Origin of the sequence: Sphingomonas sp. (assembly GCF_965227385.1) — a bacterium.
In the GTDB taxonomy this organism is placed as follows: Bacteria; Pseudomonadota; Alphaproteobacteria; order Sphingomonadales; family Sphingomonadaceae; genus Sphingomonas.
Genome location: NZ_OZ245750.1, coordinates 1,650,109 through 1,705,960 on the forward strand (window position 1 = coordinate 1,650,109; position 55,852 = coordinate 1,705,960).

At 66.2% G+C, this 55,852-nt stretch carries 52 protein-coding genes (1 of these 52 cut by a window edge); 30 read left to right on the top strand and 22 right to left on the bottom strand.

Annotated features, from left to right (window positions below; all coding sequences use genetic code 11):
• Nucleotides 1–126 precede the first annotated feature (126 nt).
• The 9 genes from ACO05N_RS07815 to ACO05N_RS07855 are packed head-to-tail and all read left to right on the top strand — an operon-like array spanning nucleotide 127 to nucleotide 7,336.
• A complete protein-coding gene (locus ACO05N_RS07815; protein ID WP_422056597.1) occupies nucleotides 127–1,119 on the top strand; it encodes an SPFH domain-containing protein in 993 nt (330 codons plus the stop codon).
• Between the two features lie 6 nt (nucleotides 1,120–1,125).
• A complete protein-coding gene (locus ACO05N_RS07820) occupies nucleotides 1,126–1,800 on the top strand; it encodes a DUF4178 domain-containing protein (RefSeq protein WP_422056598.1) in 675 nt (224 codons plus the stop codon).
• Complete coding sequence (locus tag ACO05N_RS07825) at nucleotides 1,790–3,139, top strand: DUF4178 domain-containing protein (protein WP_422056599.1); 1,350 nt, start codon at nucleotides 1,790–1,792, stop codon at nucleotides 3,137–3,139. Before ACO05N_RS07820 ends, ACO05N_RS07825 begins: the two co-directional genes overlap by 11 nt.
• Complete coding sequence (locus ACO05N_RS07830; protein WP_422056600.1) at nucleotides 3,136–3,282, top strand: hypothetical protein; 147 nt, start codon at nucleotides 3,136–3,138, stop codon at nucleotides 3,280–3,282. The genes ACO05N_RS07825 and ACO05N_RS07830 overlap by 4 nt, the downstream gene beginning before the upstream one ends.
• 9 nt (nucleotides 3,283–3,291) lie before the next feature.
• Nucleotides 3,292–3,504 (top strand): DUF350 domain-containing protein, encoded by a 213-nt coding sequence (locus ACO05N_RS07835; protein WP_300499750.1) that lies wholly within the window; start codon nucleotides 3,292–3,294, stop codon nucleotides 3,502–3,504.
• Nucleotides 3,497–5,029: a polyamine aminopropyltransferase gene (locus tag ACO05N_RS07840; protein ID WP_422056601.1), complete on the top strand. Its 1,533-nt coding sequence runs from the start codon at nucleotides 3,497–3,499 to the stop codon at nucleotides 5,027–5,029. Before ACO05N_RS07835 ends, ACO05N_RS07840 begins: the two co-directional genes overlap by 8 nt.
• Complete coding sequence (locus ACO05N_RS07845; protein ID WP_422056602.1) at nucleotides 5,019–6,620, top strand: FAD-dependent oxidoreductase; 1,602 nt, start codon at nucleotides 5,019–5,021, stop codon at nucleotides 6,618–6,620. The genes ACO05N_RS07840 and ACO05N_RS07845 overlap by 11 nt, the downstream gene beginning before the upstream one ends.
• Nucleotides 6,617–7,009 carry an adenosylmethionine decarboxylase gene (gene speD / locus ACO05N_RS07850; RefSeq protein WP_422056603.1) on the top strand — a complete coding sequence of 131 codons (393 nt, stop codon included), beginning with the start codon at nucleotides 6,617–6,619 and terminating at the stop codon, nucleotides 7,007–7,009. Before ACO05N_RS07845 ends, speD begins: the two co-directional genes overlap by 4 nt.
• Before the next feature lie 42 nt (nucleotides 7,010–7,051).
• The gene (locus tag ACO05N_RS07855; protein ID WP_422056604.1) at nucleotides 7,052–7,336 is read left to right on the top strand and encodes a UvrB/UvrC motif-containing protein; all 285 of its coding nucleotides are present in this window, start codon (nucleotides 7,052–7,054) and stop codon (nucleotides 7,334–7,336) included.
• 38 nt (nucleotides 7,337–7,374) lie between these two features.
• Here ACO05N_RS07855 and ACO05N_RS07860 read toward each other — a convergent pair whose 3' ends face one another.
• Genes ACO05N_RS07860 through ACO05N_RS07875 form a run of 4 tightly spaced genes read right to left on the bottom strand, consistent with a single transcriptional unit; the run spans nucleotide 7,375 to nucleotide 11,658 of the window.
• Entirely contained in the window at nucleotides 7,375–8,832 is a 1,458-nt protein-coding gene (locus tag ACO05N_RS07860) for an efflux transporter outer membrane subunit (RefSeq protein ID WP_422056605.1), read from the bottom strand.
• Nucleotides 8,829–9,806 carry an efflux RND transporter periplasmic adaptor subunit gene (locus ACO05N_RS07865; RefSeq protein WP_422056606.1) on the bottom strand — a complete coding sequence of 326 codons (978 nt, stop codon included), beginning with the start codon at nucleotides 9,804–9,806 and terminating at the stop codon, nucleotides 8,829–8,831. Before ACO05N_RS07865 ends, ACO05N_RS07860 begins: the two co-directional genes overlap by 4 nt.
• Nucleotides 9,806–10,525 carry an ABC transporter ATP-binding protein gene (locus tag ACO05N_RS07870; protein WP_422056607.1) on the bottom strand — a complete coding sequence of 240 codons (720 nt, stop codon included), beginning with the start codon at nucleotides 10,523–10,525 and terminating at the stop codon, nucleotides 9,806–9,808. Before ACO05N_RS07870 ends, ACO05N_RS07865 begins: the two co-directional genes overlap by 1 nt.
• Nucleotides 10,522–11,658, bottom strand: coding sequence for an ABC transporter permease (locus ACO05N_RS07875; RefSeq protein ID WP_422056609.1), 1,137 nt, complete (start codon nucleotides 11,656–11,658; stop codon nucleotides 10,522–10,524). Before ACO05N_RS07875 ends, ACO05N_RS07870 begins: the two co-directional genes overlap by 4 nt.
• Nucleotides 11,659–11,785: 127 nt before the next feature.
• On the opposite strand from ACO05N_RS07875, the gene ACO05N_RS07880 reads away from it, so the two are divergent.
• Nucleotides 11,786–12,376 (top strand): TetR/AcrR family transcriptional regulator, encoded by a 591-nt coding sequence (locus ACO05N_RS07880; RefSeq protein ID WP_422056610.1) that lies wholly within the window; start codon nucleotides 11,786–11,788, stop codon nucleotides 12,374–12,376.
• Nucleotides 12,377–12,750: 374 nt separating this feature from the next.
• Here the strand turns inward: ACO05N_RS07880 and ACO05N_RS07885 are convergent, their stop codons facing one another.
• Nucleotides 12,751–13,827 (bottom strand): AraC family transcriptional regulator ligand-binding domain-containing protein, encoded by a 1,077-nt coding sequence (locus ACO05N_RS07885; RefSeq protein WP_422056611.1) that lies wholly within the window; start codon nucleotides 13,825–13,827, stop codon nucleotides 12,751–12,753.
• Between the two features lie 157 nt (nucleotides 13,828–13,984).
• Between ACO05N_RS07885 and ACO05N_RS07890 the strand changes: the two genes are divergently transcribed.
• The 7 genes from ACO05N_RS07890 to ACO05N_RS07920 all read left to right on the top strand — a co-directional run bounded on the left by ACO05N_RS07890 (nucleotide 13,985) and on the right by ACO05N_RS07920 (nucleotide 23,939).
• Nucleotides 13,985–16,624: a TonB-dependent receptor plug domain-containing protein gene (locus ACO05N_RS07890; RefSeq protein ID WP_422056612.1), complete on the top strand. Its 2,640-nt coding sequence runs from the start codon at nucleotides 13,985–13,987 to the stop codon at nucleotides 16,622–16,624.
• Nucleotides 16,625–16,694: 70 nt separating this feature from the next.
• Nucleotides 16,695–18,737: an acetoacetate--CoA ligase gene (locus ACO05N_RS07895; protein WP_422056613.1), complete on the top strand. Its 2,043-nt coding sequence runs from the start codon at nucleotides 16,695–16,697 to the stop codon at nucleotides 18,735–18,737.
• Nucleotides 18,734–18,901, top strand: a complete 168-nt coding sequence (locus ACO05N_RS07900; protein ID WP_422056614.1) for a hypothetical protein — start codon at nucleotides 18,734–18,736, stop codon at nucleotides 18,899–18,901. The genes ACO05N_RS07895 and ACO05N_RS07900 overlap by 4 nt, the downstream gene beginning before the upstream one ends.
• A gap of 5 nt (nucleotides 18,902–18,906) precedes the next feature.
• Nucleotides 18,907–20,217 (top strand): spinster family MFS transporter, encoded by a 1,311-nt coding sequence (locus tag ACO05N_RS07905; protein ID WP_422056615.1) that lies wholly within the window; start codon nucleotides 18,907–18,909, stop codon nucleotides 20,215–20,217.
• Nucleotide 20,218: 1 nt separating this feature from the next.
• Complete coding sequence (locus ACO05N_RS07910) at nucleotides 20,219–21,880, top strand: tannase/feruloyl esterase family alpha/beta hydrolase (RefSeq protein WP_422056616.1); 1,662 nt, start codon at nucleotides 20,219–20,221, stop codon at nucleotides 21,878–21,880.
• Nucleotides 21,881–22,127: 247 nt separating this feature from the next.
• The gene (locus ACO05N_RS07915; protein WP_422056617.1) at nucleotides 22,128–23,132 is read left to right on the top strand and encodes a dipeptide epimerase; all 1,005 of its coding nucleotides are present in this window, start codon (nucleotides 22,128–22,130) and stop codon (nucleotides 23,130–23,132) included.
• A gap of 135 nt (nucleotides 23,133–23,267) precedes the next feature.
• Nucleotides 23,268–23,939, top strand: coding sequence for a helix-turn-helix domain-containing protein (locus ACO05N_RS07920; protein ID WP_422056618.1), 672 nt, complete (start codon nucleotides 23,268–23,270; stop codon nucleotides 23,937–23,939).
• Nucleotides 23,940–24,143: 204 nt separating this feature from the next.
• On the opposite strand, the gene ACO05N_RS07925 is transcribed toward ACO05N_RS07920, so the two are convergent.
• The 8 genes from ACO05N_RS07925 to ACO05N_RS07960 form a co-directional block, all read right to left on the bottom strand.
• Nucleotides 24,144–25,331: a dipeptidase gene (locus ACO05N_RS07925; RefSeq protein ID WP_422056619.1), complete on the bottom strand. Its 1,188-nt coding sequence runs from the start codon at nucleotides 25,329–25,331 to the stop codon at nucleotides 24,144–24,146.
• The gene (locus ACO05N_RS07930; protein ID WP_422056620.1) at nucleotides 25,328–26,905 is read right to left on the bottom strand and encodes a serine hydrolase; all 1,578 of its coding nucleotides are present in this window, start codon (nucleotides 26,903–26,905) and stop codon (nucleotides 25,328–25,330) included. The genes ACO05N_RS07925 and ACO05N_RS07930 overlap by 4 nt, the downstream gene beginning before the upstream one ends.
• Nucleotides 26,902–28,023 (bottom strand): hypothetical protein, encoded by a 1,122-nt coding sequence (locus ACO05N_RS07935; protein ID WP_422056621.1) that lies wholly within the window; start codon nucleotides 28,021–28,023, stop codon nucleotides 26,902–26,904. The genes ACO05N_RS07930 and ACO05N_RS07935 overlap by 4 nt, the downstream gene beginning before the upstream one ends.
• A complete protein-coding gene (locus tag ACO05N_RS07940) occupies nucleotides 28,020–29,060 on the bottom strand; it encodes a DUF1611 domain-containing protein (RefSeq protein ID WP_422056622.1) in 1,041 nt (346 codons plus the stop codon). Before ACO05N_RS07940 ends, ACO05N_RS07935 begins: the two co-directional genes overlap by 4 nt.
• Nucleotides 29,061–29,082: 22 nt before the next feature.
• Complete coding sequence (locus tag ACO05N_RS07945) at nucleotides 29,083–31,266, bottom strand: TonB-dependent receptor (protein ID WP_422056623.1); 2,184 nt, start codon at nucleotides 31,264–31,266, stop codon at nucleotides 29,083–29,085.
• Between the two features lie 145 nt (nucleotides 31,267–31,411).
• A complete protein-coding gene (locus ACO05N_RS07950) occupies nucleotides 31,412–33,394 on the bottom strand; it encodes a serine hydrolase domain-containing protein (RefSeq protein ID WP_422056624.1) in 1,983 nt (660 codons plus the stop codon).
• A 122-nt stretch (nucleotides 33,395–33,516) separates the two neighbouring features.
• Entirely contained in the window at nucleotides 33,517–33,777 is a 261-nt protein-coding gene (locus ACO05N_RS07955; protein WP_422056625.1) for a hypothetical protein, read from the bottom strand.
• A gap of 1 nt (nucleotide 33,778) precedes the next feature.
• On the bottom strand, nucleotides 33,779–34,840 hold the full coding sequence (locus ACO05N_RS07960; protein WP_422056626.1) for a Glu/Leu/Phe/Val family dehydrogenase: 1,062 nt from the start codon (nucleotides 34,838–34,840) through the stop codon (nucleotides 33,779–33,781).
• 125 nt (nucleotides 34,841–34,965) lie between these two features.
• Between ACO05N_RS07960 and ACO05N_RS07965 the strand changes: the two genes are divergently transcribed.
• A complete protein-coding gene (locus ACO05N_RS07965) occupies nucleotides 34,966–35,430 on the top strand; it encodes an Lrp/AsnC family transcriptional regulator (RefSeq protein WP_422056627.1) in 465 nt (154 codons plus the stop codon).
• Nucleotides 35,431–35,699: 269 nt separating this feature from the next.
• Here ACO05N_RS07965 and ACO05N_RS07970 read toward each other — a convergent pair whose 3' ends face one another.
• From ACO05N_RS07970 to copC, 6 genes are all read right to left on the bottom strand, one after another.
• Nucleotides 35,700–35,915 (bottom strand): hypothetical protein, encoded by a 216-nt coding sequence (locus ACO05N_RS07970; protein WP_310037838.1) that lies wholly within the window; start codon nucleotides 35,913–35,915, stop codon nucleotides 35,700–35,702.
• Nucleotides 35,916–35,958: 43 nt separating this feature from the next.
• Nucleotides 35,959–36,351: a Cu(I)-responsive transcriptional regulator gene (gene cueR / locus ACO05N_RS07975; RefSeq protein WP_257844671.1), complete on the bottom strand. Its 393-nt coding sequence runs from the start codon at nucleotides 36,349–36,351 to the stop codon at nucleotides 35,959–35,961.
• On the bottom strand, nucleotides 36,348–38,609 hold the full coding sequence (locus tag ACO05N_RS07980) for a heavy metal translocating P-type ATPase (RefSeq protein ID WP_405052903.1): 2,262 nt from the start codon (nucleotides 38,607–38,609) through the stop codon (nucleotides 36,348–36,350). The genes cueR and ACO05N_RS07980 overlap by 4 nt, the downstream gene beginning before the upstream one ends.
• Before the next feature lie 147 nt (nucleotides 38,610–38,756).
• Nucleotides 38,757–39,161: a DUF305 domain-containing protein gene (locus ACO05N_RS07985; protein ID WP_310037836.1), complete on the bottom strand. Its 405-nt coding sequence runs from the start codon at nucleotides 39,159–39,161 to the stop codon at nucleotides 38,757–38,759.
• Nucleotides 39,162–39,211: 50 nt separating this feature from the next.
• Complete coding sequence (gene copD / locus ACO05N_RS07990; RefSeq protein ID WP_310037834.1) at nucleotides 39,212–40,099, bottom strand: copper homeostasis membrane protein CopD; 888 nt, start codon at nucleotides 40,097–40,099, stop codon at nucleotides 39,212–39,214.
• A 2-nt stretch (nucleotides 40,100–40,101) separates the two neighbouring features.
• Nucleotides 40,102–40,488: a copper homeostasis periplasmic binding protein CopC gene (copC, locus tag ACO05N_RS07995; RefSeq protein ID WP_310037833.1), complete on the bottom strand. Its 387-nt coding sequence runs from the start codon at nucleotides 40,486–40,488 to the stop codon at nucleotides 40,102–40,104.
• A 117-nt stretch (nucleotides 40,489–40,605) separates the two neighbouring features.
• Between copC and ACO05N_RS08000 the strand changes: the two genes are divergently transcribed.
• The 8 genes from ACO05N_RS08000 (at nucleotide 40,606) to ACO05N_RS08035 (ending at nucleotide 47,044) form a co-directional block, all read left to right on the top strand.
• On the top strand, nucleotides 40,606–40,884 hold the full coding sequence (locus ACO05N_RS08000) for a hypothetical protein (protein WP_310037831.1): 279 nt from the start codon (nucleotides 40,606–40,608) through the stop codon (nucleotides 40,882–40,884).
• Nucleotides 40,881–41,318, top strand: coding sequence for a periplasmic heavy metal sensor (locus ACO05N_RS08005; RefSeq protein WP_310037829.1), 438 nt, complete (start codon nucleotides 40,881–40,883; stop codon nucleotides 41,316–41,318). Before ACO05N_RS08000 ends, ACO05N_RS08005 begins: the two co-directional genes overlap by 4 nt.
• The gene (locus ACO05N_RS08010; RefSeq protein ID WP_310037826.1) at nucleotides 41,315–41,875 is read left to right on the top strand and encodes an RNA polymerase sigma factor; all 561 of its coding nucleotides are present in this window, start codon (nucleotides 41,315–41,317) and stop codon (nucleotides 41,873–41,875) included. The genes ACO05N_RS08005 and ACO05N_RS08010 overlap by 4 nt, the downstream gene beginning before the upstream one ends.
• A gap of 154 nt (nucleotides 41,876–42,029) precedes the next feature.
• The gene (locus ACO05N_RS08015) at nucleotides 42,030–43,103 is read left to right on the top strand and encodes an acyltransferase family protein (RefSeq protein ID WP_422056628.1); all 1,074 of its coding nucleotides are present in this window, start codon (nucleotides 42,030–42,032) and stop codon (nucleotides 43,101–43,103) included.
• A 96-nt stretch (nucleotides 43,104–43,199) separates the two neighbouring features.
• Complete coding sequence (locus ACO05N_RS08020) at nucleotides 43,200–45,011, top strand: copper resistance system multicopper oxidase (protein ID WP_310037821.1); 1,812 nt, start codon at nucleotides 43,200–43,202, stop codon at nucleotides 45,009–45,011.
• Nucleotides 45,008–46,123, top strand: a complete 1,116-nt coding sequence (locus ACO05N_RS08025; RefSeq protein WP_310037819.1) for a copper resistance protein B — start codon at nucleotides 45,008–45,010, stop codon at nucleotides 46,121–46,123. Before ACO05N_RS08020 ends, ACO05N_RS08025 begins: the two co-directional genes overlap by 4 nt.
• 36 nt (nucleotides 46,124–46,159) lie before the next feature.
• Entirely contained in the window at nucleotides 46,160–46,597 is a 438-nt protein-coding gene (locus ACO05N_RS08030; RefSeq protein ID WP_422056629.1) for a DUF305 domain-containing protein, read from the top strand.
• Nucleotides 46,598–46,609: 12 nt separating this feature from the next.
• Complete coding sequence (locus ACO05N_RS08035) at nucleotides 46,610–47,044, top strand: DUF411 domain-containing protein (protein ID WP_405052902.1); 435 nt, start codon at nucleotides 46,610–46,612, stop codon at nucleotides 47,042–47,044.
• A gap of 38 nt (nucleotides 47,045–47,082) precedes the next feature.
• Here the strand turns inward: ACO05N_RS08035 and ACO05N_RS08040 are convergent, their stop codons facing one another.
• A complete protein-coding gene (locus ACO05N_RS08040) occupies nucleotides 47,083–47,262 on the bottom strand; it encodes a hypothetical protein (RefSeq protein ID WP_310037813.1) in 180 nt (59 codons plus the stop codon).
• Nucleotides 47,263–47,288: 26 nt separating this feature from the next.
• The gene (locus ACO05N_RS08045) at nucleotides 47,289–47,642 is read right to left on the bottom strand and encodes a hypothetical protein (protein WP_310037811.1); all 354 of its coding nucleotides are present in this window, start codon (nucleotides 47,640–47,642) and stop codon (nucleotides 47,289–47,291) included.
• Between the two features lie 504 nt (nucleotides 47,643–48,146).
• Between ACO05N_RS08045 and ACO05N_RS08050 the strand changes: the two genes are divergently transcribed.
• From ACO05N_RS08050 to ACO05N_RS08065, 4 genes are all read left to right on the top strand, one after another.
• The gene (locus ACO05N_RS08050) at nucleotides 48,147–48,734 is read left to right on the top strand and encodes an RNA polymerase sigma factor (protein ID WP_310037809.1); all 588 of its coding nucleotides are present in this window, start codon (nucleotides 48,147–48,149) and stop codon (nucleotides 48,732–48,734) included.
• The gene (locus ACO05N_RS08055; protein WP_310037807.1) at nucleotides 48,680–49,741 is read left to right on the top strand and encodes a FecR family protein; all 1,062 of its coding nucleotides are present in this window, start codon (nucleotides 48,680–48,682) and stop codon (nucleotides 49,739–49,741) included. The genes ACO05N_RS08050 and ACO05N_RS08055 overlap by 55 nt, the downstream gene beginning before the upstream one ends.
• A gap of 87 nt (nucleotides 49,742–49,828) precedes the next feature.
• Nucleotides 49,829–52,399 carry a TonB-dependent receptor gene (locus ACO05N_RS08060; RefSeq protein ID WP_310037806.1) on the top strand — a complete coding sequence of 857 codons (2,571 nt, stop codon included), beginning with the start codon at nucleotides 49,829–49,831 and terminating at the stop codon, nucleotides 52,397–52,399.
• A 26-nt stretch (nucleotides 52,400–52,425) separates the two neighbouring features.
• Nucleotides 52,426–54,516, top strand: a complete 2,091-nt coding sequence (locus tag ACO05N_RS08065) for an Atxe2 family lasso peptide isopeptidase (RefSeq protein ID WP_422056630.1) — start codon at nucleotides 52,426–52,428, stop codon at nucleotides 54,514–54,516.
• Here ACO05N_RS08065 and ACO05N_RS08070 read toward each other — a convergent pair.
• On the bottom strand, nucleotides 54,506–55,852 hold the 3' portion of the coding sequence (locus tag ACO05N_RS08070; protein WP_310037801.1) for an asparagine synthase-related protein. Its footprint extends 423 nt past the window's final position; 1,347 of the gene's 1,770 nt are visible here — the last part of the coding sequence; its start codon lies beyond the right edge, outside the window; the stop codon is at nucleotides 54,506–54,508. The two genes, ACO05N_RS08065 and ACO05N_RS08070, sit on opposite strands and share 11 nt — an antisense overlap.

Sequence of the window (55,852 nt, forward strand, 5' to 3'; positions counted from 1 at the left end):
GCATGATCCGCCCTGCGGTCGGCAAGCCCGGTGGCCCGGTCCGCGCGCACGCGCCACCCCAACGCTGCCGAAACGCCTTCCCGTATTCGCCCAAGCTTTGTAGCGTAGCGGCTCAGGGAGGCGTGCATGGGCATTTTCGATTTTCTTTCGAAGCAGTTAGTCGATGTCATCGACTGGGTCGACGAACCAGGCGTGCTGGCGGTCCGCTTCCCGATGCAGGACCGCGAGATCCAGAATGGCGCGCAGCTGACCGTGAGCAGCGGCCAGACCGCGATGTTCTACAATGAAGGCGTGCTGGCCGACGCATTCCTGCCCGGGCTGCACACGCTCGAGACCAGCAACCTCCCGGTCCTCACGTCGCTGCTGAACTGGGACAAGGGCTTTTCCGCGCCGTTCAAGTCTGACGTCTATTTCTTCTCGCAGAAGGAGCAGACCGGCCTGAAATGGGGGACGCAGCAGCCGATCACGGTGCGCGACACGGAATTCGGCCCGCTGCGCATACGTGCGTTCGGCAGCTACAGCTTCCGGGTCGAGGATGTCGCGGTGTTCGCGGTCAAAATGATGGGGTCGCTCGACCGACTGACCGCCGCCGACCTTGAGCCGCAGCTGCGCGCAGCGATCGCCACCGCGCTGGCGACGGGGCTGGGCGGGGGCGAGATCGCGTTTCTCGACCTCGCCGCCAATCAGGCCGCGCTGTCGGAACAGCTGCGCGCCGCGGTCGAACCTGCCTTTGCGCAATGGGGCCTGACCTGCACCAGCTTCTTCGTCGAGAGCCTGTCTTTGCCCGAAGATGTCCAGGCGATGCTCGACAAGTCGAGTTCGATGCGTGTCGTCGGCGACCTCGACCGGTTCGTTCGGTTTCAAAGCGCGCAGGCGATCGAGACTGCGGCGGGCCAGTCGGGCGGCGTCGCCGGGGCCGGGGCGGGCGCAGCGGCGGGCTTTGCGATCGGACAGCAGATGGCGGCGGGCATGACCGGTGCCCCCGCTGGCGCCGCACCCGCGGGCGGTGATGATGCGTTCGCGCAGATCGAGAAGCTGCATAAATTGCTCACCATCGGTGCGATCAGCCAGGCCGAGTTCGATACCAAGAAGGCCGAACTGCTCGGGCGCATCCGCTAGTCTGTCATGGGCCTCACGATCGCCTGTCCAAATTGCGGTGCCGACGCCGTGTTTCGCTCGGCGGCGCTGCCGTGCCGCATCTGCGACTATTGCCAGACGATGCTGGTGCGCAGCGACGATGGGGTGCGCGCGGTAGGGGAGGCGGCGGTGCTGCCGTTCGACGTCAGCCCGGTGACGATCGGCATGCGCGGCATGGCGGACGGCATCGGGTTTCAGGTGATCGGCCGCGTCCGCTGGGCATGGAGCGATGGCGCGTGGAACGAATGGCTGATGCTGTTGGACGATGGCGGCCATGGCTGGCTGGGTGAAGCGATGGGCCAGTTCATGCTGCTGCGCGAAGCACCGCTGAAGACCGCGCGGGCAAAGGTACTGCGCGACGTGATCGCGGGGGGCGAGGCGGTTCCCGGCACGGCGGCCGAGATTGGTGGGGTCAAGATGCAGGTCGCCGACGCCCGCGATGTGCTGTGCATCGCGGCTGAGGGTGAACTGCCCTTCACCGCCCCGCCCGGCTGGCGGGTGTACAGCATCGACCTGAAAGGCCCGGGTGGCGAGAGCGCGTCGCTGCAGCGCGATGGGGCGGGCGCGACATTCTATACCGGGCGCTATGTCACGCTGGCCGAGCTCGCCCCACGCGGGCTGCGTCGGTTCGAAGGGTGGAGCCTGCCCAATTATGCCGGCTGAGCTCGAAACCATCGCTCCGCCGCCCGCTCCGGCGGTGCGCGCGCTCAGCTGCCCGGCGTGCGGGTCGGCGGTGACGCTGCGCGCAGCGGGCTATTCGGTCACGGCGGCCTGTCCCGCATGCGGCAGCATTCTCGACGTCGCCGATCCGCTGGTGAAGCTGGTCACGCGCTATGCGGAGATGACCCGCGCGCTCGACATCCCACTCGGCACCCGCGGCATGCTGGACGGGATCGAGTGGGAGGCGATCGGATGGATGGCGCGGTCGATGAACGGCGCCTATCCGTGGGAAGAATATCTGCTGTTCAACCCCTATCACGGCTATCGCTGGCTCATCTTCGACGGGCAGAGCTGGAGCCTGGGCGAGCAGCTCACCGCGACCCCGGACTTCGTCACATATGACACGCTGAGCGTCGGCGGCCGCCACTATCGCCGCTTCTTCAAGGAGCGCGAGGCGCGGGTCGATGCCGTGCTCGGCGAATTCTACTGGCGCGTCGCGATCGGGGAGCAGGTGATCACCTCCGAATGGGCCGCGCCCGGCTGGACGCTGTCGCGCGAAGCCAATGCCAAGGAGGTCAGCTGGTCGGTCGCGCGGCTGCTCTCCCCGCGCGAGATCGAGGCGGCGTTCGGGGTAGAGGCGGAGCGCCATCCCTGGCCGCCGCCGCCGCACATGGTGTCGCCGCACGCCGGCTGGCTGTCGACCTGCGTCAAGCTGGGGCTGGCGGCGATGGCGTTCCTGGTCATCATATCGATTGTGATGGGTGGCGGCCGCTGGAACGATATCGGGGTGCTGCCGATCGCGCGCGACGGCGCCGCCCAGTCGGTGACGGTCGGATCGGTGACGTTCGACCAGCCGTGGCAGCGGGTCGAGCTGCGCGCGCGGGTGCCCCGGCTCGAAAATGGCTGGGTCGACCTTGATTACGCGCTGGTCGATCGCACCACCCAGCGCGTCTATGAGGCCTATGGCGTCGCCGAACGCTATTCGGGCCGCGATGATGAAGGCGACTGGGTCGAAGGATCGCGCGAATCCGAAATCTCGATCGCCAGCGTGCCGCGCGGCACCTATGATCTGGTGATCGATTATCGCGGCAATCGCTGGATCGCGAACAATCCGGCCGGCTGGGGTCAGGCCGACTGGCTCACCAATGGCGATGCGCCCGAAGTGGTGGTCGAGGTGCGGCGCGGCGGCGTCTACTTCTCCAACCTGATCATCGCCCTGATCTTCATTCTGATCCCGCTCGGCTGGGGCCTTGCCCGCCATGTCCGGTTTGAACAGGCACGGCAGGCAGAGAGCGATTACGACCCCATCGGGGTCGCCGCCCTGTTCAAGGAAAGCGAATGACCCGCGGCAGCTTCTTCTTCGGCCTGTGGTGCCTGTTCGTCGCGGCGATGTTCATCGTCACCGCCATCTTCGGCTATTCGCCCTTCGCGCAGGGGGGGCGCAGCGCTGCGCGCGCCGGCGCCTACGGCCCCACCCATAAATAGGAGACGCTCATGGTCACCACTCTTCCCGCATTCCTCGCGACCATCCTCTACGCCGCCGTCGGCATCGTCGTGTTCGTGGTCGGTTTCGTCATCCTCGACGTGCTCACTCCGGGCAAATTGTGGGACGAGATCGAGAAGAAGCAGAATGTCGCGGTCGCGATCTTTGCCGGCGCGGTCGCGATCGGGCTGGCGATCATCGTCGCCGCCGCCATTCATGGCTGAGGGCGATCCCGCCCCCCAGTTGCGCAAGCCCACGGCACCCGGCGCTGCGCTTCTCGCATCGGCGTTCGTCGTCGCAACCTGTGGCCTGATCTACGAGCTGCTGGCGAGCACACTGGCGAGCTATCTGCTCGGCGACAGCGTCACGCAATTCTCGACCGTCATCGGCAGCTATCTGTTCGCGATGGGGATCGGCAGCTGGTGTTCGCGCTATGTGAAGCGCGACGAATTGCGCCTGTTCGTGCGGGTCGAGCTGCTCATCGCGATCCTGGGCGGCTTTTCCGCGGCGGCCTTGTTCCTGCTGTTCCCGCTGGTCGATCATTTCCGCGTCGCGCTGTACAGCATCGTGCTCGCGATCGGGTTCCTCGTCGGGCTCGAAATCCCGCTGCTGATCCGCATCCTGCGCGGCCATGATTTCAGGGAGGTCGTGTCGAACGTCCTGACCTTCGACTATGTCGGCGCGCTTGCTGCTTCGCTGCTGTTCCCGCTGGTGCTGATGCCGCATCTCGGCATGATCCGCACCGGCTTCCTGTTCGGCTTTGCCAACGCCGCGGTCGCGCTGGCGCTGCTGCTGACGTTGCCGCGCGCCGCCCGGCTGGGGCTGGAAAAGGCGGTGGCGGTGGTGATCCTGATCGCGCTCGCCGCAGGATTCGTGGGGGCCGAGCGGCTGCAGAAATGGGCTGAGGTCGCGAGCTATGCCGAGCCGGTGATCTATGCCGAATCGAGCCGGTTCCAGCGCATCGTGCTGACCCGCCGCGACGACGACCTGCGCCTCTATCTCAACGGCAATCTGCAATTCTCGTCGCGCGACGAATATCGCTATCACGAGGCGCTGGTGCATCCGGCGATGGGTCGGGTCGCCAGCCCGCGCAACGTGCTGATCCTGGGCGGCGGCGACGGCCTCGCCGCGCGGGAGGTGCTGCGTTATCCCGGCGTCGAGCGGGTGACGCTGGTCGATCTCGATCCGGCAATGACCAAGCTGTTCGCACGGAGCGGCTTTCTCACCCGGTTGAATGGCGGTTCGCTCACCGACAAAAGGCTGACGGTGGTCAACGCCGACGGCTTCCGCTGGGTGCGCGAAGCGACCGGACGCTATGACGCGGTGATCGTCGACTTTCCCGACCCGGTCGATTTCTCGGTAGGGAAACTCTACACCGAAACCTTCTATCGCAGCCTTGTCCGCCTGCTCGCGCCCGGCGCGATGGTGACGGTGCAGAGCACATCCCCATTGGTCGCGCCACAAGCCTATTGGACGGTCGCCGCGACGATGGCGGCGGCGGGGCTGACCACGCGGCCCTACCATGCCTATGTGCCGAGTTTCGGTGAATGGGGCTTCATCCTCGCATCGGCGGGCACGATCCCCGCGGAGGGCCGCTTTCCGCGCGGTCGGTTCCTGACCCCGGCGGTCGAGCGTCAGCTGTTCGCCTTCCCGCCCGACATGGCGCGGCGTCCGGCCGAGGTGAACCGGCTCGACAACCAGATTTTGGTGCGCGAATTCGGCAAGGCGTGGGCGCGCTATGAAAGCTGATCGCCGCACCGTGCTGGGGGCGGGCGCGGTAGCGGCCTGCGCCGCCGGGGGCGCATTCGCGCTCGCGCGTCCCGCACCGCTGCCGCCGGGCGATCTCGACGGGGCAGACATGGCGCGCGGCCACCGGCTGCGCGACGGCGGATTTCCGCCACCTTCGCGTGAGGAACAGGTCGACCTGCTGATCGCCGGTGGCGGTGTTGCGGGGCTTGCGGCCGGGTGGCGGCTGATGGACGCCGGGTTCGACCGCTTCACGCTGGTCGAACTGGAGGATCAGGTTGGCGGCAACGCCCGCGCTGGGCGCAATGCGGTCTCGGCCTATCCGCTCGGTGCGCATTATCTGCCTGTGCCTAATCGCGAGGCGGGGGCACTTCGCAAGATGCTGCGCGATTTTGGCATGATCACCGGCGAGCGTGACGGCGTGCCGGTCTATGATATGGCCCAGCTCTGTGCCGATTTGCAGGAGCGGGTCTTCTGGCAGGGTCGCTGGCATGAAGGACTGATCCCGCGCACCGGCCTGACGCCGCAGGACACGGCTGACCTGCGCGCATTCGAGGCAGCGATGGCGGCGTTTTCGCGCCAGACCGGCCGCGACGGCAAGCCCGCCTTCGCCGTGCCGATGGCTTACAGCTCGTCCGACCCCGAACTGCGCGCACTCGACGCGCAGAGCTTCGCTGCGTGGCTCGACGCGCGCGGCTGGCGCTCGCCGGTGCTGCGCGGCCATGTCCGCTATGCGATGCGCGACGATTACGGCACCGAACCGGGTGAAGTCTCCGCCTGGGCCGGCATCCATTATTTCGCGAGCCGCCGCGGCTGGGCGGCGGATGGCGCCGGCCGCAACGAGCTGACCTGGCCGGAGGGCAATGCGCGCTTGACCGAGGGGATGGCGCGGCACTGCCGCGACCGCATCCGGCCCGGCATGATCGTCCACCGTGTCGCGCTGCGCGGGGAGGGGGTCGAAGCCGATTGCTTCGACGCGGCGGCGGGCCAGACCATCCGGTTTAATGCCCGCGCCGCGATCCTGGCCATGCCGCACTTCGTCGCGGCGCGCATCTGTCCGGACATCGCGCCCGACCCGGCGCTGACCTATGCGCCATGGCTGGTCGCCAATGTCACGCTCGACCGCCTGCCCACGGGGCGCGGTGTGCCGCTCGCCTGGGACAATGTCTCGGTAAGCAGCCAGTCGCTCGGCTATGTCGTGGCAACGCATCAGGGGCCGGCGGCGCAGCCGGGCGCGACCGTCCTCACCTGGTATCTCCCGCTATCGGACATGGCCCCTGCAGCCGCGCGCCGATTGCTGGTCGAACGCCCGGCGGAGGACTGGAAGCGCATCGTGCGCGACGATCTGCTCACGACCAATCCCGAGCTCGACGGGGCGATCCGTCGCATCGACCTGTGGCGCTGGGGGCATGCGATGGTGCGGCCGACGCCGGGCTTTCTGCGCCGCGGCGGGGGCGGGGACACCGGTCCGATCTGGTCCGCCCATAGCGACATCAGCGGATTGTCGCTGTTCGAAGAAGCGCATTACCATGGCGTCCGCGCAGCGGAGTCCGCGATGGCGCACCTCTCTCACCGCCATGAGAGCCTGTTATGACCGGGATGCTGCCGGGCGAGGGCTGGCACCTCATCGCCGACCTGATCGACGGCGCGCATCTGGACGATGCCGATCGCATCGAACGCATCCTGACCGATGCAGCCAAGGCAGCCGGCGCGACCCTGCTCGAGGTGCGACTGCACAAGTTCGGCGCGGGGTTCGGCGTCACCGGCGTGGCGCTGCTCGCGGAATCGCACATCTCGATCCACACCTGGCCCGAATATGGCACCGCCTGTGTCGACATCTTCATGTGCGGGAAGAGCAACGACCTCAATGCGGCGCTCGCCGTGATCGTCGCGGGGCTGCAGGCGATGGTGGGGCAACAGGCGATGCATCGGCGCGCGTTCGGCAGCGATGGCACCCGACGGCGCGTCGACGACCGGTTCTGAGGCGCAATGCAGCCTTCGGGTCCCATCGTGCGTTGCCCGTCGATGACCGACACGATCGAGGACCTGCAACGCCAGATGGCCGCTGCTGCAAGCGCGCTCGATTTCGAGGAGGCGCAGCGCATTCGTGACCGTATCAATCTGATGCGCGGCGGAGCAAGCGCGGAAGAGACCGCACAGGTGGACACATCGGGCCTGGTTCGCCAGCGTCCGGGCGCGATGGGGCTCGGTACGAGCCGACAGAGGCCGGTTCCTCCGCCGGGATGGAAACCGCCGCCAAAGCCGGATCCGATGACATCCAATCGGAAACGAAACGGAAGAACGACCTGACGACGCGTGAAGCCGCGCGGGTCTGCGACACTCTCGCGCTAGGGCAGCGTGCCGTCGGTTGAGCCCCCTAGTGCCTGCCACAGCACGACGCGCGCACGTGCCGCCCGCCCTTCCGCCGCGACTGCGCGCTCGCGGCTGGCGAGTGCCTGCCGTCGTGCATCGGTCAGCGCCGTCATGTCGGCCAGCCCGGCACGCTGGCGCTCTGCGATCAGCCGCGCGGCGCGATCGAGCGCGATCAGTTCACGCCGCGCGGACACTTCTTCGCGGTCCGCCGCCGCGATCACGCCATAGGCCGCCTCGGCCTCGCCCAGCGCCGTATAGACCGCACCGCGATAGGCCTGAAACGCCGCACGCTTCCCCGCGGCCGCCGCGTCGATATCCGCCGCGATTCGCCCGAAATCGAGCAGCGGCGCGGCGAGCGATGCGCCGAGCGAACCCACCAACGAGTCACTGTCGAACAGATTGCCAAGGCCGAATGCAAGCAGCCCCAACGACGCATCGAGCCGCAGCGCCGGAAAGCGCCGCCGCGCCGCCGCCGCCAGTTCGGCATCCTGCGCCTCCAGCGTAGCCGCCGCCGCGAGAATGTCGGGACGGTTCTGCAACAGGGTCGCGGGGAGCGCGGTCGGTGCGGGATAGGTGATCGCTGCCGGAGCCGAGGCCAGCTCCGCCGCATCGATCAGCACCGGCTGCGGCGGCATCCGCAGCGTCGCGCGCACGCGTTCCGCATCCTGCGCCGTGAGCGTCGTCAGCCGCCCGATCAGCCGCGCCTCTTCGCCCCCCAGCGCCGCCAGCCGGGTCCGGGCAGTTTCCGCCAGCGCGCGGGCCTGCACCGGATCGAGGCCGGAGACGATCCCCGCCCGCGCCCGGCTCCCGGCCAGCGCGCCCAGCCGCTCCGCCGCCGCCAGATCCTGGGTCAGTGCATCGCGGCGCGCCGACAGGGTCCGCCAGTCGATCACCGACGCGGCGATTTCGCCAACCAGCGCGATGCGCACCGCCTGTGCCGATGCCGTGGCGGCGTCGAGCCGAGCCTGTGCCGCGCGCTGCTGCGCCCGCACGCGCCCGAACAGGTCGACGTCCCACTGCGCGGTCAGATTGGCGGCATAGCTCGCGCGTTCCGCCGCAACCTCGACGCCGGGCGGCAGGCTTGCCCCGAACTGGTCGGGGTTGCTGCGCGTGCCGGTCACCGCGCCATTGGCCCCGATGGTCGGCAGCGCCTCCGCCCGCGCGCGCCCGAGCCGCGCGCGCGCCTCGTCGATCCGCGCCAGCGCTTCGCCCAGCGTCGGCGCGCTCGCCAGCGCATCACGCGACAGCCGCACGAACCCCGGATCGGTGCTCGGCAACAGATCCGCGACCGCACCGCCCGTCTCCGCCGGGATCAGCGCAAAGCGCGCGGGCAGTTCGGGAACCGGCGTCGCGATTTCGCGCGCAGGCCCAGCCACGCAGCCCGCAAGCGCCGTCGACAGGGCCAGCACGGCAAGGCGTTTACTCCGGCTCATTTCGCGTCCTTGCGCGCCGGGATGAACGCGTCGACCTGTTGCCCGACGCGGAACGCGCCATTGGTTTCGGGCAGCGCATAGATCAGCTGGAGCACGCGCACATCGACCCGCTCCTGCGCGCTGTTGGTCAGCGAGCGCTTCGGCACGATCAGCGGCTCCGCGCGGACGAAGCGCGCCTCGACCTGCCGCCCCGCATCGCCCCGCGGCGAGACGATTGCGGCGGCGCCCAGCGCGACGCGCGGGGCCTGTTCCTCGTCGATGTCGATGCGCACGTGCAGCGGATCGGTCGCGCCCATCTGGATAAACGCCTGGCTGGTCCCGCCCATGGTCGAGACATATTCGCCCGGCCGGATCGCGACGGTCAGGATTTCGCCCGCGATCGGCGCGCGCACGGTCAGGCGACCAAGCTCGGTCCGCGCCGTCCCCGCGCGCGCCTGTGCAGCGGCCAGGCGGGCGCGGGCGAGCGCGACGCGCTGCGCTGCGGCGGCGGCCTCACCCTCGACCCGCACGATTTCCGCGCGTGCCACTGCGGCGGGGTCATCGACCGCGCGGTACAGCGCAAGCTGACGCCCCGCCGTCGCCCGCGCGCTTTGCGCCTCCGCAATCGCGGCGCGGGCTTCGCCGATCGCTGCCTGCGCCTCGGCCAGCTGCGCGCGGACTGCGCGGTCGTCGATGGTGAACAGCGGCTGGCCCGGCACCACCCGCGCGCCGGGGCTGACCGCGACGTTCATCACCAGCCCGGACAGCGGCGCGCCGATGTCGATCGTCTCGCTCGACGGCTCGACCACTCCGGCCCCGGTCACCCGTTCGGCATTGGCGAGGGCAGGCGGCGCCTTGGCCGGTTCGCGCTGCGGCGCGCTCGGGCTGCGGTCGGGCAACCCGCCCCAGATGAACAGGGCTGCCAGCACCAGGCTCGCCACCGCGATCAGCGGCAGGATGGTCCGGGCAAAGCTCAGCCGCTTCCAATCGGGCATCAATGGTCCTCCGGCATATGCGCGCCGTCATGGGTGATGGAACCGTCCTCCAGCCGGAGGATGCGGTCGGCGAGATCGAAGATACGGTTGTCGTGGGTGACGATGATGCACGCGCGGTCGGGCGTAACCGCCACCTCGCGCAACAGGTCCATCACGCGCCGGCCCGATCGGGCATCGAGCGCGGCGGTCGGCTCGTCACACACCACCAGCCGGGGGCGGTGCACCAGCGCGCGGGCGATTGCCACGCGCTGTTGCTGGCCGCCCGACAGCTGGCTAGGCAGCTTGTCGGCCTGGTCGGCGATGTTGAGCGCGGCGAGCATCTCGACCGCGCGGTCGCGCGCCTGCGCCCGCGGCACCCCTTGCGCGATCAGCGGCACGGCGGCGTTGCTCGCCGCGTCGATCGACGGGATCAGATTATATTGCTGGAAGATGAAACCGATGTTGCGCAGCCGGAATGCCACCAGCTCGGCGTCGGACAGGCGGTAGATGTCGGTGCCGAATACCTCCACCTCGCCCTTGGTCGGGTAGAGGATGCCGCACATGATCGAAATCAGCGTGGTCTTCCCCGACCCGCTTTCACCGACCAGATAGGTCAGCTCGCCCGCCCGGATGTCGACATCGATACCGTGCAGTACGGTGATCGCCTGGCTCCCCGCCATGAAGTCGCGGGTCACGCCGCGCGTGCGGATCGCGGGCTGGGCGGGCGCGGGCTCGCTCACCGGAACACCGCCGCCGGTTCGGTCTTGAGCACACGGCGCAGCGCGATCCAGCCGGTGAGCGCCAGGATCAGCACGACTGCGGCGAAGCTGATCAACGGGATCTGCCACGGGATGTAGAACCCCTTGAAGCTCGGCTCGGTCGAGAAGCTCAAGATGAAAACCACGGTCGCCAGGACCCCGAGGCCATAGCCGATCAGGCCGACCAGCGCCGCCTGCGCCGTCACCATGCGGCGGATCGTCCCGTTGGCGACCCCGATCGCCTTGAGCGCGCCGAACTGCTTGATATTGTCGCGGATGAACAGGCTGAAGGTCAGCCCGACGATCGCCACGCCGACGACGAAGCCGAGCGCCACGGTGATCCCGAAATTGATCGGGATGCCGGTATTTTCGACGATGAAGTCGATGCCGTCCTGCGCAAACTGGTCGCGGGTGCGCGCGCGCAGCCCGGTTTCCGCCTCGATCCGCGCAACCAGCTGTTGGTGATCCACGCCGGGCGCCGCACCGACCAGCACGAACGACAGCCGGTTGCGCGTACCCGGCACGTAGCGCAGCGCCTGGCTGTATTTGGTGTAGAGCGTCACCTGGCTGGTAAAGCCTGGAATCGCGTCGGCGATGCCCCGGATCACCGCGCGCTGGTCGTTCAGCTCCAGCCGCTCGCCGATCGGGCTGCGGCCATCGGCGAACATGTTGGTCGTGCCGACATCGTCGATGATCACCGTGTCGGGGCGCGACAGCACGTCGATGCTGCCCTCGGCCATCCGCCGCGGCAGGCCGATCAGGGTTGCGTCATCGACACCGACGATGGTCACACCTTCCAGATCGCCATCGCCCGTTCGAACCGACGCATTGGCACGCAGATGCGGCGCCGCCCATTTGACCCCGGGCACCGACCGTACCTTGTCGAGCGCGGTGCTGGGCATCGGATAGGAGACATCGGTAGTGCGGCTTACCCGGTCCATCACCCAGATGTCGGCAGCTGGCACATTGAACACAGCACTTGCCCCGCGTTCGAGCAGGCTGACGAAGATCGTCAGCTGCTGCGTGATCAACAGGGTCGAGAAGGCGATGCCGAACACCAGCCCATAGAATTTCTGGGCGTCGCCGGTGAGCATGCGGATGGCAATCCAGATCATGCGACACTGCCCCCTGCTTGCCCCGCGGCATCAAATCAGGCTAACTTGAACGCATTCGTTCAAATGAACGGGACCGTTCACTCTGTCAAGCGAAACCCTTACGCGTGCGCAACGCTCGATCGACCCGGTGAAGCGCCAGGCGATCCTCGACGCCGCCACCCGATCCTTTTTCGATCATGGCTTTGCCGCGACTGCGATCGAGCAGGTGGCGGCCGACGCCCATGTGTCGAAGGTCACGATCTATAACCAATTCGGCGACAAGCGCGGATTGTTTGCCGCCGCGATCGAACGTGAATGTGCGCGGATTGGCGATCATTTCAGCATCGCGCCAATGCCCGGCCTGTCGCTGCGCGAACGGCTGGAGGCCATCGGTGCGGCGATGACCGCGTTCATGTCGCGCCCGGAAATGGTCCAGTTCGACCGGCGCATCGCGGCAGAGACCGAGCGCGACCCGGCGATCGGCGAAGCGTTTCTGGAGGCCGGGCCGCGCCAGATGCTGCGCGCATTCGCCGCGCTCTTGTGCACGCTGCGCGACGCGGGCGAAGTGGCGGTTGCGGATCCGGAACTGGCGGCTGAACAGTTCGTCGCGATGTGCAAGGGACTGGGCGATCTCGAACGGCGCTTTGGCTGTACCAATGACGCCGCCCGCAATCATGTGCGGATCACGGCGGCGGTCGATCTGTTCTGCCGCGCTTATGGGGCCGGGGAACGGGACTGACAGGCGCGCCGGCCCGGTCAGCAACATCCGATCGAGGCGGCCTCCGCTATGCCAGGGCTTCCCTGGGAGGGCGATACGGTGACGGTCCGACTGTTCCACTTGCCCTCGTTGGATCGACTGCGCGGTTCGACGGCTCCGCGCACCGCCACTGGCCCGCGATAGCGTCCACCGCGCCCCGCCTTCCCGATACTCGATCACCGCGCCCGGCAAAGTCGCGCCGATCCGCCGATAGCGCCGCACGATCCACGCGCGGATCATGCCACGGATAGAATTGCGCGGGCCGATAGGCGGGGGTCCAGCGTGCCGACGCGTTGAAGGTAGCGCGCAGCGGGTTACGGCTGGCGGCCAGAGACGGCTGGCGCAATCGCGGACCCCTATCTGCTGGCCCGTATCGCGCTGATCGTCTTGCCGGTCCAGCGCCGGACCGCGCGGCGCAGGTTGGCGCTGTCACTGAAGCCCACCTTCCACGCGACATCGTCCACGCTCATCCGCGTCGTCTGGAGATATTCTATCGCAAGCTTGCGGCGGACATCGTCGACGATCGCGCCATAGCTTGTCTCTTCGGCGGCAAGGCGGCGGCGCAGGGTTCGCTCCTGCACCCCCAGTTGCGCGGCGATCGTGGTCATCGACGGGAACTCGCTAGGTGCATTCATCAGCAACTGATAGACCTCCCCCGACAGTCCCGACGAAATGCGCGCCTGGCCGATCAGGCGGTCGCAGGTTTCCTCGAGCATCGCGCGGGTCAGCCGATTGCCGAGCTCCGGGGTCTGGTCGAGGATGCCGATCGGATAGTGGAGCTCATTGGCCGTCTCGCCATAGGAACAGGGGCAGGACAGCGCCTGTGCGTCGTCCGGAGCGAACGCATCCTCGGGCAGCGCGAACAGCGCCCGCACGGGTAAATTGTCGGCGCCGGCGGTGTCGCGGATATGGGTGAAGGTCATCTTCATCTGCTGGCGGACGAGGAAGGTGCGGACGTCGCTGCTCATCACGTCGCGATAGATTTCGCGGAACTGCCAGATCGCAAAATTGCCCTCGGCGCGCCATTCGAGGCGGACGGTGGGCGTGGCGAGCGGCTGGTAGCGCACGGCGAAGTCGAAAAAGTCGCGCATGGTCGGCGAACACATCAGCGCATAGCCGTACATTCCATAGGCCGAAAGGTGGAGGCGAGCGCCGATCGCGAATGCGTCGGCGAACCCGGCGCCGGCCGCGACGATATTCTCGCATGCCGTCAGATACTGGCCGATCGACGTCATCGTGTGGGGATCGCGGACCTCGGCCAGTGACAGGCCGGTGCGCTCCAGAACGGTCGCCGCGGTGATACCGCGATCGGCAACGGTGTCGATCACCGTCGCGATCTTGAACGGGGCGAAGCTGCGCTGGTTGAGCGACGGGAACCCCGCGCGCGCGTTGCGGCCCGTCGCGCCACCGTCATCCATTGCGTCGCCCGCCACCCTCATCCTCCCGCCGCATCTGTCCGCCAAAGACATAGTGATGTCCGTCAATGCGCTTACCAGCGGGTGTGTCAGACCATAAGCAAGGCATCAAGTCGGCAAAGCCCGGCGGCGGCGATGGCCGCGACGAACAGATATCAAGGAGGGGATAAAGATCATGTCGATCCGAACCGATCATCTTGGATGCCGTGCGCAGCTGCTCGCTCGCTCCGCTCTGGCTCTGGTGCTGCTGGCCGCTCCCGTTGCGGCGCATGCGCAAACGACCGTTCCTGTTGCGGAACCGGATGCGGAAGAATCGACCGAGGTGGTCATCACGGGGTCGAGCATCCGCGGGATTCCGCCCACCGGCTCCGGCCTGATCAGCGTGACGCGCGAAGACGCCAAGCTGATCGGTGCGGCGAGTACGCCCGAACTGTTGGCGACGGTGCCGCAGCTCAACAGTTTCAACACCGCGCCGCGCGTCAGCAACAACGGTCTCGGGTCGTTCGCGCCGGGCCTGCGCGGCCTGCCGACCGCCGCGACCCTGCCGCTGATGAACGGGCATCGCCTGATCTCGGGCAGCACACAGCAGACCAATCCCGACTATCCGTTCATCCCCGAACTGGCGATCGAGCGGGTCGAGATCGTGGCCGACGGCGCGTCCGCCATCTATGGATCGGAAGCCGTCGCCGGCGTCGTCAACTTCATCACCCGTCGACGCATCAAGGGGGTGGAGGCGATTGTCCGCTATGGCATCGCCGACGATTACAATGCGTTCAACGCAGGGCTCGCCTTCGGCCATGACTGGAGCAGCGGATCGTTCGTCGCCGCCTATCAATATCAGGACAACAGCAACATCACCGGGGCCGACCGCAGCTATCGCTCGCTCGATTTCCGCGCGGTGGGCGGCATCGACACGCGTTCGGCAGTGTGCCCCGATGCCAACGTCAATCTCTTCGCAGGCACGATCTATGCCGCGTCCAGCCTCGCGCCCGGTCTCAACACCTGCGACCCGCGCGGGCCGGTCGACTTGCTGCCGCAGAACCGCACGCACAGCGCGTTCGTTTCAGCGCGGCAAGACCTGTCGGATGCGGTCACGCTGTGGGCCGACTTCCTCTATTCGGACCGCCGCGACGTGGTTCAGGCCGCGCTACCGGGGCAGACCTTTGTCCTGATCACCGCCGCCAACCCCTATTTCCGCGCGCCGCCCGGCACGGGGTCGCTGTTCGGCTATTTCGATTTCCGTCCGGATCGGCTGGTTGGTGCGGATCATTTCGACCAGATTTTCCGCGTGCGCAGCGGCAATGCGACGGCGGGCGTCGATATCGACCTGCCGGGCAACTTCAAGGCGAGCGTCTATGGCTCGTTCAACTTTTCGCGCAACGACACCTTCCAGCCCGGGATCAACACCACCGCGCTGACCGCAGCCGCTGCGGGTACGACGACCGCGACCGCGCTCGACCCGTTCGGTTACGGCACGAGCCCGGCGGTGCGTGCGGCGATTCTCAACAACCCGACCACCTTCGACAACCGCCAGCGCACGCGCATCGGGGCGGTCAAGGTCGACGGGCCGCTCGCCGATCTGCCGGGAGGCGAGATCAAGATCGCGGTTGGCGCAGAGTATCGCCGCGAAACCTATCGCCAGCGTGGCCAGAGTGGCGGGGTGGGTTTCCCCGAGGATCTCGAGCGCAACGTCAAGTCGCTCTATGGCGAGCTGTTCGTGCCGATCTTTGGTGAGGGCAATGCGACCGCGGGGATGCGCAGCCTCGCGCTGTCGCTCTCGGGCCGCTTCGACGATTACAGCGACTTCGGATCGACCAGCAATCCCAAGATCGGGCTGACCTGGGAACCGGTCGAGGGCATCAACCTGCGCGGCAGCTTTGGCCGGTCGTTCCGTGCGCCGGGCCTGCGCGATCTCGGCTCGACGGTCGGGTCCTATTACTCGGCGGCCGCCCTGGTCGACGCGTTCGGCGCGCGCGATCCCTCGCGTGGGGCGGCGCAGGTCAACACGATCCTGCTGTTCGGCGGCAATCGCAACCTGACCCCCGAAACCGCGCGCACCTGGTCGGCGGGCATCGACCTGCGGCCCAAGGCGATCCCCAACCTGACCGCCAGCGTCACCTTCTATGACATCCATTATGACAATGTGATCGGGACGCCGTCTGGGTTGGGCGCGCTGTTGTTCAGCGACCCGACGTTTGCGGCTCGTGTCATCCGCAATCCGACCGGCGCTCAGGTGAGCGCGGCGATAGCCAACACGGTGCCGTTCTTCTACACCTTTGCTGCGGTGCCGACGATCGGCAACATCCTCGACCTGCGTCAGGGCAATTTCGGGGTGCGCGAGACCAACGGGATCGATTTCGACCTGCGCTATCGCCACGATGTCGGCTTCGGCACAGTGTTTGGCGGGGTCGCAGGCAATTATATCCTGAACTACCGCAACCAGCTGTCGCCGACATCGGCGGTGAGCAATTCGCTGGAGGCGGGCATTCCGCGCACGACGCTGCGCACCACGCTCGGCTTTGCCGCCGGACCGGTGACTTTCGTCAACTTCGTCAACCACCGCAGCGGCGTGACCGCATCCTACGCGACGCCGACCGGTTCGGCGCTGTACGATGCCGAAGGTTACACGACCGTCGACCTGCGCCTGGCGGTGCGGCTGCCCGACCTCGCCTTTGCCAAGGGGCTGGAGCTGGGTCTGCAGGTCAACGACCTGTTCGACGCGACACCGCCCTTCTTCCCGGGCACCGACGGGATCGGCGGCGCCTACAATGCCATCGGTCGCTACGCGGCGATGAGCCTGCGCACATCCTTCTGAAAAGCGGGGCGGCGCCGCCAGATGCGGGCCGCCCTCCAACCGCACGAACAATGACAAGGTTTGGCTTTTGATGACCGGTGCCAGCGTCTCCCCGCTCCAACCCGTGCCGCAGATCAGGCTCTATCGTGACTGGCTGGCGCAGACGCACGGCCGATCCTTTGCGGGCTTCGAAGACCTGCACCGCTGGTCGGTCGAGGATCTGCACGGGTTCTGGCGCAGCATCTGGGAGTTTGACGGCATCGAATCGCCAACGCCGTTCACGGCGGTGCTGAGCGACGAGGCAATGCCGGGCGCGCGCTGGTTCGACGGCGCACAGGTCAACTACGCGCGGCACGTGTTCCGCCATGCCGCAGCGGCGGACGCGGCGGGGCAGCCGGCGATCATCGCCATCGACGAGCGCGGCAACAGCGTCATGCTGAGCTGGGCGGAGCTGCGCCGTCAGTCCGCCGCGCTGGCCCTTGCCCTGCGCGCGCGCGGGATCGCTCCGGGGGACCGCGTCGCGGCCTATCTTCCGAACATTCCGGCTGCGGTGATCGGGCTGCTCGCCTGTGCCAGCATCGGCGCGATCTGGACCCTGTGCTCGCCCGACATGGGCACCAACGCGGTGCTCGATCGCTGGCGGCAGACCGCGCCCAAGGCGCTGATCGCGGTCGATGGGGTCTTCTACGCGGGCAAGGCGCTGGATCGCACCGCCGCCGTTCGCGACCTGTGCGCCCAGCTTCCCAGCATCGAAAGCGTCTTTCTCGTGACGAGCGGCTGTGCATCCGGCGAGGTTCCGGGCGCGACCGACTTCGCCACCACGATTGTGCGCGACGACGAAGCGGTCGCTAAGTTCCAGCCCGAATGGCTGCCGTTCGATCATCCGCTGTGGATCCTCTATTCCAGCGGGACTACCGGCCTGCCCAAGGCGATCGTCCACGGCCATGGCGGCGTGCTGGTCGCGACTGCGGCCGGGCGGCTCCATTTCGACCTTGGCCCCAGCTATGCGCCCAACACGTTTGGCGAGCGCTTCCACTGGTACAGCGCCAGCGGCTGGGTGATGTGGAACATCCAGGTCGGCGGGCTGCTGAGCGGCACGACGATCTGCCTGTTCGACGGATCGCCGAGCGGGACCAAGGCCGATCCCGACTGGACGCGCCTCTGGTACTTCGCGGCGCGCAGCGGGGTCACCTGGTTCGGCGCCGGAGCCGCGTTCTTCGCCAGCTGTCGCAAGGCCGGGATCGACGTCACCCGCATCCCCGGCATGGAGCAAATTCGCGCGTTGGGCAGCACCGGGTCGCCGCTGCCGCCCGACGTCCAGCGCTGGGGCAGTGCGCAATTCGCGCAATTGGGTCGCCCCGATATCTGGTGGTGCAATGTCAGCGGCGGGACGGAGATCGCCGCCGCCTTCATGGCCGGCAATCCCGAATTGCCCGACACGCCGGGCCGGCTGCAATGCCGTCATCTGGGCGCCGCGATCGAGGCGTGGGACGAACAGGGCCGACCTGTCGTGGATGAAGTGGGCGAACTGGTGTGTACGCGTCCGTTCCCGAGCATGCCGCTCTATTTCTGGGGCGACGCGGACGGCAGCCGCTACCATGATTGCTATTTCGCGACCTGGCCGGGCGTATGGCGGCATGGCGACTGGCTGACGATCGGCAGCGATGGCAGCTGCACCATATCGGGCCGGAGCGATGCGACGATCAACCGGCATGGCGTGCGCATGGGGACGGCGGAGATCTACTCGGCGGTCGAGCAGCTGCCGCAGGTCGCAGACACGATGTTGATCGACCTCGAAACGGCGCAGGGCGAGAGCCAGCTGATCCTGTTCGTCGTTCCGAGCGAGGGATGCGCGGCCGACGCTGCGCTGGAGGGGGCAATCGCAGCGGCGATCCGCACCAGCCTGTCGCCGCGTTTCGTGCCCGACCACGTGATCGCCGCGCCCGGCATTCCGCGCACCTTGTCGGGCAAGAAGCAGGAACTGCCGATCAAGCGCCTGTTCGCCGGCTGGCCCGTCGAGAAGGTGGTAAGCCCCGATGCCACCGCTACGCCGGAAGTGCTGCCCTGGTATATCCAACAGGCGCAGCACTGGCGCGAGCGCGCGTCGGATGTGTCTGCGGGAGCCGTGGCATGAAGGCGGACGTCGGCGCGGGCCTGATGGGGGCGGAGATCGCGGCCTATGGTGAGCGGTTCCGCCCGCCCGCATCGGTCAGGCAGCGCGTTGCCGCGGGGCTTGGCGGCGGCACGGGGCGTGCAGGGTGGATCGAAACAATGCAAGATTCACAGGGAGGGATGTAAGGCCGATGGCGATCAACCAAGCAGCGCCTGCTCCAGGGCCGATCGAGCCTGTTCGACAGGGCAAGGGCGGTTTCGTGCTGGGCATGCTGTGCTTCGTCTATGTCCTCAACTTCCTCGATCGCCAGCTGGTCTCGATCCTGGCCAAGCCGATCCAGGACGGGCTGCAGATCAGCGACAGCCAGCTCGGCTATCTTACCGGCTTCTACTTCGCGCTCTTCTACTGCTTCATCGCGATCCCCATCGGATGGCTGGCGGACCGGTCGAACCGGGTGAAGATCCTGTCGCTCGCCTGCGGGCTGTGGAGCGGTGCCACCGTCGCCTGCGGCATGGCGGGCAATTACGGCCAGCTGGTTGCCGCGCGGATGGCGGTCGGCGTCGGCGAAGCGGGCGGCGTGCCGCCATCCTATGCCATCATCTCCGACACCTTTCCCCGCGAACAGCGCGGCACGGCGATGGGCATCTTCAACCTCGGCCCGCCGATCGGGTCGGCGCTGGGCGTCGCCTTCGGCGCGTCGCTCGCCGCCGCCTATGACTGGCGCGTGCCCTTCTACGCCGTCGGCGCAATCGGCATACTCACCGCAATCCTGGTCTATTTCCTTGTGCCCGAGCCGGTGCGCGGCCGCTTCGATGCGCCGCCGATGCGCGACACCAGCGTGTCCGCGCCCAGCTTTGGCCGGGCGATCGTAGGCTTCTTCGGCAACAAGCTGCTCGCGGTCGCAGCGCTGGCGAGCGGCGCCGCCAATTTCATCACCTATGGGCTGGCCAACTTCGCCACGCTGTTCCTGATGCGCGAAAAGGGCATGACGCTCGAAGAGGTCGCAATCTGGTACGCGCTCGCCGTGGGCCTCGGCATGGGCACCGGCATCTTCGTCTCGGGCAAGCTGATCGATCGCTTCGCGGTCCGCAACAAGGCGGCCTATGCCACCATACCGGCGCTGTCGCTCGTGCTTGCGCTGCCCTTCTTCCTCGGCTTCGCTGCGGTCGATCGGTGGGAGGTCGCCCTCGCGCTGCTGTTCGTTCCGCTGTTCCTCAATTCCTTTTTCCTCCCCGCGACGGTCACGTTCGTCCAGAGCGAGGTGGCGCCGGATGCACGGGTGATTTCCGGCGCCTTGTTGCTGCTCGTCATGAACCTCGTCGGGCTTGGCCTGGGACCGACCTTTGTCGGCATCGCGAGCGATTTCTTCCGTACCGATCATGGAGGGAATTCGCTGCAAATGGCCTTTTACGCGCTGGCGCCGATGTATCTCGTCGCCGCCCTGCTGTTCCTGTGGCTCGCCCGGTTGATCAGGCGATCGTCGGCGGTCGGCGCGGCGTGAAATGACCGGAATGTTGGTGGAGCGCGTCATGAAGAACACCTCTTGTTTCGCTGTGCTCGCAGCGACGGCGCTGTGGACGGGGTCGGGCGTTGCGCATGCCCAGCCGCGCAAGCCGGTCCTTGACGCCGCCGCGCGCTGCGCCGCGCTCGCGGGCCTGAAGCTGCGCGATACGAGCATCGCCAGCGCGGTGCTGGTTCCCGCCAGGCCCGCAGAGACGGCGATCGCGGCGGATGTGCCCGGCTATCGCAGTTTCTGCCGCGTCGTTGCGCGCGTGCGGTCCGAGCCCGGCTCCGACATCGGCGTCGAGCTGTGGCTGCCGGTGCACGGCTGGACCGGCGTGTTTCACGGCAATGGCAGCGGCGGGTTTGCCGGCACCTTTGCACTAGGCTATTCGGGCATGGTCGAAGGGCTGCGACGCGGCTTCGCGACCGCGACGACCGATGCAGGAACCGCCCCCGCCACGCCGCTCGAAGGCGACGCATTGATCGGTCAGCCGCGCAAGTGGCGCGACTGGGGCCGTCTCTCGACCCACGCGATGACGACGACCGGGAAGGCGATCACCCGGGCATTTTACGGGCAGGTGCCCCGGCGCTCCTATTATACGGGATGCTCGACCGGCGGTCAGATGGGGCTGATCGAAGCGCTGCACTACCCCGACGATTATGACGGCATTCTGGTCGGCGCACCCGTGATGAACCGCACCTGGGGCCATGCCGCCGTGCTGTGGAACTATGCTGCCGCGAACCGCGTCCCCGGCGCCTTGCTGTCCGATGCCAAGCTCAAGCTGCTCAACACAGCCGCGATCGCGACGTGCTGGCGGCAGGGTCATGCGCTGGCGGGCGATCGCTTCATCTCGGACCCGCTGAATTGCAAGTTCGATCCGCAGGTCCTGCAGTGCACCGGCGCTGCGTCCGACGGCTGCCTGACGCACCGGGAGGTCGCGACCGCACGCGCCTTCTATTCGGGTCCCACCGACCGCGACGGCAAGCCCCGCTTCCATGGCTGGCTTCCGGGCAGCGAGATGCCCGACACCTTCGGCTGGTCCTTCCTGCAAAAGCCGATCGACGGCCAGCCGCCGTTCGGCGCGCTGTTCAAATGGGTCTTCGGCGCCAATTGGGATTGGAAGGACTTCGATTTCGACCGCGACATGCCGATCGTCGACACGCGACTAGACGCCATCGTCAACGACGCCACGCGCGGCAGCCTTGCGCGCTTCGCCGCGCGGGGCGGCAAGCTGATCGTCTTTCACGGCCTCGCCGATACCCTCGTCCCGCCGGCCCAGTCGGTCGCGTTCTTCGATCGTCATGCCGGGCAGATGGGCGGCGCCGGCAAGCTCTCGGAAAGCGCGCGCCTGTTCCTCGCGCCGGGCATGATGCATTGCGGCGGCGGCACCGGCCCCGACGCGTTCAACACCACGCTCGGAATCCCCCCACGGCCACCGTCCGACGACGCCCGGCACGATCTCTTCTCTGCGCTGATCGCCTGGGCCGACACGGGCCAGGCTCCCGATCGCGTTGTCGCGACCAAATTCGCGACGGAAGAGCCGGGCCGAATCGACATGCAGCGGCCGCTTTGCCCCTACCCGCAGCGCGCGGTGTATCGCGGCACCGGGTCGACGGCGGCGGTAAGCAACTTCCGGTGCGAGGCACCGTCCGACCGCTGAGCCGGGCGGGGCAGCACTGGATGGGGCGATCGGCGTCGCTCCGACCGCAATGCTGTGTCAGGCGCCGACCCCTTGTGCCGCGATCTCGACCGATCGCGCGTCCTGCTCACCGATTGACGGTTTCCGAACAGGACGATAGTGTCCTTATCGGAAAACTCGGGAGGCGCGCTGCCGTCCCGTCACCCGGCGCGCGGAGCGGGGAGGGGGCATCGCTCCCTCATCGGACCGCGCGCAGCGGAGGAAGCGCATGAAGCTGAACGTCACTCGCGAGAGCCTGCCCCTCAAGGCGCCGTTTCGCATTTCAGGCCATGTGTTCGAGACCTCCGACGTCGTGACCGTGACGCTCGAGGATGGCGATGCGCGCGGGCGTGGCGAAGCGAGCGGCGTCTACTATCTCGGCGATGACGTCGATCACATGCTTGCCGCGCTCGACACGGCGCGCGGCGCGATCGAAGGGGGAGTGGATCGCGCCACATTGCGCGCGCTGATGCCCGCAGGGGGCGCGCGAAACGCCGTCGATGCTGCCTTGTGGGAACTGGAGGCCGACCGCGTCGGGGCGCCGGTCTGGCAGCTCGCCAGGATCGACGCGCCGCGCCCGGTTATCACCACCTTCACCCTCGGTGCCGACGATCCGCATGCGATGGCCGATGCCGCGCGCGGATGGGCGGATGCCCGCGCGATCAAGGTCAAACTGACCGGGGACGATGCGCTCGACGCGGAACGGGTGCGTGCGATCCGCGCCGCGCGTCCCGATGTCTGGCTCGGGGTCGACGCCAATCAGGGATATACGGTCGATCGGCTCGATGCGCTGGTCGCGGTGCTGGCCGATGCCAGGGTCGACCTGCTTGAACAGCCGCTGGCGCGGGGCCGCGAAGCCGATCTCGACCGATTTGAGTCGCCGATTCCGATCGCCGGCGACGAGAGCATCCTGACACTCGACGATGTCGAGGGTGCCAAAGGCCGGTTCGATGTGATCAATATCAAGCTCGACAAATGCGGCGGGCTGACCGAGGCGCTGTTGATGGCGGAACGGGCCGAACAGCTCGGCCTTGGCGTCATGGTCGGCAACATGGTCGGCTCCAGCCTGGCAATGGCGCCGGCCTTCGTCCTGGCGCAGCGCTGTGGCATCGTCGATCTGGACGGCCCCACCTTTTTGAAGGCGGATCGTTCCCCCGCGATCGTCTATCGCGACGGCACGGTCTGGTGCGACGACGGCGTGTGGGGACCGCGCGGAATCGCCGGGGACGGGTGAGCCGGGACCTTCATGCACGGCGGGCGGCGCAATAGGATTGTCTCACCCTGCCACGCTGCTATTGAACAAGGACCCCGATCGGGAACGCCGATCCTGATCGGAAATCTTTGAAGCAGCGCCGGATGATTGCCATTTATGCCTGAAAACCCGACCCTTGGCAGCTTCCTGAGGCGCCTGCGTGGTCAGGAGGGCTGGACGCTCAAGCAGATGAGCGAGCGAACCGGCATCCCGGTATCGACCCTTTCGAAGATCGAGCATAACCGGCTGACGCTGTCCTACGATAAATTGCTTCAGCTTGCCCAGCGACTTGGCTTGCGCATGTCGGAGCTGTTTGCCGAGAGCAGCGAGCCCGCCGATCCGCAGCATCAGCCGGTGACCGCGCGGCGCAGCGTCGGCAAGCTCGACCGCGCGGTGCGGGTCGAGACCGCGAACTACGACTATTTCTACATGAATACCGAGTTGCGCCGGAAGCGGATGATTCCCATCGTCACCAAAATCCGCGCGCGCAGCGTCGAGGAATTCGGCGAACTGGTCCGCCATTCGGGCGAGGAATTCATCTACGTCCTGCAGGGCGCGGTCGAGGTGCATACCGAATTCTACGACCCCGTGGTGCTGCACGAGGGGGAGTCGATCTACATCGATTCGAACATGGGACATGCCTATATCGCCGCCGAAGGCTGTGCCGAGGCGACGGTGCTGGGTGTATGTTCCAGCGCCGAGGAGCGGTTGATGGAATCGCTGATGACCCTGCAGGGGCAGGAAACGGTCGAAGCGGGGGGGCAGCGGCGGTCGAAATCAGCGCTTTAGGGTTTGGCGCTAGGTCGGCACCGTTCGGACGGCTGCTGTCGGCGCGATGGCCGGATTGCAGATGGCACTGCTTGATCCAGCCCCGTCATCCCGGCCTTGCCCCGGGGCCACCGTAGGCGGGCGCGGCGCGAGAGGCTACAGCGCAGGATGTGAGGTGGAGTGGCCCCGCGGCACAAGGCCGGGGTTACCAACGGAGTTTGCCCCTCAGCCCCCCGCCTCTGCCTGTGCCGCCGCGACGATGCGCAGGATATTCCCGCCCCACATCTTCGCCAGATCCGCGTCCGAATAGCCCGCAGCCTTAAGCCGCGCGGTGACCAGGGGCAGCGCCGAGATATCCTCGAACCCCTTGACCCCGCCGCCGCCGTCCCAGTCCCCGCTGAAGCAGACATGGTCGGGTCCGGCGACCTCCACGACGTGCAGCACCATCGCGATGTACGTTTCGAAATCGGCGTCCCACAGCGGCTGGGTCTTGTCGAGTTCGCGCCAGCGCTTGGCCAGCGCGACCTGCTCCGCGGGGGGCAGCGTCGCGATCTGCTCGTACTTTGCGAACAATGCGCCGCGCTCGCCGTCCAGATTGAGGTCGGACAGGTAGATCGTGCTGATGCACATCGCCCCGCCGCTCGCCGCGAGCTTCCGGATGCGCGCATCGTCGAGGTTGCGGGGGTGGTCATAAGCGTGGCGACCGGTGGTGTGCGACAGGATGATCGGCGCGCGCGACAGCTCCAGCAGCTGATCGAACACCGCGTCCGACGCATGGCTGGCGTCGATCACCATGCCGAGCCGGTTCATTTCCGCGACCCATTGCCGGCCGAGCGGGCTCAACCCGTTCCAGCGCGGCGTGTCGGTCGATGAATCGGCGAACTGGTTGTTCTTGCCGTGCACTGGCCCGGCCATGCGCACGCCGCGCTTGTGGAACTCGGCGAGCAGCGTCAGGTCTTCGCCCAACGGATAGCTATTCTCGATCGACTTGAACGCGATCAGCCTGTTTTCGCCGTTCAGGCGGCGGGCGTCCTGCGCGGTCAGGGCAGGGGCGATGCGCTCGGGGAATTGCGCGATGGTGGTGTCGATCGCGTCCGATCGTCCGCGCGCAAAGGCCAGTGCGTCGGCATAGCCCTTCGCCGTCAACGGCCCCTGATCGGTGTAGATGACCAAGAAGCCGCCATCGAGCGCGCCTTCCTCCATCCGGCCCATATCGACCTGCGCGATGTCGATCGCGGGGTCGTGCCTGTCGCCGAAGCTCCAGCCCGGTCGCCCGAAATGGAGCGGCGTGTCGAGATGCGTGTCCAGGACGAGCAGCCGCTTGTGCAGCGCCGCTACGTCCTCGGTCCGCGGCCCCGGTGTGGTCGCACACGCGCCGAGCAGCAGCGGTGCAAGAATCGATAGGCGTTTCATCGGGGCGCTCCCACCGGACGCAGGTCCAGATCCTGATAATCGTAACTGAAGTCCGCGATCGGGCTTTCCGGCTTCATCGACACCCGCTCGACCTTGCCGTCCGCATCGAGTGCGAAGGTGACATAGGCCGGCTCGAGCGACGTGTCGTCGAAGCGCGTGACGAAGCTATCGTATTGCCAATGGATCAGTCTGCCCTTCATGGCCGGGGTGGTGGTGAAGTCGATGGTCAGGCCGCCATCCTTGTCCTTGGCCACCACGACATCGCCGTACCACGCGTCGCGATAGGTGCCGGCATAGCGATCGAGCGCGAGCGATGGGCCGACCTTGGCGGGGGCGGCGCGCTTCGTCGCAAGCGCCGCCTTTGCGCCGGTGACGCGCTGGTCGATGAAGGCGTCAAAACGGCTCGGCCAGTCCTGATCCGGTGCGTCGAGGTAATGGTCGACCAGCGTCTGGATCACGCCGCGCAGCAGCGCCGTCTCCTCGGCATTGACCACCCCGGCGATGCCGACCTGCTGATCGGGCAACAGGATGACATAGGCGATCGCGCCGAACACTGCGCCGCCATGCGCGATCACACGGACGCCACGATAGTCGGCAACGTTCCAGCCCAGCGCGTAGCTGCTGAACGTGGGCGTCAGCGGCGCAAGCGAGGGTGGCATCGGCACGATCGGCATCGGCGTCACCCCCTTCCACATTTCCGCCGCTTGCGCCGCGCTGAACAGCCGCCCGCCATCGGGCAGCGCCCCCTGGCCGAGCTGGATCTGGAGCCAGCGCGCGAGATCGTTGGCGCTGAGCGCGAGGCCACCGGCAGGCAGCGCGGCGCGGCCAAGCTCCACGCGGCGCTCGTCGAGCATCGAGATCGGCCCGTCGCCGCGCACCGCGCCGCCGACCCGGCCATGCGGATGCGCGCGGTTGGGGTTGGCGAGGCGGGATTCGTAATCCGCCGTCGCGCTGGCCATGCCGCCCGCGGCGAACACGTCCTGCGCCATGAAGTCTTCCCAGCTCTTGCCGCTGACGTCTTCGATCAGCTGCCCGGCGACGGCGTAGAGAATGTTGTCATAGGCGTATCCCGAGCGAAAACTGGTCGCTGGCTTGAGATGCGCGAGCCGCTTGACCATTTCCTTGCGCGACAGGCTGCCGCGCGGGACGAACAGCAGGTCGCCCGCGCCGAGGCCAAGGCCGCTGCGATGGACCAGCAGGTCGCGGATCGTGATCTCGCGCGTCACCCAAGGGTCGTACATGCGGAACCACGGCATGTGGTCGATCACGCGGTCGTCCCACCTGATCTTGCCGCGATCGACCAGGATGGCCAGCGCGGCGGCTGTGAACGCCTTGCCGGTCGATCCGGTTTGGAAGATCGTGTCGGCATCGACCTTTTGCGTGCCGCCGAGCTTGGTCGTTCCCCAGCCCCGGGCAAGCGTGACCTTGCCCTTCTCGACCACCGCCAGCGCGATGCCGGGAGCGCCGCTCTGCCGGCGCAGCGTTTCGACCCTCTCCGCGAACCCCTTGGGCAACGCCGCTGCGGCGGGCAGGGCGAGCAACAGCGCGGGAAGCGCGATCAGCATCCGGATCATGCGGGGGGCTCCAGGTCGGGTCGTGCGCGCAGAACGCGCGCAACGCCCAGGGTCATCACGGGAAGCACGAACACCGCCAGGATCGCATAAGCGAGCAGACGATAGCCGCCGCCGATCAGTGCGACGAGGCCGATGCCGGTGGCGACGAAGACGCAGCCAAGCAGCAAGGCGAGTGCAATTGCTGCGCGGGGGCGGGTGCCGAGCGCGACGCCGCGCCTTGCCTCCCATACCCCCGACACGCGTTCATTGACCGCATGGACGATGCCCGTCCCGGTCTCGAGCAAGGCGGCAAAGATCATCGCCTGGAACGCGATCGTGAAGACCGGGATGTTCATCTGTCCGAGCAGGAACGCCGAGGGGAGGGTTTCGTCCGCGATCGCCGGGTAGAACGCGATCATGCACAGAAAGAAACCAAGCGCGGGGAGCATCGCCAGTGGCCCCGCGATCGCGCCGGCGATCAGGGCGTCGCGTCGGCTGGTCAGATGCGCCGCCATCGGCAGCACCACGGCCGCCGCGATGAGGTTATAGCCGGCATAGGCGACGCCTCCCATCGCCCAGCCATCGCTTGCCGCCCGCGTCGCCAGATTGTCCGCGATCCGGTCCCCGAACAGCGACAGCCCGATCACCACGAACAGCGCATAGACGAAGTAGAGCAGCATCGAGGCGTATTTGAACAACCGCTCGACCGATGCGGTGCCAAGGCTGGTGACGAGCGCGATCGTGCCGGCTAGAATCAACGTGCCGGCGATCGCGGGGGCGCCAAAGCTTGCCCCGATCTCCCCCGCCGCCGCGCCGACCACCGCTAGGATCAGGACGAGCAGCAGGACATAGACGATCTCGAACACGATCCAGCCCGGCCCCAGCAGCTTCTGGAAAAAGCTGCGATAGTCATAGCTGCGCGTCAGATGCGCGAAGGCAAAGGTCGCAGCGCAGACCGCGCTCCAGATCGCCATCGCCAGCACCATGCCCCACAGCCCGCCCTGCGGCCCGCTGGGCAGGAAGAATTCCGCGAGCTCGCGCCCCGTCGCGTAACCGCCGCCGATCACCACGCCCTTGAACGCGAGGCCCGGCAGCAGGAAACGCTGGAACCGGGTCGGCGCGGCGGGCGATGCGGTCATCCTAGGCAGCTCGACACCAGCGCGTCGAAGGCGGGCCCGCGGCGCACCGGATCGGCAACCGGCAGGCCCAGCCGCGCGCTCTCCCGCGCCATCAGCGCATCCGCCTCCGCCGCGTCGAGTGCAGAGGTGTTGAAGGCAAAACCGCCGCAGCGGATCGCGGGATTGGTCCGGCGGCCGAGCGCGATGGTCAGATCCACAATCTCTTCGACGCGCGCCACGCGATAGCCCGCGGTGCCGAGCATTTCGGTGCGGCCGGGTTCGTGGCAGACCACGAACACGTCGGGCTGGCTGCCGTGCAGCAAGCCGAGCGACACCGCGGCATAGGCCGGATGCGCCAGCGACCCCTGTCCCTCGATAATGTCCCAATGGTCGTCGGGTGCGTCGGGCGACAGGATTTCGGCCGCGCCCGCTTCGAAATCGGAAACGACGGCATCCATCGGAATGCCCCCGCCCGCGATCATGATCCCGGTCTGGCCGCTCGCACGGAAATCATGATCCACCCCGCGCTCGGCGAATGCGGCCGCGAGCGCGAGCGCTGTGTATTTCTTGCCCAGTGCGCAATCGGTGCCGACGGTCAGCAGCCGCTTGCCGCTGCGCTTGCGCCCCGTCGCGATCGGGATGTCGGCGGGCGGCACGCGCACGTCGAACAGCCTTCGTCCCATCCGCTGTGCGGCCGCCGCGACCTCCGGCATGTCGGCCAGCCGCATGTGCATCCCCGCGATCAGGTCCAGCCCCGCCTCGAGCGCTTCGACCAGCGACGCGCGCCACGCTTGAGGAATGACGCCGCCCTGGTTCGCGACGCCGATGACCATCGCCCGCGCCCCCCGATCGCGCGCCTCGGCCGGGGTCATTGCGGCAAGGCCCGTCGAGACGGTCGCGCCGTTCAACCGCAGTTCGCCGACGCATTTGTCCGCCGCCCAGTCCCGCAGCCCGAACGCGGTCTTGGCAAATCCCGGTTCCGTCGTGTCGCCGAGAAACAGCAGATAGGGCTGCGGCAGGACGGGGCTTTCGGTCAAGGGACCGACGGGGGCGTTCATGAGCGATGCTTTCACCAGGGGATCAGAAGGACAGGTCGATCGCGACGCCCAGCGTCCGCGGCTGAAGCGGAACGGTCGCCAGGAAACCGGGATTGGTGGTCGCGACGTTGCTCGTGATCCGCCCCTCCTCATCGGTGAGGTTGCGGGCATAGACGCGGAGCGTCCACTTGTCGTCAAAGGTGACGGCGGCGTTGAGATCGAGCGCGGCATAGCCGTCGATCGGCACCGCCAGCGCCGAGCTTTCGACATCGGAAATACGATCGCCGACGATGCGTACGGCCCCGCCCAGCCGCGCCTCCGCCGAACCGCTCACCGAGAAGCGATAGTCCGCCGTCATCGCCGCAGAAATCTTGGGCACGCTGGGCAACTGGTCGCCATCGGTGCAGGCGGCGGTCGTTTCGGTGCATTTCGCATCGGTATAGGCAAAGTTGGCCCCGAAATTTAGCCCGGCGGTCGGCTCGATCAGCAGCGCCGCCTCCACGCCCTTGCTGCGCGCAGTGCCGGCATTGACCAGGCCGTTGATTCCCGCGGCAAAGGCCGCGCCGGTCTGGAGATTGTTCCAGTCGAGCATGAAGACCGCCGCGTCGAGGCTGACCGCGCGGTCGAGGAAGCTGGCCTTCACGCCCGCCTCATAACTCGTCACCCGTTCGGCGCCGACCGTGGCCGGAAAGCCCGGCAACGCGACGTTCGGTCCGCCCGGCTTGTAGCCGCTGGCGACGCGGGCATAGATCATCATGTCCCGGTTCACGTTGATCTGGGGGCTGACGCTGTACGTGACGATCTCTTCCGCTGACTCGCCATCGCCGCTGGCATCGAGCCCGAGCAGTGGGATGGACGTCGACTGGGTGAAGGTCTGTTCGTTGCGCGCCCAACGCAGCCCGCCGGTCAAATGGAACATCTCGCTGATCTTCCAGGTCGCGTTTCCGAAAACGGCATATTCCTTGTAGGTGTTGGGCAGGCCGACCACCGCGAACGGGTCGAAGCCGGCGATCGGCGCACCGCTCGCGTCGAGTGCGCGCACCACCTGGCTGTGATTGTTATCCTCGTCGGTGTAGAACAGGCCCACCATCCATTCGAAGCTGCTGCTGGGCGCGGAGGTGAGACGCAGTTCCTCGGTCCATTTCTTCTGCTTCAGCGTCGCCGGATAGGGCGCGAAGCCGCCGAAGATGCCGCCGAAGACGAGCGTCGCATCGCTCACCTCGAGAATGTCGAGCTGGCTGTACGAGGTGGTCGAGCTCAGCTCGGCAAAACCGAGATCATAGCTGATCGAGCCCGAATAGAATTGGAAGTCGCTGGTAAAGGGTTCCGGCAGCGCGGTGTTGGTGCTGAGGAACGGCGCACCCGGCGCGAGCGGGGTGTTGCCCATGCCTTCGTAGACCAGGCTGAGATTGTCGGAGTCGACCGACTGCCACACGCCGCTCAGCTTGATGGTGAGCGCGGGGTCGGGCTGCCACTGCAACGCCGCCCGGCCGCCCTGCTGGACCGCATCGTTGACATCCTCTTCGCCCGTCAGAACGTTGTCGACATAGCCCGGGGTCTCGCGGCGGGCATAGCTCGCGCTGATCGCCAGCTGGTCGGTCACCAGCGGCACGTTGACCATCGCATTCGCAGCCCAGCCGACGCCGTCGCCATGCGCCAAAGTGAAGACCTCGCCGCCGCCCCGGACGGTGAGTGTGTTCAGGTCGGGCTGGACGGTGACATATTTGAGCAGCCCGCCGATCGAGCTCGCCCCGTAGAGCGTCCCCTGCGGCCCGCGCAGCACCTCCAACCGCTCGATATCATAGGGCATCAGGTCGAGCGTGAAGACTTGCGATCGGTTGTAGATGCCGCTCGATCCGATCGGCGCATCGTCGAGGTACATGCCGACGGTCGCACTCGGCCCGATCGGCGCGACGCCGCGCAGCGACAGGGTCGAGCGACCGGGCGACCCCGCATTGTCGACCTGAAGGCCGGGGATCGCGGCGGCATAGTCCGACAGCTGCGAGGCTCCGCCTTGCTGCATCGCCTCACCGCTGACCACGGTAATCGAGATCGGAACGTCCTGAACGCGCTCCTCACGCTTCTGCGCGGTCACGACGATCTCGTCGCGATCGACACTGACGCCCGAACCGCTATCCTGTGCAGACGCCGATGCGGGCAGCACCAGCGCCGCAGCGGCGGTCGAGAGCGAGAGAAGGATGCGGGTAGGAATAGCTTGCCGAATCATATGGAGCTCCCTGAACCTGGCCTTGTCACGCGGCTCGAACCGCATGCGGCGTTTTCTAATCGGGACAGTGTTGTCCTAATTAGGCAAATGTCAATCTTGTTTCGACATGGCGGTCGCGGCCCTTGGCCCGCGCCCGCCGTCACGTTCAATAACCGGTGCCGAAGCTCACCAGCTTGAAGACCAGCCCGACCCACAGCAGAATGAAAGCAGCGAGGGTCAGCAGCACCGCCCACAGCTTCGAAAACCAGCCGCGCTTGCCCTTGAACGCCAGCCAGGCATTCCACGCCGCCGCCGCAAGCAGGCCGAAAAAGCCCAGCGTGCCGACGACCTGAAGCGTGAGGATCAGCCAGTCGTTCTTGCCATGACCCTCGAAGTCCTCGATCCCCAGGACAACCAACAACCAGCCGACCAGCACCAGCAGCACCAGCCAGGCGAGGCCGCGCACCACATGATAGGCGGTGCGCGCGGTGCCGCTCAGCGCAAGCGGCGCGCCGTAGCGGCGACGGGCGACCCATCCGGTCGGCCAGGCGATCGCCGTGAGCAGCAATACCGCCAGCGCAAACAGCAGGGCCGGGATGATCCAGCTGCCGCTGGCATACCAGGGCGTCCGGTCCCACACCATGAAGGGCGAGACCATGCCGAAGGTCCAGCGCACGACCTGTCCGTCGCGGACTTCGGCGACCAGGCGCTCCTTGCCATAGGCGTCCTGCCACACGAACGGCTCGACCTCGATCCACTTGCGCTGTCCGCCGCCGATCGAGGGGATTCCGGCGATGATCGGGCGCCCGTCCGCGTCCAGGCCGATCTTTTCCTCGGCCAGAAGATAGACGAACGAGGCGAAGCTGGAGGCCACGCGGCGGCTGTTGCTCCAGCTGCCGACGAGCAGCTTTGCATGCTCCTTGGCGGTTGCAAGCTCCACTGGCGGCTTGGCATTCGCGTCGGGCAGGTAGCGATCGGCAAAGCCGTCGATCAGCGCGGTGCGCACCGCGCCCGGCGCGCCGTCCTTGCCCTGGCTGTTGACCGATACGAACACGCCGACATTCTCCGCCGGGAAAATCTTGAGGTCGGAGTGGAAGTAGATGGTGTCGCCGCCATGCCCCACCGCACGATGGCCATTGACCCACTCTTCGTAGAAGCCGAGCGCCATCTGGTTGCTGCCCTTCACGCTCATATTCTGGGCGGTGAGCATCTGTTTCGTGGTGGCTGGCTTGAGCAGCGGCCCACCCTGGTCGAGATAGGCCAGCATGAATTTGGCCATCGCCGCGCCGCTGGCGGACAGAGCGCCTGCCGGGGCCATGCCGATGATCTCGAACCGCTGCGCCTTGTCCGATCCCAGCTCATATCCCTGCGACATGAACGGCTTGAGCTTGTCGGGAAGCGGCTGGCGGAAGCTGGCATATTGCATGCCCAGCCGGCCGAAGATGTTGCGCTCGACATAGTCGTCGAACGACTGGCCCGACACGCGCTCGACGATGTAGCCGGCCAGCGCCGTGGCATAGTTGGAATAGGCGGGGGTGGTGCCGGGGGCATAGATCCGTTCGGGCACCCGTTCCTTCAGGATCTCGCCCAGCGGCTTCGGCTTGATGTCGAACGCCAGCAGTCCCTTGATGATCTCTTCGAAGCCCGCAGTATGCGTCATCAGGTGCCGCATCGTGATTGGCTTGTCGCCAAGGGGCGCGATCTTGAAGTCGAGATAGGTGTTGATGTCGGCGTCGAGGTCGATCTTGCCCGCCTCGACCTGCTGCATCACGGCGGTCCAGGTGAACAGTTTCGAGGTCGAGCCGGGGCGGAACAAGGTCGTCGCCGGATCGACCGGCGTCCGCTTTGCAACGTCGGAATAGCCAAAGCCGCGCTGGGTCACGACCGCGCCGTCCTTGACCACGACCACAACCGCGCCGGCGATGTCGCCGCGGGCAAGCGCATAGGGCATGTAGCCGTCGAGCCAGGTATCGACGTCGCTCTTGGTGAGACGGTCGAGCCCCGCCGGGGTGGTGTGCGTCGCGAGTGGGGCGACCGCCGCTTCGGGTTGCGGTGTGAGCGGCGCTTGTTGCGTCGCGGCCGGAATTGCGACCGTCAGCGCGAGCGCAGCCGCCGCCGCCAGCTTGACCTTGCGAGTCCACACGAACATCGTGTTCCCTTTCCCTGGGCTCCGCGATTCCGGCCCGCCGATCACTGCGATGCGGGTGAATCGTCCTGATCGGACTACAATGATCCTATTTAGAGAATTGTCAAATGCACAGCGGCGCGCCCTCAGGCCGGACGGAAGCGCAAGCGGACGGTGCGCACGCTGACGATCGCCCGCATCTTGTGTTCGATGATTTCGGCGCGATGCGGCTCGATCCCCGCAAGGGTGATTGCCGCGCGATAGCCGCGCGGACGCGCTTCGACCGACACGGCATCGACAGCACGCTGCTGCTGCGCGAACAGGCCGAGCAGGCGGCACAGCAGTTGCGGGCAGCGGGCGGCGGTCACGACGAAGACCGCGGTCCCGACACCGGTGCTGTCCGTCATGTCAGGCGGCCAGATCCGGCTGGCGATGCGCGCGGGTGATCGCGATGCGGGCAAGCTGGTCGGCGGCGCGGTGCGGCGCCATCCGCTCGGCTGCGGCATGGTCCAGCACTGCCGCCAGGCGTTCGCCCGTCGCCTCGACCCGGCTGCGCGCTTCCTCCGGGTCCCAGCCAAGATATTCGGCGGCCACGTTGATGATGCCGCCCGCGTTCACGACATAATCGGGGGCGTAAAGGATGCCGCGCGCCAGCAGCGCATCGCCCTGCGCCGGCGTTGCAAGCTGGTTGTTCGCCGCGCCGCACACCACCGTCGCGCGCAGGCGCTGAACCGCCTTCGCGTCGAGCACTCCGCCCAGCGCGCAGGGGGCGAACACATCTGCCTCGGCCGCGACCAGATCCGTCGACCCCACCACCGTCGCGCCAAAGCGCCGCGCGGCCTCGGCCGCAACCTCGGCGCGCGGTTCGGCGACGATCAGCCGCGCCCCCGCCGCGTGCAGCAATTCGCATAGCGCAAAGCCGACATGGCCCAGCCCCTGGACCGCCACGGTCACATCGGACAGCGTGGCATCCAGGTGCCGCGCTACTGCGACCTCCATCGCTCGCAGCACGCCGAGCGCGGTCCAGGGCGATGGATCGCCGCCCACCGCGCCGGCCATTGCCGGAAGCCCCGCGACATGGCGCGTGACGTCGGCAACGGACTGCATGTCCGCAACGCGCGTCCCGACGTCTTCCGCGGTAACGTAGCGCCCCCCGAGCGCGGCGACGGCGCGTCCAAATGCGCGAAACAGTGCAACGCGGTCGAACGGGCCGTCCGGCACGCGTACCACGGCCTTGCCACCGCCAAGCGGCAGCCCGGCCAGCGCGTTCTTGCGGCTCATGCCCTCCGCCAGGCGCAGCGCGTCGGCCACGGCATCGGCGTCGCCCGGATAGCAGTGGAAGCGGCACCCGCCGGCGGCCGGGCCAAGCGCGGTCGAATGGATGACGATGACCCCCGACAGTCCCGTCTGCGGATCGTCGAGGCGGAACAGTTCTTCCGGGGGAACGGGAGCGGAGGGGTCGAACATCATGGGGCACCTTGATTGCGATGCGCCGATGGTAACGCACGATACCGGCAGTTTCTGACCTATTAGTTCGCGTTTTTGCAATGATCTGATAACGATCGACCGCATATCAGCCCATATGAGGTCAAATCATGCACGAACCGCTCGACTCCTATGACCGTCGGATCCTCCGCGCGTTGCAGGATGACGCCTCGCTCTCGACCGCCGCGGTTGCCGAAATCGTCGGCCTGTCCGCCTCCCCATGCTGGCGGCGCATCGACCGGCTGGAGCGCGAAGGCTATATCAAGCGCCGTGTCGCGCTGCTCGACCGGCGCAAGATCGGGCTGCGCGCGCAGGTGTTCGCGCTGGTCAAGCTCAACGCGCATGGCCGCGCCAATCTGGACGAGTTTGCGGCGTCGATCCACGAACTGCCCGAAGTGCTTGAATGTTATGTCCTGATGGGCACGGTCGATTTCATGCTGCGCGTCGTCGCAGCGGACATCGAAGCGTACGAACGCTTCTTCTTCGAGAAGCTCTCGCGCCTCCCCGGCGTGCAGGAAATCAATTCCACCGTCGCGCTCTCGGAGATCAAATCGACCACAGCGCTGCCTGTTTGACGCGCTCGTCCTCGCGACGGGCGCGCGCCTGTGACCCCGCATCAGAACGGCCGGTTCAAGGGGGGCGCGCACCGCATCCTTGTCTGCATATGCCAGCGAGCGCTCGATAGCGTCCGGATTCCACTTCCAACTTTCGTTGAGCAGCGTAGATGCGGTGGCCGGCGATTTTCGGTCTAGAAATGCTGTGAAAACAGCCGCTTACTGGACTTATCCAGAGCCAGTATTGGTGCCAGAAGAACACTCCCATCGGCACCCAAGTAGCTGATTTCCTACGCGAATTGGCAGTGGGAAATCACCGGCACCATCAATAGCACCATCATATCTTCTGGAAAAGGCTGGATTTCCACGGACCAAGCATATGTAGCGCCGGAACGAAGGCGTGTCGGTTGGTGCAGCACTTGATCAAGAATAGCTTGCTCGCGCCCAGCAATCCCGATCGACGGAAAGGAATGTCCCGCTGGAGCAAATCGCGCGTAGTTGATCATGCGCCCTGATCGTTCACGAACGGGATGCGACCAAAGAAGAACATCAGGCCGGTCGTTCAAGCGAGTCTATGATCGGGCAGTCGGGGCGGTCGTCACCGCAGCAGCGTGCCGCCAGATCAAGCAGCGCTCGCCGCATTTTTTCGAGCGCCTCTGCCTTGCGGTGTAGTTCCTCGGCGCGCGCGGTCGCCAGCGACTTAACGTCGGCCGACGACCGCGCGCCGTCGTCCCACAAATCAAGCAGCGTTCTGATCTCTTCGATAGGGAAGCCAAGGTCGCGGGCGTTGGCGATGAAGCGCAACCGATGCATGTCGGCGTCGGAATAATCGCGGTAGCCGCTGTCCCGGCGCGGCGGTGCCGGGACGAGGCCGATCTTCTCGTAGTGCCGGATCATCCGCTGCGAGACGCCGCTCGCCTCCGACGCGGGTCCGATTTTCATAATTTCACCCGGTTCAATCGCAGGGCATTGAGGACGACGGTGAACGAAGACAGCGCCATCGCCGCGCCAGCGAACATCGGCGACATCAGGATGCCGAACGGGGGATAGAGCACGCCCGCCGCAATCGGTACGCCGAGCCCGTTGAAGAGGAACGAGAAGAATAGATTCTGGCGGATGTTGCGCATCGTCGCATCTGCCAGTCTGCGTGCTCGGACGATCGCGGTCAAATCTCCACGGGTCAGCGTCATCCCCGCACTCTCGATCGCCACATCGGTGCCCGTTCCCATCGCCAGCCCTACGTCCGCCGCCGCCAGTGCGGGCGCGTCGTTGATGCCGTCGCCGGCCATCGCGACCTTCGCCCCGGCCGCCTTCAGTTCGCCAACGATACGCGCCTTGTCCTCTGGCCTGAGATCGGCACGAACATCGTCAAGGCCGCCGACCGCGTGCGCGACCGCGTCGGCAGTGGCCCGGTTGTCGCCCGTAAGCATGATGACTTTCAGACCCTCGGCGCGCAGCGTGGCGATCGCCTCGCGGGCATTGGCGCGGATCGGATCGGCGACAGCGAGCAGTCCTGCCGGCGACCCGTCGATGGCGATGAACATGACCCCGGCTCCAGTCTTCCGGTGCGGGTCGGCAGCGGCCTCCAGCGCGGACGGATCGGCGCCGACGCGGGTCATCTGCGTAGCGTTGCCGATCGCGACGATGCGGCCATCGATCACTCCGCTGACACCCAGACCGGTCTGGGATTCGAAGTTATCCACCTTTCCAACGATGGCGCCGCGTTCCGTCGCGGCCGTGACGATGGCGTGTGCGAGCGGATGCTCGGATTGTGCCTCGACCGCAGCGGCCAGACCAAGCAAATCGTCCTGGTCGAACCCCGGCAGGGCTTGGGTGGCAACGAGCCTCGGCTTGCCTTCGGTGATCGTGCCGGTCTTGTCGATCACGAGCGTATCGACCTTTTCCAGCGCCTGTAGCGCTTCAGCATTCTTGACGAGGACGCCAGCATGTGCGCCGCGACCCGTGCCGACCATGATCGACATTGGGGTGGCGAGGCCGAGCGCACACGGACAGGCGATGATCAGGACCGCGATGGCATTGAGCAGTGCATGGCCGAAGCGCGGCTCCGGCCCTACGAAATTCCATACGATGAAAGCCGCGATCGCGATCGCGACCACCAGTGGCACGAACCAGCCCGAAATGCGGTCGGCAACCGCCTGGATCGGGGCGCGGCTGCGCTGTGCCTCGGCAACCATCCGCACGATCCGTGCAAGCATCGTGTCCGCGCCCACCGCACGGGCTTCCATGACGAGGCTACCAGTGCCGTTAACGGTTCCGCCGGTCAGCGCGTCGTCAGCCGACTTCCCGACGGCTAAAGACTCACCGGTGAGCATCGATTCATCGACCGACGAGCGCCCTTCGATAACTATGCCGTCAACCGGGATTGCATCGCCCGGCCGGATGCGCAGCTTGTCACCCGCCGCCACGTCACCGAGCGACACTTCCTCCTCCGAGCCGTCATCGCGGATGCGGCGCGCGGTCTTGGGCGCAAGATCCATAAGCGCGCGGATCGCGCGCCCGGTCGCCGCGCGGGCGCGCAGTTCCAGCACTTGCCCGAGCAATACCAGCGTCACCACGACGCCCGCTGCCTCGTAATAGACCGGCACCATGCCGCCGTGCATACGGAAGGTGGGCGGGAACAAGTCAGGCGCGAAAGTCGCGACCAGACTGTAGAGGAAAGCGGCACCGACGCCGATTGCGATAAGCGTGAACATGTTGAGGTGCCACGTCCGGATCGACATCCAGCCCCGCTCGAAGAAAGGCTTGCCCGCCCACAACACGATCGGCGCAGAAAGCGCGAGTTGAACCCAGGGCGACGCGGCGGGGCTGACGATCTCGATGCCCAGCATCTCGGCGACCATCGACACGATCAGCAGCGGCACTGCGAGCGCGGCGGATACCCAGAAGCGGCGGGTGAAGTTGACCAGCTCCGGATTGGGCGCATCGTCGAGCGACGGCTCCTCCGGTTCGAGCGCCATGCCGCAGAAAGGGCAGGTGCCCGGTCCCTCCTGACGGACTTCGGGGTGCATCGGACAGGTCCAGATCGCGCCCGGCAGCGCCTTGGGTTCCGGACGCGGGACATCGCTCAGATATTTGTCAGGGTCGGCGACAAATTTGGTCCGACAGCCAGCACTGCAAAAATGGTAATCTTCGCCGTCATGCGCGGCATGATGCGCGGTTGTCGCGGGATCGACGGTCATGCCGCATACGGGATCGGTGACCGCCGACGTCGAGGGCTGGGTCGCGCAGCAGCTGTGTTCGTCATGAGCGTTATAGTCGGCATGGGTCATCGAGTCGTCCTCCATGACCCGGCAATAATGTCTGACATCATGTCAGGGTCAAGCCGCTTATTTTCGAGCCGCCAGCCAAGTGTCGATTTCGGCGATCTCCGCGCGCTGATCTCGGATGATCTTCTCCGCCAACGCCCGCGCCTCTGGATCGTCACCGTGGCGCAGTTCGGTTTCGGCCATGGCTATCGCGGCCTGATGATGCCCCTTCATCTGCCGCATGAAATCCGTGTCGGCCTCGCCAGTGTACTTTGGCATGTTGGCCATCATGTCGTTCATCGACTTCTTGTACCCCTGGGTCGCCGGCGGGTCGCCGGGGCTGGCGGCTGACATGTCCATCGGCATCGTTCCGTTGGCGGCCGACGTGGCGGCCATATCGTGCGCGCTATTCTGCTGCGCATTGTCAGAACAACCTGCCACCGTCAGCGACCCGACAAGCAATAGCGGGATTGCAAGATTCTTCATGGCTTTCTCCTAAGATCCACCACAACGCCCGGACGGACGATCCGTGCCAGTCAATCAACCGGTGACAAAGTTCCAAGGATCGCCACGACAGCGAGGATGAGCACCGCCGCCACCGTCTCGACCAGGATCGCCAGCCGCAATCGGTGCTGCGCGATGGCCTGCCTATCGCCGCCCAATGCCATCTCCAGGGTCGGCACGAGCCGCCAGCGGTTGAATCCGGCCAGAGCAAGCATGACGCCAAACAGGATGAGCTTCAGCACAAGTAGCTGTCCGTATGATGTTCCAAATGTCGTGGAGAGACCTTCGATCCCGACGATCGCGACAAGGTTGATCGCTCCGCTGACGACGATCGCCGCGACGATGATCCCACCGATGCCGGAGAAGCGTGCCAGCGCGGCGAGCGCCGTTCTCGCCGCGCCCGGCGTCGCAAAGTCGAGCAGCAGGAGCCGCACGAACATCGCCAGCGCTGCAATCCACAGCGCGCCTGCAACCAGGTGAACGATGTCGCTGCTGCGGTGCGCCCAGCCCAGCGCCGCTTCGGATGCGCCGGCATGACCGGTCCAGGCTAGCGAACCCAGCGCAACAATCGCCAGCGCGGCCGCAACCGACCTGCTCGCCCGCCCGGCGAGCTGGAGCGCCGCCAGCAACGCGAGCGCTGCGGCGCGAACGATATGAGAGATGCCCATCGACGTTTCAAACGCCATGAACGTGAGCATTTCCCGATCCAGTATGGCCAGGTCGTAGCCAGTCATGGCCAGGGACGTCGCAGCAAGCTGGGCGATCGTGATGACTACGCCTAGTATGGCCAGCCAGCCTATTACACGTCCGCCAATCGCCGGCGCATGTCGACCGAGACCGCCACCCATGGCGAGGCCCGCCAACAGCATGAGATCGGCATAGGCGGCGAAGCGCAGGCCGATCGCCACCCAGTCGCTCATGATCAGCGGACGCTGAAGCTGTGCTGGCCGGTGATGCGATGCGTGTCCGCGCCAATCACGACCCAGTCAGCGCGGTAGCTGCCCGCAGGCAGCGGTTTGGCCGAGGTGAGGATGATCGACTTGCCATCGGCGGAAACGGCGCTGGTGACGCCCGCCATCTTCATGTCGGGATGGTTCGCCATTCCCGGCATCCCGGTCATGATCAGCGTGGCAGTGGAAAGCTTGGGCGTCAGGCGCTCGCTGAAGGTCAGCGTGATCGTCGTCGTGCGCGCGACCGTTGCGTTCGCGGCGGGCGTCGCTGTGACCAGCTTGGGATGTGCGAACGCGGTGGTAGGGATCAGCACCATGGCGAGGGCGGCGAGGGCGGCGGCGAATGGATTGAACTTCATCTCGAACTCCTGTGATATGTTCCCAATACGCAGTACCGGTTTTTACCCCTCAAACCGGCGTAGTTGAGGGATCGTGCATTCTCATACGTATGGGAAGCAGCGGATTACGAGGCAGTCATGCAAACCAATATCGACGATGCCCTTCAGCGGCTGGCGACAGGAACGCCGCATCGGGGTCTGGCGGGTCTGGAAGACCGAGTCCTGAATGCGATCGCGCAACAGCCGGTTGCTGGTATTGGGGCTGGCGCGACATTGGGAGCGATGGGCCTCGCACTGGCGCTCGGCGTTCTCAGCAACGTCGTTCCATCGACCGATGCGCAGGCCGCGCCGGTGCTGTCGCCTTTGGGCGCGTCCAGTCCGCTCGCGCCATCGACATTGCTGGGCGCGACGCGATGAACACAAGGCGCACCTGGGTTATCGTATTTCTGGCTTTCCTGGCCGCGCTTTTCGGGGTGGTCGTCGGGCGATACGTCATCCAACCTACAGCCCAGCCCGGAGCGGAACTCCATGCCGTCCTGCACGACCAACTGAGTCTGGACGCGACGCAGGAACGGCAGCTGCATGTACTTGAGGAAGCCTTTGCCGTGCGCCGTCGCGCGCTCGAACTCGAAATGAAGGCCGAGAATGCGCGGCTTGCGGAAGCCATCACCGCCGAGCATGGCAATGGCCCGCGCGTCGCCGCCGCAGTCGATGCTTCGCACCGCACGATGGGTGAACTCCAGAAGGAAACGCTGGCCCATATCTTTGCAATGCGGGCGCTGCTCAAACCTGATCAGGCGGCGAAGTTTGACGCCGCAGTGACCAAGGCACTGACCGAAGACGCACGGTGAACGACGCACTTGCCGACCGCACGGACGGCGAGCTGGTCGCCCTGTGCCTTGGTGGAAGTCAGCTGGCGTTCGCCGAAATCGTGCGCCGTCACAAGGATCCACTGCATCGGCTCGTCGCGCGCATCGTCGGTGACGACGACGAAGCGCTCGACATCGTGCAGGAAGCCTTCGTCGCCGCGCATCGCGCGCTGCGGCGTTACGACATGGCGCGGTCGATGCGCCCCTGGTTGTCGCGCATCGCGATCAACAAGGCGCGCGACTTGCGCCGCCGCCGGGCGATACGCCGCCTGATCTCGGTCGTGCTTCCTCTCGACCATGCCGCCGACACCGCCGACACAACGCCGTCGATCGAAACCGCGACCGCCGATCGCCAGGAGTTGCGGCAGGTCACGGCTGCCATCGCCGAGCTGCCGGGCAATCTGCGCGAGACACTGGTGCTCCGCACGATCGAGGGGCTGAGCCAGGCTGAGACCGCCGAGACGCTTGGGATCAGCGAAAAGGCGGTCGAGACGCGCCTGTATCGCGCACGTCAGCGGCTGACTGCGTCGCTGTCATAGAGCGTCGCCGTAGAAATCTTGCAGATCGCGCAAGGGATGCGCGCCCGGGCGTCGTATTACCGGCATGGGGGCGGTGGACCAAACAGACGGCGGCGGCGATCCGCCGGCGCGCGACGGCGGTGTAGAGACGCGGGCAGGTGGGGCTTTCGTCGTCATGGACGCTCTGCGGTGCGTGCTGGCGGTGACGGTGGCGTTCGCCCATGCTTGGTATCTCCTGATCGCCGATTATCCGGGACAGGCCACGACGATTGCCTCGGCAGGTTATTTTCTAGCAGGTTTCGCCCATGCCAGCGTCATCCTGTTCTTCGTCCTCAGCGGTTACTGGATCACAAAGAGCGTCGACCGGCGGATGACTGCAGGCTGGGCTTGGACGGGCTATGCGATCGACCGGCTCGCGCGGTTGCTGGTCGTTGTGCTGCCTGCGCTTGCGATCGGCGGTATCTTGGACGCAATTGGCCTCTATGGCCTTGAGTCCTCGACCCACACCGGCGCGACCGACACCTATGTGCTGAACAATAACCTCGCGGAGCGACTGGGATGGCAGACCCTCCTCGGCAACATCCTGTTTCTTCAAAGCATTGCCGTGGCTCCGTTCGGCACCAACGGTCCGTTGTGGAGCCTGGCGTATGAATTCTGGTTCTATATCTGGTTTCCGGCATTGTGGGTCAGCTGGCGCAGGCGACGCCCGTCGCCGCTGCTCGCCACCCTGCTCCTTGCCTGGGTCGTGCCGAATATGCTGGTTGGCTTTGCCTGCTGGCTTTGCGGGGCGGCATTGTTCTGGGCGACCCGCCGTTCCGGGGGTCAGAGCTTGCAGCCATTACGCCGCCTGTGGCTGATCGTTGCTAGTGTCCCGTTCCTCGGAACCCTGATCTATTCGCGACTCTTCGGGCTAGGTGATGTCGAGCTGCCGCTGGCGATTACGTTCGCAGTGCTACTCTACACGTTGCTGCGCGTCGAACTGCGCGCGCCGCGCTGGCTGAGGCCATTCGCCGAGTATGGCGCGCAGGCGAGCTTCTCGCTCTATGTCCTGCATTTCCCGGTCATCGCCTTTGCCGCTGCGTTGTTGCTCGACGACAAGCGTTTGCCCGCGACCGGAGCGAGCATCGTGCTTGTCGTCATGGTGCTTGTGGTGGCGATCTTGCTGTCGGCGCTGTTCGCACGGTACACCGAACGGCACACGGCCAGGGTCCGCGCGTTCTTCTCCGACGGACAGCCTGCCCGGATTTGATACACGGGTTGATCCGGGCGGTCTTTTGCCGATCGGGATGAGGGTCAAACCGATCTTCTGCGTAAAGCGGGTAACGTCATCGGAGCCTTACATCACATGTCGCTGTTGCTAAGCCGTCGTAATCTGCTGCGCGGAGCCACCCTTGGCGGCGGCTCGCTTGCCCTCGCCCCGTGGTTTCCGGCGTGGGCACAGCCGGTGTCGGCCGGCATCGTCCAGGCGCTGCCGAGCGTATCCGGCGAGGATATCCGCCTGCGCATCGCGCACCAGATGATGACGATCGACGGGCGCGAAAGCCACGCGATCGGCATCAACGGCACGATCCCGGGTCCGCTGATCCGGCTGCGCGAGGGGCAGAACGTCCGGCTGCACGTTGAGAATGCGCTCGACGAGGACAGCTCGATCCACTGGCACGGCCTGATTCTGCCGTTTCATATGGACGGCGTACCGGGCGTCAGCTTTCCCGGCATCAAGCCGCGCTCGACCTTCACCTATGAGTTTCCGGTCAAGCAGGCCGGCACCTATTGGTATCACAGCCATTCGGGATTGCAGGAGCAGCTTGGCCATTACGGCCCGATCGTGATCGATCCGGCAGGCACGGACCCGATAGCTTCCGACCGCGAACATGTCGTCGTGCTGTCCGACCATAGCGAGATGCACCCGCACATCATCTTCAAGAAGCTCAAACAGCAGGGCGGCTATTTCAACTATCAGAAGCAGACGCTGGCCGATCAATTGCGCGGCGAGGGCCAGTCGGCGAAGGATCGCCTCGATTGGGGCAAGATGCGCATGGATCCCACCGACGTGTCCGACGTGACCGGTTCGACCTATAGCTATCTGGTCAACGGTCATGGCCCCCGCGACAACTGGACCGCATTGTTCACGCCCGGAGAGCGGGTGCGGCTGCGCGTCGTCAACGCATCGGCGATGACCACCTTCAACGTCCGCATTCCGGGGTTGAAGCTGACGATCGTCCAGGCCGACGGGTTGAATGTGCGCCCGGTGCAGGTGGACGAGTTCCAGATCGCCGTCGCGGAAACCTATGACGTCATCGTCGAGCCGTCCGACGACCGCGCTTATACGCTGGTCGGCGAGAGCGTCGATCGCTCCGGCATGGCACGCGCTACGCTCGCCCCGCGCGCGGGAATGGCGGCGGCGGTGCCGCCTTTGCGCAAACGGCCGATCGCCACCATGAAGGATATGGGAATGGGCGGCATGGATCACGGCGCGATGGCGGGCGCGGCCGCCACACCGGGTGCCGGGGATTGCCCGCCCGAACACGCCGCGATGGGACATTGCACGCCCGCAGCAGGCGGTGCGGCAGAAGCTGGTGGCGGCATGGCCGGTATGGACCATTCGATGCGCGATTTCGCCGTCGCGCCCGGCGTCAAGAAAACGCCGACGGTCCAGACGATCTCACCGATGCCGATGGACCGCACCGGCGAGCCCGGACAGGGGCTGGCGGATGTCGGGCACAAGGTGCTGGTCTATCGTGATCTGATCGCGGTGGACCGCAACCCCGATGTGCGTGCCCCGGACCGGGCGATGCGCATCCACCTCACCGGCAATATGGAACGTTACATGTGGGCGTTCGACGGGGAGAAGCTGAACGAGGTCAAGAATCCGATCCCGTTTCTGCAGGACGAGCGGGTGCGCGTGACCCTCGTCAACGACACGATGATGGGCCACCCGATCCATCTCCACGGCCATTTCTTCGAGCTGGTGACGGGGCATGGCGAATATGCGCCGCGCAAACATACGGTGCAGGTGCAGCCGGGCGGCACGGTGACCTTTGACGTCACCACCGACGCGGTCGGCGACTGGGCGTTTCACTGCCACATGCTCTATCACATGCATGCGGGAATGATGCAGGTCGTCACCGTCCGACCGCGCGGAGGAGAGGGGGCATGAAGATGTTGTCGCTCGCCACCGCCGCCGCCGCCATCGCACTGGCCGCCCCCGTCGCCGCGCAGACGATGGATCACTCGAAAATGCCCGGCATGAAGATGCCGGCGAAAACCGCGCCCAAGCCAAAGCCGGTAGCGAAGCCGCGTCCGACGTCGACACCGGCAGCAAAGCCAGCTGCAATAGCGGCACCCGCGAAACCGGCGCAGGCGGCACCGGCCACCGACCCGGCCTGCCCACCTGAACATGCGGCAATGGGGCATTGCACACCCGCGGGTGCAGCCCCCGCTGCGCCCGAGAAATCCGATGACGATAGCTCGGCAATGCCTGATATGGCCGCCGATGCACCGAGCACCGGCAGCGGCGGGACCGCGCTGCCCGCCGGAAACGCTCCGGCACCCGCCGCGCCCGAGCCGAACTATGCCGACCGTGTCTGGGGGCGCGAGGCGATGACCGGCGCGCGCAAGGCACTGCGCAGCGAGCATGGCGGCGGCACGTTCAGCCAAATCATGCTGGACATTGCCGAGCTGCAAATCCGCAAGGGGCGCGAGGGCTATCGGTGGGAAGGGGAAGGCTGGTTCGGCGGCGACATCGATCGGCTAGTCGTCAAGACCGAGGGCGAAGGCAGCTTTGGCGAGGCGGTTGAAAGCGCCGAGGCGCAGGCGCTCTACAGCCGCGCCATCGGCCCATATTTTAACCTGCAGGCCGGCGTCCGTCACGATTTCGAGCCCAAGGCGCGTAGTTATGCAGCGTTCGGCGTTGAGGGGCTCGCCCCCTATTGGTTTGAAGTCGAGGCTCATGCGTTTGTATCGACCAAGGGCGATGTGTTGGGACGCCTCGCCGCCAGCTACGATCAGCGGATCACCCAGCGGATTATCCTGCAACCGCGCGTCGAGTTCAATCTGGCGGCGCAGGATGTAATCGAGAGCGGAATCGGCGCGGGGCTTTCCGATGCCGAGTTCGACCTTCGTCTGCGCTATGAGATCGTACGCGAATTCGCGCCCTATATCGGCATCTCGCATTCATCGAAATTCGGCCGCACCGCGCGCTTCGCCCGCGCTGACGGCGAAGACCCTTCGGCAACCACCTTCGTCGTCGGGATCAGGGCCTGGTTCTGAGGTCGGAGACCGACGAAAATGGCAAAGGAGAATGCAATGACCTCCTATCGCAGCCTCGCACTGCAAACCGCCATCAGCGGGGTCATCATGTATCTGGTGATGTTCGTGATGATCGACCAGCTGTCGAGCTTCTACAACAACCTCAACATGCTCTACATGACGCTGATGATGGTCGCACCGATGGTTGTGCTGATGATCGTGGCGATGCGGGACATGTTTCCGTCCAAGCGCCTCAATGTGTTGCTGCTTGCCGGATCAGCAGTCGCGTTCTTCGGCAGCTTCGCGTTGATCCGAACTCAGACTACGATCGACGACACCGCATTCATCCGATCCATGATTCCGCACCATTCAGGTGCGATCCTGATGTGTGAGCAGGCATCGCTCACCGATCGCGAACTGGTATCGTTGTGCCGACAGATCATCAAATCACAGCGCGAGGAGATCGCGCAGATGAAGAGCATGCTGGAAAATTAGGAAGCAACGATGATGATTTTGAAGCCGCTGTCCACGACGGTTCTGCTGTTGGTGGCCACTTCGGCGTTCGCCGCCGACGTCGTAGTGCATCGTGATCCGGGTTGCGGTTGTTGCACAAAATGGGCGGCGATCGCGCAACGCGAAATCAAGCGACCAGTGCGGATCATCGACAATCCGCAGCGTGCCGCTCTCGCACAAAAGGCGGGGGTGCCTGCGGCGTTGTCCTCCTGTCATACCGCGATCATCGACGGCATGGCGTTCGAGGGGCATGTCCCCATCGCCGACATGAAGCGCGCGCTCGCGACGCGACCGAAGGGTGTGAAAGGCCTTGCGGTGGCCGGAATGCCGATCGGCTCGCCCGGCATGGAAGTACCGGGCGCGAAGGCCCAGCCCTACAGCGTCATTGCCTTTGGATTGGGCGGGCAGAAAGTCTTCGCACGTCATTGAGGAAGGGAGAGAGGCGCGGACGCCTCCCTCCCCATTCGTTACTTGCCCTGCGTGCTGGGCGTTCCCTTTTTCATGTCGTCGCAGCAGCCCGGCTTGTCGCCCTCTTTCTTGCAGCAACAGGTCTTCATGTCCTTGCAGCAATCCATGCCCTCGGCAGCATGGGCAACAGGCGAGGCCAAGAGCGCCAAGGTGGCACCGAGCAGTTTGAGATTCTTCATCGATAGTCTCCGTGATTTGATCAGATTCAGTAGAGTGCAGGTCGATCACGGGTGCGAGGTGGCGGCGGTGCGGGGCCTTCGTTGACGCTGCGGAGCGTTTCGGCGCTCGACGGATCGTAAACGGTGCTTAGCGCCAGCCTGATCGCCAGCGGAGCGACGGGCGCGGTATTCGCCAGCAAACAGGGAGCCGCGCACGCAAGCGAAGCCGATTTTTGCACCGGTGGCTTGCGCGGCATTTCCGGGCAGGCAGCCATGTCCGTCACGTGCGGCGATGCAACGATCTCACAGACGGGCGGCGACTTGAGGACAAGCAGACAGGCCAGCACAAGCAGGCCTATCACGCTGGCGATCGATCGGCGGTTCACGCGGCCCGTGTCCATCGTTTTTCATTACCTGCGAACCGGTGCGCGCGCCAGAGATATGAGCGGATCACGGGGACTTCAACACATGCAACTTCTAGCCCCGTCGTGGCTCGTAACGGTGTAGCTCCGATCTGAAAGGCGTGCCCAGCCTGCCCGTCTGAATGTGCCTCGATCGAAACGTGATAACATCCTCTAAGTGTGGCATTTGGCGCGCATTCAACCAACCCTGCCGGAGTTGCTTCTTCGAGTCAGGCTGTTAGTCTGCTCGGGTGCCGCGAGGGCGGCGCCGAGGCTTGAGAACCTCGCTTGGGAAGAATGACCCGCCATCGACGCGGCCGGGTGGCCGACGCGCATGTCCAAGCCGCTTGCGGCCAAAGGCGTCGGCGCACGACTCAAGCGTGCTTCTCAACACCCGGCTTCCGCCGGCGTCGCCTCGAAGACGGGCGATTCGGCGATGGATATTGGACTGATCAGATTTTTTCGGGCGAGTGGTCCGCCATACCCTCGGGATCGAGTGTCGCGATGCGCCTGATCCCCGACGTTCTGAACGCATTGACCTCGCCGCGCCTGGCCGAGGGCGATCCGTTGCCGCCCGATGATCGGGTTGCGGCCGGATCGGTCCTGGCGCTGAACGACTTGTACCAGGCTCAGGCGCCGCGGCTGCATCGCTACTTCGCGCGCCGGACGGATCGGCAGGATGTGGGAGATCTGGTGCAGGAGAGCTTCGCCCGCCTCGTCGATGCGTCGGCGACGAAGGACCGGACGATCGAGCAACCCGAAGCCTATCTCAACCGTATCGCGACGAACCTGCTTCGCAGTCGCGCGAGGACCGCCCTGCAGAGATCGCTCGCCCAGCACGTCCCGGCGGATGAGGAATCGCTCGCCGGGCCAGACATGATCGCGGCGCTGGAGGCGCGTGATCTACTCAACCGGCTCCAAGGCGCCCTGATGCGGCTTAGTCCGAAGACCCGCGAGATATTCCTGGCCCACCGCGTCGATGGCGTCAGCTATAGCGATATCGCCAAGCGGATGGGATTGAGCGTAAAAGGCGTCGAATGGCACATGACGAAGGCAATCGCGCGTCTCGACCACGTGCTGAGGTCGCGTTGACGTCCGAGGCCGGGGAGGCACCCAGCCCGGACGATACCATCCGGGCGACCGCTGTCACCTGGCTGGCGCGTTTGCGCGCGCCTGACAGCGCGGACCATCATGAGGGTTTCGAGGCCTGGTACGCCGCCGATCCGCGACATGCCGACATCTATGACGAGGTTCTCGCAAGCTGGGAGAACATGGCCCTGGCGGCGCAAACGCCTGCCGCTGAACCGGCGCGGCGCCAAACTGCTCGGGCTGCGGATCGGCGCCCGTCGGCAATGGCGTTCGCAGCGGCGGCGGCCGTCCTCCTTGTCATCTTTGCAGGCATCGGCATGTCGCGGCCCGATGGGCCTTGGCCGGGGCCGGTCGAGCCGACCGAGATCGCCAGCCGGCTCGGTGAGATCCGCACCACCACGCTTTCCGATGGCTCGCGCGTGACGCTCGACACCGACAGCCTTCTCCTGGTGGCCTATACGGCTGGCGAACGAAGACTGTTGCTTCGTCGGGGGCGTGCTCGATTCGACGTGGCGCATGACACGGCGCGGCAATTCGTTGTCCAGTCGGATGGCGGCTTGATCATTGCGCACGGAACCTTGTTCGATGTCGAACAGCAGGCACGGCGGATGACCGTGTCGCTCCTGCGCGGATCGGTCGAGGTCCGCACAGCCGTGACTTGGACAGGCGAAACGATCGGCAAGGGTCGATTGCTGCGTCCTGGCCAGCAGCTTGCCCTCGAGCCGCAAACCCCGGCTGGATCGCCGGTGCCGCTTCGGGAATCGGACATGCGGTGGACCTCGGGCATGCTGTCCTTCGAGGACGCACCGCTCGCGCAGGTGGTGGCAGCCACGAACCGCTACAATGACCAACAGATCCGGCTGGCGGACCCCAAGTTGGGCGCGTTGCGGTTCACCGGCACCTTCGCCGCGACAAAGCCCCGCGAGCTTGCCCAAATGCTGGCGGCAACCTTCAATCTCGACGTCGCGCTCACCGATCGCGGCCCCCTCATCCTGTCTCGGCGTCGATAGCCGAAAGAAAATCCCAGGGTAGGCGACGCCCCTGGTGTCGAAGCCCCCAAGCGATGCCACGTCGGCGTCGCGCAGGGGCAATTGACGATGGCAATATTGCGCAACGCAGCGTTCGCGACTTCGATTTCGACATGCACGGCCGCCTTGATCCTGGGTTCGGCCCCGGCATCAGCGCAAGCCTCCGGGCGACAGACCTACCGCCTTCCGGCACAGTCGTTGGCCGAATCGCTGCGCGCAGTTGCCATTGCATCCGGTCGCAGCATCATCGCGCCTTCCATGCTGGTCAGCGGCAAGGACGCGCCAGCCCTGGACGGGGATCACACTGCCGAAGAGGCGCTGAACGCCCTGCTTGCCGGCTCGGGCCTGCGTTACCGCGTTATCGCTACGGGTCTGATCATCGAGCGGGATTCGGCTTCGCGGGAGACTGCGCAACAGTCAGACCAGTCTGAAGTCGTTGTGACCGGCAGCCGTATTCGCGGAGCGCCGGTGGCGTCTCCGGTCGTCCGGCTGGACCAGCAAGCAATACGCGATGCCGGCCAGTCGGACCTTGGCGAGGTCGCACGCAGCGTGCCGCAAAGTTATGGCGGCGGGCAAAATCCGGGCGTGGGCTTCAATGTCCCTTCCAGCACCGGCGGAAATGTCGGCGGGGGATCGTCGTTCAACCTGCGCGGACTTGGCAGCGACGCAACGCTGACGATCCTTAACGGCCGCCGCCTCCCTTATGATTCTGCGCGGCAAGGCGTCGATGTCTCGGCGATTCCCCTGGCGGCGGTCGACCGCATCGAAATCGTCGCCGACGGCGCTTCGGCGCTCTATGGCTCTGATGCCGTTGGCGGGGTGGTCAACGTCGTCCTCAAGCGCGATTTCGACGGGATCGAGACACGCGCGCGCATCGGCGGCTCGACCGAGGGCGGCAATTTCCAGCAGCAATATGGCGCGATCGCGGGCGGTCGCTGGGACAGCGGCAGCGCCTTCATCACCTATGAATATGCCGACAACACCGCGATCAGCGCGGCCGACCGCGATTATGCCGCCTCGCGTCCCGGCATCACGCTGCTCCCCGCGAGCACGCGCCATGCCGTTACCGCCAGCGGTCATCAACGACTGACGGACGCCCTCTCAATCGAGGCCGACGCGCTCTATAATCACCGCACCAGTGCGACGACATATCCGCTCAATTTTGCGGGCAACCTCGCAGCCAGCCGAACGACGCAAAGCTTCGAGGCCGAATCCTATGCGCTCGCCGCGAGCCTGCGCTGGGCATTGGACACTTGGCGGGTGAACCTCACCGGCAGCTTTGGTGAAAGTAGCACGGCCTTTCGGGGAGACACGTTTGTCAACGGTGCCTTTGCCAGTAGCGCTGGCGGTCGCTACGACAATCGCTCGACCACCGGCGAACTCTCCGCCGACGGACCTCTGATCGCGCTTCCGGGCGGACCGGCAAAACTCGCGCTTGGGGCGGGTGTGCGGTTCAACGATTTCGCGCTGTTCCGCGGCGCGGGCGCGATCCAGAATATCGATGCCTCGCAGGACATCTTCTACGCCTATGGCGAATTGAGCCTGCCAATCATTTCGCCGGATCAGCAGATCCCGCTGATCCGGCACCTCAACCTGAGCGGTGCGATCCGTTATGAGCGCTATCGTGGCGTGGCCGAGGTCGTCACTCCGAAGCTGGGGATCGTCTATTCGCCATCGGACAGCGTCGACCTGAAGGCGACATGGGGCCGGTCGTTCCGCGCACCCAGCTTCATCCAGCAATATCAGGTCGGGCAAGCGCTGCTCTATCCGGTCACGAGCTTCGGCGGCATTGGCTATCCGTCCGGTTCATCCGCGCTGCTACGGGCGGGGGGCAATCCGGCGCTCAAGCCAGAGAAGGCGAGGAGCTGGTCAGCGACGATCGCACTCCATCCGCCTTCGCTTGCGGGCGCGACGCTTGAGCTGAGCTATTTCTCGACGCGTTATGTGGATCGCATCGTCAATCCGATCCTGCTGCTCTCGCAGGCCTTGTCCAACCCCATTTATCGCGACCAGATCACCCTCAACCCCACGCCGGGCCAGCAGGCTGCGCTCATCGCCGGTGCCGACCAGTTCATCAACGCCACGGGCTCACCCTATGATCCGGCGCGGGTCGTTGCGATCGTCGACAGCGCGAACATCAATGCGGGGCGACAGTCGATCCACGGCGTCGATGCGCTGCTGCGTTATCGGATGGCGGTTGCGCGCGGCTCGATCGAGATGAGCTTCAACACGAGTTATCTCGAAAGCGAGCAACAGCTCGCGCCCGCCCAGCCGGTTCAACCCCTGGCCGGCAGGCTTTTCAATCCGCCGCACTGGCGCGCGCGCGGAATGGTCCGCTGGGATAACGGACCGCTGAGCATTGCGGCGACGGTCAGCCATATCGGCGAGGTCCGCGACACGCGCCCGGCGACCGCAGTCCGCATTGGCGGAATGTCCACTGTCGACATCTCGGGGCGGTACCGCTTTGCCAACGCTGCGGGACCGCTGGCCGGGATCGAATTGTCGCTGTCCGTCCAGAACATCTTCGACGAGACGCCGACGACGATCGCGACGTCGGTTTATTACGATACGCCCTACGACTCGACCAACTATTCGCCGGTCGGACGCTTCATCGCCGTCGGGCTGTCGAAGAAATGGTAATGGCCGTCCCCCGACGTCGGCGACGTGTGCTGACCACTGCCGCTGCGCTCCTGCTGCCGTTGATAGCCGAGGCGCGATGCGACCTGTTGCCGCGCCAGCAAGCTGTCGATCAACCGCAGCGGCTTGTCGCACCCGAGGATCTCGTGCGACTGCGCGACATCGGGTTGCCCGACGGATCGATCCTCGGATGGCCAAGCCCACTCGGTCTATCGCCCGATGGAGCGCGCGCCGCTTTTGTCATCAGCCGGGCGGATCCTGACACCAACCGCTACTGTCGCGGCCTCGCAGTGATCGACATCAAGCCCGCCGCAGCGCCGAGGCTCCTCGATGAAGGCGGCGACCCGATCCTGTCCGTTGGCGTCTATCGCGGTCTCTTCGCCCGGACCGGCTTCCCACAGGTCGTGACGCCTTTATGGTCGCCCGATGGCCGCTGGATCGCCTATCTGCGGCGAGATCGAGGAACGACGCAGCTTTGGCTTGTGGCTTTGGCCGGCGGACCGGGCCATCCGCTCACCCGCTCGGCGGTCGATGTCGAGCGGTTCGCCTGGCTTTCAGATGGCACCGGGCTGGTCTTCGCAAGCCGCCCTGGAACGCTTGCCGAGCGTTCGGCGGCGGATAGCGAAGCGCGTCGCGGCTTCCATTACGACCAACGTTTCGTACCGAGCATGGGAAACAGCCCGCAGCCCAGCGCATCGACGCCGCTTGCGTATTTCAAGATCGGGTTGGCGGATCGCGAATTGTCCCCGGCCAGCGCGAGCGAGCGGGAGCGCATCAGTGCCGAGGGTGTGCCGGGCGTCCCGCCCGATCCGCGGGCGGACGCACCGGACGGGCGGCGCGCCTGGACCGAACGGCAATCGTCCTCGCCGCTCGGGCCGCTCGTCCTGCGGGCAACCGCCGCCTCCGGTGCGACCGTCACCTGCCCGCCGAGTGCGTGTTCGGGCAAGATCGTCGGGATGTGGTGGCGTCCCGGCGGCGGGCCGCTGGTGTTCCTTCAGCGCGAAGGCTGGGCACGCGGCGAGATGGCGCTTTATCGCTGGACGCCGGGTGCCGGACCGCCAAAGCGCGTTTTCGCCACGACGGATATCCTCGACGGCTGCTTGCTCTTCGCCGTACAACTGATCTGCACGCGCGAGGCAGCGACGGTGCCCCGGCGCCTCGTCATCCTCGATCCCCGCACCGGGCAATCGCGCCTCCTTTACGATCCGAACCCGGAATTCTCGCGACTTCGCCTCGGCCGCGTGGTCCGACTGTTCTGGAAGAACGACCTTGGCCTCGAAGCGCGCGGCGACCTCGTGCTTCCGCCAGATTACCGCCCGGGCACCCGCCTCCCGCTGATCGTGACGCAATATTTCAGCAACGGGTTCCTGCGCGGTGCGACCGGTGACGAATATCCGATCCATGCCTTTGCCGCGCGCGGCTTTGCCGTGCTCAGCATCGAGCGCCCCCCCTTCTTCGCGGCAGCCAATCCGGCCCTCAAGACCTATGAGGATATCAACGCTGCCAACGCCCGCGGCTGGAGCGAGCGCCGCAGCCTGTTGTCGGCCGTCACGAACGGCGTGCAGCGTGTGATCGATCTGGGGATCGCCGATCCCGCGCGGATCGGCATCACCGGCCTTAGCGACGGCGCGAGCACGGTCGCGTTCGCGCTCATCAACACCGACCGGTTCGCAGCGGCGGCGATGAGCTCATGCTGCATCGAACCCTGGACCGTGATGACGGTCGTCGGTCCAGCTTATGCCGATCGTATGCGCGCGCTCGGCTACCCGCCGGCCACGGCGTCGGATCGATCCTTCTGGGCACCGGCCTCGATCGCCCAGAATGCGGCGGCGATTGATACGCCTTTGCTCATGCAGTTGGCGGACGATGAATATCTAACGAGCCTGGAGGCGTTCACCGCGCTGCGCGAGCATGGCAAGCCGGTCGACATGTACCTCTTTCCGGGCGAGCATCATATCAAATGGCAGCCCGCGCACCGTCTTGCCATCTACGCGCGCAACCTCGACTGGTTCGGCTTCTGGCTCGCCGGCAGCATCGACCCCGATCCAGAAAGGCGCGAAGAATTCGCACGCTGGCAGGCAATGCGTGATCGCCGCGATCGGGCGCGCGTCAAGCAATAGGTGCTGTCCAGTTCGCCGCCCAGGCCTCCACATCGGCCAGTCGCATGATGCGGCGATAATCCGCACCGACAGCCGGGCGCGGATCGGCCAGCACCTGCTCGACGGCCTGTGCATCGAGAATGCCTTCCGCGCGCAGCCTGCCGTCCAGCAGCATCGCGCGAAGCATAGGCCGGTTCAGTTCGAACAGTTCGGCGACAAAGCTGTCCGGCGACCCCTTTGACGACCGCTTCAGCGTTTCGTCGGGCAGCATCCCTTCGAATGCCTCGCGTGCGATGGCGCGATTCCTGCCTTCGGCGAACCACCACCAGCTGGGCACGCGAAGGCAAGCCTCGACCACCGGCTGGGCAACGAGCGGGGAAGCGCTGGCCAGCGCTCGGGGTTCACCCACCTCCGCCCAGCTCTGCGCCGCAACGACCATCGCAATATGCGCCGCCGTGCCGGGGGTGCTGCCGCGCGGGGGCTCGAGCCAAGGGTGCGCGACCGCCACGCTCCCGCCGAATTGCGCTGCCCGGCTCAGAAAGCGCAATTCCGGGGACCAGCGATAGGCCGCCGAGCGGAGATAGGCACGACGGACAGCGCGCAGCAGCACGTTGGACACGCTTGCCTGCGCCAGCCCTGCCATCGTGCCCGCCACAGCCAGCGTCCTGCGGAAGGGCTCGCCGTGCAGCATCGCGTCGGCGACGGGTGCGACCGATTGCAGCGCGCAAAAGACATTGTCGCCGCCGCCGCCGTCGACCACCAGGTCGGCACCCGCTCGGGCAGCGGCGGCATTCGTCAAATGATCGGACGCCTGCATAAAACTGCGCGCAGACGGATTGGGCATGTCTGCGGCAGCCGAGCGTGTGACATCGACGTCGCGCACGTCCCACTGCGCCACGAAGAGCTCCACGCCCAGCGCGTCGGCGACGAGCCTCGCATAGTCGCGCTCGTCGCCGATCGCACCCGCGCTTGCCAGGTTCAGACAGCTGAACGGACGCTCGAGCGCCGAGAGCGAGGCCGCAACGATCGAAGAATCGAGTCCGCCGGACAGCAGGAGCAGCGGACGGGTAGCGCGCGAAACGGTCGAGCGGACGGCATTCAGAACAGCCTGTCGGACGGCCTCCACGGCGAGGGCGCGACTGGCCACCGATCCGCAGCGCTCGGCCTGCTTCCAGGGCGTCCAGATCCGGTCGATCGCCACCTTGCCATCTGCCAGAGTCATGCGATCGCCGCCCAGTAATTCCTCAACGCCGATGAGGCAGGTCGCAGCGCGGCGCAGGTCGCGCATGGCGAGATGCGACGCGACCTGATCCCAGGCTACGCCTTGCGGCGTCCAGCCTGCCTCCGCGAGCAACCC

What these genes read in the sequence shown, in the direction of transcription:
- ACO05N_RS07815 (WP_422056597.1), top strand. Translation starts at nt 127, where the DNA reads ATGGGCATTTTCGATTTTCTTTCGAAGCAGTTAGTCGATGTCATCGAC.
- ACO05N_RS07820 (WP_422056598.1), top strand. Translation starts at nt 1,126, where the DNA reads ATGGGCCTCACGATCGCCTGTCCAAATTGCGGTGCCGACGCCGTGTTT.
- ACO05N_RS07825 (WP_422056599.1), top strand. Translation starts at nt 1,790, where the DNA reads ATGCCGGCTGAGCTCGAAACCATCGCTCCGCCGCCCGCTCCGGCGGTG.
- ACO05N_RS07830 (WP_422056600.1), top strand. Translation starts at nt 3,136, where the DNA reads ATGACCCGCGGCAGCTTCTTCTTCGGCCTGTGGTGCCTGTTCGTCGCG.
- ACO05N_RS07835 (WP_300499750.1), top strand. Translation starts at nt 3,292, where the DNA reads ATGGTCACCACTCTTCCCGCATTCCTCGCGACCATCCTCTACGCCGCC.
- ACO05N_RS07840 (WP_422056601.1), top strand. Translation starts at nt 3,497, where the DNA reads ATGGCTGAGGGCGATCCCGCCCCCCAGTTGCGCAAGCCCACGGCACCC.
- ACO05N_RS07845 (WP_422056602.1), top strand. Translation starts at nt 5,019, where the DNA reads ATGAAAGCTGATCGCCGCACCGTGCTGGGGGCGGGCGCGGTAGCGGCC.
- speD (WP_422056603.1), top strand. Translation starts at nt 6,617, where the DNA reads ATGACCGGGATGCTGCCGGGCGAGGGCTGGCACCTCATCGCCGACCTG.
- ACO05N_RS07855 (WP_422056604.1), top strand. Translation starts at nt 7,052, where the DNA reads ATGACCGACACGATCGAGGACCTGCAACGCCAGATGGCCGCTGCTGCA.
- ACO05N_RS07860 (WP_422056605.1), bottom strand. Translation starts at nt 8,832, where the DNA reads ATGAGCCGGAGTAAACGCCTTGCCGTGCTGGCCCTGTCGACGGCGCTT.
- ACO05N_RS07865 (WP_422056606.1), bottom strand. Translation starts at nt 9,806, where the DNA reads ATGCCCGATTGGAAGCGGCTGAGCTTTGCCCGGACCATCCTGCCGCTG.
- ACO05N_RS07875 (WP_422056609.1), bottom strand. Translation starts at nt 11,658, where the DNA reads ATGATCTGGATTGCCATCCGCATGCTCACCGGCGACGCCCAGAAATTC.
- ACO05N_RS07890 (WP_422056612.1), top strand. Translation starts at nt 13,985, where the DNA reads ATGTCGATCCGAACCGATCATCTTGGATGCCGTGCGCAGCTGCTCGCT.
- ACO05N_RS07895 (WP_422056613.1), top strand. Translation starts at nt 16,695, where the DNA reads ATGACCGGTGCCAGCGTCTCCCCGCTCCAACCCGTGCCGCAGATCAGG.
- ACO05N_RS07900 (WP_422056614.1), top strand. Translation starts at nt 18,734, where the DNA reads ATGAAGGCGGACGTCGGCGCGGGCCTGATGGGGGCGGAGATCGCGGCC.
- ACO05N_RS07905 (WP_422056615.1), top strand. Translation starts at nt 18,907, where the DNA reads ATGGCGATCAACCAAGCAGCGCCTGCTCCAGGGCCGATCGAGCCTGTT.
- ACO05N_RS07910 (WP_422056616.1), top strand. Translation starts at nt 20,219, where the DNA reads ATGACCGGAATGTTGGTGGAGCGCGTCATGAAGAACACCTCTTGTTTC.
- ACO05N_RS07915 (WP_422056617.1), top strand. Translation starts at nt 22,128, where the DNA reads ATGAAGCTGAACGTCACTCGCGAGAGCCTGCCCCTCAAGGCGCCGTTT.
- ACO05N_RS07920 (WP_422056618.1), top strand. Translation starts at nt 23,268, where the DNA reads ATGCCTGAAAACCCGACCCTTGGCAGCTTCCTGAGGCGCCTGCGTGGT.
- ACO05N_RS07925 (WP_422056619.1), bottom strand. Translation starts at nt 25,331, where the DNA reads ATGAAACGCCTATCGATTCTTGCACCGCTGCTGCTCGGCGCGTGTGCG.
- ACO05N_RS07930 (WP_422056620.1), bottom strand. Translation starts at nt 26,905, where the DNA reads ATGATCCGGATGCTGATCGCGCTTCCCGCGCTGTTGCTCGCCCTGCCC.
- ACO05N_RS07935 (WP_422056621.1), bottom strand. Translation starts at nt 28,023, where the DNA reads ATGACCGCATCGCCCGCCGCGCCGACCCGGTTCCAGCGTTTCCTGCTG.
- ACO05N_RS07940 (WP_422056622.1), bottom strand. Translation starts at nt 29,060, where the DNA reads ATGAACGCCCCCGTCGGTCCCTTGACCGAAAGCCCCGTCCTGCCGCAG.
- ACO05N_RS07945 (WP_422056623.1), bottom strand. Translation starts at nt 31,266, where the DNA reads ATGATTCGGCAAGCTATTCCTACCCGCATCCTTCTCTCGCTCTCGACC.
- ACO05N_RS07950 (WP_422056624.1), bottom strand. Translation starts at nt 33,394, where the DNA reads ATGTTCGTGTGGACTCGCAAGGTCAAGCTGGCGGCGGCGGCTGCGCTC.
- ACO05N_RS07955 (WP_422056625.1), bottom strand. Translation starts at nt 33,777, where the DNA reads ATGACGGACAGCACCGGTGTCGGGACCGCGGTCTTCGTCGTGACCGCC.
- ACO05N_RS07960 (WP_422056626.1), bottom strand. Translation starts at nt 34,840, where the DNA reads ATGATGTTCGACCCCTCCGCTCCCGTTCCCCCGGAAGAACTGTTCCGC.
- ACO05N_RS07965 (WP_422056627.1), top strand. Translation starts at nt 34,966, where the DNA reads ATGCACGAACCGCTCGACTCCTATGACCGTCGGATCCTCCGCGCGTTG.
- ACO05N_RS07970 (WP_310037838.1), bottom strand. Translation starts at nt 35,915, where the DNA reads ATGATCAACTACGCGCGATTTGCTCCAGCGGGACATTCCTTTCCGTCG.
- cueR (WP_257844671.1), bottom strand. Translation starts at nt 36,351, where the DNA reads ATGAAAATCGGACCCGCGTCGGAGGCGAGCGGCGTCTCGCAGCGGATG.
- ACO05N_RS07980 (WP_405052903.1), bottom strand. Translation starts at nt 38,609, where the DNA reads ATGACCGTCGATCCCGCGACAACCGCGCATCATGCCGCGCATGACGGC.
- ACO05N_RS07985 (WP_310037836.1), bottom strand. Translation starts at nt 39,161, where the DNA reads ATGAAGAATCTTGCAATCCCGCTATTGCTTGTCGGGTCGCTGACGGTG.
- copD (WP_310037834.1), bottom strand. Translation starts at nt 40,099, where the DNA reads ATGAGCGACTGGGTGGCGATCGGCCTGCGCTTCGCCGCCTATGCCGAT.
- copC (WP_310037833.1), bottom strand. Translation starts at nt 40,488, where the DNA reads ATGAAGTTCAATCCATTCGCCGCCGCCCTCGCCGCCCTCGCCATGGTG.
- ACO05N_RS08000 (WP_310037831.1), top strand. Translation starts at nt 40,606, where the DNA reads ATGCAAACCAATATCGACGATGCCCTTCAGCGGCTGGCGACAGGAACG.
- ACO05N_RS08005 (WP_310037829.1), top strand. Translation starts at nt 40,881, where the DNA reads ATGAACACAAGGCGCACCTGGGTTATCGTATTTCTGGCTTTCCTGGCC.
- ACO05N_RS08015 (WP_422056628.1), top strand. Translation starts at nt 42,030, where the DNA reads ATGGACGCTCTGCGGTGCGTGCTGGCGGTGACGGTGGCGTTCGCCCAT.
- ACO05N_RS08020 (WP_310037821.1), top strand. Translation starts at nt 43,200, where the DNA reads ATGTCGCTGTTGCTAAGCCGTCGTAATCTGCTGCGCGGAGCCACCCTT.
- ACO05N_RS08025 (WP_310037819.1), top strand. Translation starts at nt 45,008, where the DNA reads ATGAAGATGTTGTCGCTCGCCACCGCCGCCGCCGCCATCGCACTGGCC.
- ACO05N_RS08030 (WP_422056629.1), top strand. Translation starts at nt 46,160, where the DNA reads ATGACCTCCTATCGCAGCCTCGCACTGCAAACCGCCATCAGCGGGGTC.
- ACO05N_RS08035 (WP_405052902.1), top strand. Translation starts at nt 46,610, where the DNA reads ATGATTTTGAAGCCGCTGTCCACGACGGTTCTGCTGTTGGTGGCCACT.
- ACO05N_RS08040 (WP_310037813.1), bottom strand. Translation starts at nt 47,262, where the DNA reads ATGAAGAATCTCAAACTGCTCGGTGCCACCTTGGCGCTCTTGGCCTCG.
- ACO05N_RS08045 (WP_310037811.1), bottom strand. Translation starts at nt 47,642, where the DNA reads ATGGACACGGGCCGCGTGAACCGCCGATCGATCGCCAGCGTGATAGGC.
- ACO05N_RS08050 (WP_310037809.1), top strand. Translation starts at nt 48,147, where the DNA reads ATGCGCCTGATCCCCGACGTTCTGAACGCATTGACCTCGCCGCGCCTG.
- ACO05N_RS08055 (WP_310037807.1), top strand. Translation starts at nt 48,680, where the DNA reads ATGGCACATGACGAAGGCAATCGCGCGTCTCGACCACGTGCTGAGGTC.
- ACO05N_RS08060 (WP_310037806.1), top strand. Translation starts at nt 49,829, where the DNA reads ATGGCAATATTGCGCAACGCAGCGTTCGCGACTTCGATTTCGACATGC.